General features: G+C 62.1%; 47 protein-coding genes and 4 pseudogenes (2 of these 51 cut by a window edge). 19 read left to right on the top strand and 32 right to left on the bottom strand.

Annotated features, from left to right (window positions below):
- Positions 1-445 carry the end of a sensor histidine kinase gene (locus ACX3P0_RS14555; RefSeq protein ID WP_459089510.1) on the top strand. The gene continues 704 nt to the left of window position 1, outside the view, so only the last 445 of its 1,149 coding nucleotides appear in the window; its start codon lies off the left edge, out of view; its stop codon occupies positions 443-445.
- Positions 445-1,158 (top strand): LytR/AlgR family response regulator transcription factor, encoded by a 714-nt coding sequence (locus tag ACX3P0_RS14550; RefSeq protein WP_459089508.1) that lies wholly within the window; start codon positions 445-447, stop codon positions 1,156-1,158. Before ACX3P0_RS14555 ends, ACX3P0_RS14550 begins: the two co-directional genes overlap by 1 nt.
- Before the next feature lie 24 nt (positions 1,159-1,182).
- Here ACX3P0_RS14550 and ACX3P0_RS14545 read toward each other — a convergent pair whose 3' ends face one another.
- Positions 1,183-1,620 (bottom strand): hypothetical protein, encoded by a 438-nt coding sequence (locus ACX3P0_RS14545; protein ID WP_459089506.1) that lies wholly within the window; start codon positions 1,618-1,620, stop codon positions 1,183-1,185.
- A gap of 186 nt (positions 1,621-1,806) precedes the next feature.
- Positions 1,807-1,896, bottom strand: a pseudogene (locus ACX3P0_RS14540) (IS6 family transposase); the annotation flags it as partial.
- 222 nt (positions 1,897-2,118) lie between these two features.
- On the opposite strand from ACX3P0_RS14540, the pseudogene ACX3P0_RS14535 reads away from it, so the two are divergent.
- A pseudogene (locus ACX3P0_RS14535) lies at positions 2,119-2,262 on the top strand (SMC-Scp complex subunit ScpB); the annotation flags it as partial.
- Between the two features lie 34 nt (positions 2,263-2,296).
- Here ACX3P0_RS14535 and ACX3P0_RS14530 read toward each other — a convergent pair.
- Both ACX3P0_RS14530 and ACX3P0_RS14525 read right to left on the bottom strand, forming a co-directional pair.
- Complete coding sequence (locus ACX3P0_RS14530) at positions 2,297-3,610, bottom strand: glutamine synthetase family protein (RefSeq protein ID WP_459089504.1); 1,314 nt, start codon at positions 3,608-3,610, stop codon at positions 2,297-2,299.
- The gene (locus tag ACX3P0_RS14525; protein WP_459079985.1) at positions 3,600-4,481 is read right to left on the bottom strand and encodes a MurR/RpiR family transcriptional regulator; all 882 of its coding nucleotides are present in this window, start codon (positions 4,479-4,481) and stop codon (positions 3,600-3,602) included. The genes ACX3P0_RS14530 and ACX3P0_RS14525 overlap by 11 nt, the downstream gene beginning before the upstream one ends.
- Positions 4,482-4,677: 196 nt before the next feature.
- On the opposite strand from ACX3P0_RS14525, the gene ACX3P0_RS14520 reads away from it, so the two are divergent.
- The 9 genes from ACX3P0_RS14520 to ACX3P0_RS14480 all read left to right on the top strand — a co-directional run bounded on the left by ACX3P0_RS14520 (position 4,678) and on the right by ACX3P0_RS14480 (position 12,822).
- Entirely contained in the window at positions 4,678-5,451 is a 774-nt protein-coding gene (locus tag ACX3P0_RS14520; protein WP_459089502.1) for an N-formylglutamate amidohydrolase, read from the top strand.
- Positions 5,441-6,088 carry a cysteine hydrolase family protein gene (locus ACX3P0_RS14515; protein WP_459079983.1) on the top strand — a complete coding sequence of 216 codons (648 nt, stop codon included), beginning with the start codon at positions 5,441-5,443 and terminating at the stop codon, positions 6,086-6,088. Before ACX3P0_RS14520 ends, ACX3P0_RS14515 begins: the two co-directional genes overlap by 11 nt.
- Before the next feature lie 139 nt (positions 6,089-6,227).
- Entirely contained in the window at positions 6,228-7,400 is a 1,173-nt protein-coding gene (locus ACX3P0_RS14510; protein ID WP_459079982.1) for an ABC transporter substrate-binding protein, read from the top strand.
- A gap of 50 nt (positions 7,401-7,450) precedes the next feature.
- Positions 7,451-8,185, top strand: coding sequence for an ABC transporter ATP-binding protein (locus tag ACX3P0_RS14505; RefSeq protein WP_459089500.1), 735 nt, complete (start codon positions 7,451-7,453; stop codon positions 8,183-8,185).
- A complete protein-coding gene (locus tag ACX3P0_RS14500) occupies positions 8,178-8,885 on the top strand; it encodes an ABC transporter ATP-binding protein (protein ID WP_459079980.1) in 708 nt (235 codons plus the stop codon). Before ACX3P0_RS14505 ends, ACX3P0_RS14500 begins: the two co-directional genes overlap by 8 nt.
- A gap of 4 nt (positions 8,886-8,889) precedes the next feature.
- Complete coding sequence (locus ACX3P0_RS14495; protein ID WP_459089498.1) at positions 8,890-9,780, top strand: branched-chain amino acid ABC transporter permease; 891 nt, start codon at positions 8,890-8,892, stop codon at positions 9,778-9,780.
- A gap of 7 nt (positions 9,781-9,787) precedes the next feature.
- Positions 9,788-10,816, top strand: a complete 1,029-nt coding sequence (locus ACX3P0_RS14490; protein WP_459089496.1) for a branched-chain amino acid ABC transporter permease — start codon at positions 9,788-9,790, stop codon at positions 10,814-10,816.
- Positions 10,813-11,481, top strand: coding sequence for a cysteine hydrolase family protein (locus ACX3P0_RS14485; RefSeq protein ID WP_459079977.1), 669 nt, complete (start codon positions 10,813-10,815; stop codon positions 11,479-11,481). The genes ACX3P0_RS14490 and ACX3P0_RS14485 overlap by 4 nt, the downstream gene beginning before the upstream one ends.
- An 18-nt stretch (positions 11,482-11,499) precedes the next feature.
- Positions 11,500-12,822, top strand: a complete 1,323-nt coding sequence (locus ACX3P0_RS14480; protein ID WP_459079976.1) for an aspartate aminotransferase family protein — start codon at positions 11,500-11,502, stop codon at positions 12,820-12,822.
- A 102-nt stretch (positions 12,823-12,924) separates the two neighbouring features.
- Here ACX3P0_RS14480 and ACX3P0_RS14475 read toward each other — a convergent pair.
- Positions 12,925-13,152, bottom strand: a pseudogene (locus ACX3P0_RS14475) (DDE-type integrase/transposase/recombinase); the annotation flags it as partial.
- 18 nt (positions 13,153-13,170) lie between these two features.
- On the opposite strand from ACX3P0_RS14475, the pseudogene ACX3P0_RS14470 reads away from it, so the two are divergent.
- Positions 13,171-13,293, top strand: a pseudogene (locus tag ACX3P0_RS14470) (acetyl-CoA C-acyltransferase); the annotation flags it as partial.
- A 7-nt stretch (positions 13,294-13,300) separates the two neighbouring features.
- Here ACX3P0_RS14470 and ACX3P0_RS14465 read toward each other — a convergent pair.
- On the bottom strand, positions 13,301-14,956 hold the full coding sequence (locus ACX3P0_RS14465; RefSeq protein ID WP_459089494.1) for a phosphoethanolamine transferase: 1,656 nt from the start codon (positions 14,954-14,956) through the stop codon (positions 13,301-13,303).
- A 389-nt stretch (positions 14,957-15,345) separates the two neighbouring features.
- On the opposite strand from ACX3P0_RS14465, the gene ACX3P0_RS14460 reads away from it, so the two are divergent.
- Entirely contained in the window at positions 15,346-15,873 is a 528-nt protein-coding gene (locus ACX3P0_RS14460; RefSeq protein ID WP_459079974.1) for an OmpA family protein, read from the top strand.
- Positions 15,874-16,001: 128 nt separating this feature from the next.
- Here ACX3P0_RS14460 and ACX3P0_RS14455 read toward each other — a convergent pair whose 3' ends face one another.
- The 8 genes from ACX3P0_RS14455 to ACX3P0_RS14420 form a co-directional block, all read right to left on the bottom strand.
- Entirely contained in the window at positions 16,002-18,293 is a 2,292-nt protein-coding gene (locus tag ACX3P0_RS14455) for a M23 family metallopeptidase (protein WP_459089492.1), read from the bottom strand.
- Positions 18,290-18,787, bottom strand: coding sequence for a DUF1036 domain-containing protein (locus tag ACX3P0_RS14450; protein ID WP_459089490.1), 498 nt, complete (start codon positions 18,785-18,787; stop codon positions 18,290-18,292). Before ACX3P0_RS14450 ends, ACX3P0_RS14455 begins: the two co-directional genes overlap by 4 nt.
- Positions 18,788-18,798: 11 nt before the next feature.
- On the bottom strand, positions 18,799-21,423 hold the full coding sequence (locus ACX3P0_RS14445) for a serine/threonine-protein kinase (protein ID WP_459089488.1): 2,625 nt from the start codon (positions 21,421-21,423) through the stop codon (positions 18,799-18,801).
- Entirely contained in the window at positions 21,420-22,202 is a 783-nt protein-coding gene (locus ACX3P0_RS14440; protein ID WP_459089486.1) for a PP2C family protein-serine/threonine phosphatase, read from the bottom strand. The genes ACX3P0_RS14445 and ACX3P0_RS14440 overlap by 4 nt, the downstream gene beginning before the upstream one ends.
- 140 nt (positions 22,203-22,342) lie before the next feature.
- Complete coding sequence (tssM, locus tag ACX3P0_RS14435) at positions 22,343-25,879, bottom strand: type VI secretion system membrane subunit TssM (RefSeq protein ID WP_459089484.1); 3,537 nt, start codon at positions 25,877-25,879, stop codon at positions 22,343-22,345.
- Between the two features lie 40 nt (positions 25,880-25,919).
- Complete coding sequence (gene tssL / locus ACX3P0_RS14430; protein WP_459089482.1) at positions 25,920-27,491, bottom strand: type VI secretion system protein TssL, long form; 1,572 nt, start codon at positions 27,489-27,491, stop codon at positions 25,920-25,922.
- A 190-nt stretch (positions 27,492-27,681) separates the two neighbouring features.
- On the bottom strand, positions 27,682-29,145 hold the full coding sequence (locus ACX3P0_RS14425) for a caspase family protein (protein WP_459089480.1): 1,464 nt from the start codon (positions 29,143-29,145) through the stop codon (positions 27,682-27,684).
- Positions 29,146-29,394: 249 nt separating this feature from the next.
- Positions 29,395-29,565, bottom strand: coding sequence for a hypothetical protein (locus tag ACX3P0_RS14420; RefSeq protein WP_459089478.1), 171 nt, complete (start codon positions 29,563-29,565; stop codon positions 29,395-29,397).
- Positions 29,566-29,693: 128 nt separating this feature from the next.
- Here ACX3P0_RS14420 and ACX3P0_RS14415 point away from each other — a divergent pair, with 128 nt between their 5' ends.
- Entirely contained in the window at positions 29,694-32,216 is a 2,523-nt protein-coding gene (locus tag ACX3P0_RS14415; RefSeq protein WP_459089476.1) for a beta strand repeat-containing protein, read from the top strand.
- Between the two features lie 101 nt (positions 32,217-32,317).
- Here the strand turns inward: ACX3P0_RS14415 and tagH (ACX3P0_RS14410) are convergent, their stop codons facing one another.
- On the bottom strand, positions 32,318-33,418 hold the full coding sequence (gene tagH, locus ACX3P0_RS14410) for a type VI secretion system-associated FHA domain protein TagH (RefSeq protein ID WP_459079965.1): 1,101 nt from the start codon (positions 33,416-33,418) through the stop codon (positions 32,318-32,320).
- Positions 33,419-33,625: 207 nt separating this feature from the next.
- Between tagH (ACX3P0_RS14410) and ACX3P0_RS14405 the strand changes: the two genes are divergently transcribed.
- The 3 genes from ACX3P0_RS14405 to ACX3P0_RS14395 are packed head-to-tail and all read left to right on the top strand — an operon-like array spanning position 33,626 to position 36,750.
- Entirely contained in the window at positions 33,626-35,956 is a 2,331-nt protein-coding gene (locus ACX3P0_RS14405) for a type VI secretion system Vgr family protein (RefSeq protein ID WP_459089474.1), read from the top strand.
- Positions 35,957-35,968: 12 nt separating this feature from the next.
- Entirely contained in the window at positions 35,969-36,394 is a 426-nt protein-coding gene (locus ACX3P0_RS14400; protein ID WP_459079963.1) for a DUF6484 domain-containing protein, read from the top strand.
- The gene (locus ACX3P0_RS14395; protein ID WP_459089472.1) at positions 36,394-36,750 is read left to right on the top strand and encodes a hypothetical protein; all 357 of its coding nucleotides are present in this window, start codon (positions 36,394-36,396) and stop codon (positions 36,748-36,750) included. The genes ACX3P0_RS14400 and ACX3P0_RS14395 overlap by 1 nt, the downstream gene beginning before the upstream one ends.
- 24 nt (positions 36,751-36,774) lie before the next feature.
- On the opposite strand, the gene ACX3P0_RS14390 is transcribed toward ACX3P0_RS14395, so the two are convergent.
- The 17 genes from ACX3P0_RS14390 to tssA are packed head-to-tail and all read right to left on the bottom strand — an operon-like array spanning position 36,775 to position 57,056.
- On the bottom strand, positions 36,775-37,788 hold the full coding sequence (locus tag ACX3P0_RS14390) for a hypothetical protein (RefSeq protein WP_459089470.1): 1,014 nt from the start codon (positions 37,786-37,788) through the stop codon (positions 36,775-36,777).
- Between the two features lie 6 nt (positions 37,789-37,794).
- Positions 37,795-38,748 (bottom strand): DUF4150 domain-containing protein, encoded by a 954-nt coding sequence (locus tag ACX3P0_RS14385; RefSeq protein WP_459089468.1) that lies wholly within the window; start codon positions 38,746-38,748, stop codon positions 37,795-37,797.
- Positions 38,745-39,764: a beta-ketoacyl synthase N-terminal-like domain-containing protein gene (locus tag ACX3P0_RS14380; RefSeq protein WP_459089466.1), complete on the bottom strand. Its 1,020-nt coding sequence runs from the start codon at positions 39,762-39,764 to the stop codon at positions 38,745-38,747. The genes ACX3P0_RS14385 and ACX3P0_RS14380 overlap by 4 nt, the downstream gene beginning before the upstream one ends.
- The gene (locus tag ACX3P0_RS14375; protein WP_459089464.1) at positions 39,761-40,864 is read right to left on the bottom strand and encodes a DUF2169 family type VI secretion system accessory protein; all 1,104 of its coding nucleotides are present in this window, start codon (positions 40,862-40,864) and stop codon (positions 39,761-39,763) included. Before ACX3P0_RS14375 ends, ACX3P0_RS14380 begins: the two co-directional genes overlap by 4 nt.
- The gene (gene tagF / locus ACX3P0_RS14370; protein ID WP_459089462.1) at positions 40,864-41,403 is read right to left on the bottom strand and encodes a type VI secretion system-associated protein TagF; all 540 of its coding nucleotides are present in this window, start codon (positions 41,401-41,403) and stop codon (positions 40,864-40,866) included. The genes ACX3P0_RS14375 and tagF overlap by 1 nt, the downstream gene beginning before the upstream one ends.
- Complete coding sequence (gene tssM / locus ACX3P0_RS14365; protein ID WP_459089460.1) at positions 41,385-44,921, bottom strand: type VI secretion system membrane subunit TssM; 3,537 nt, start codon at positions 44,919-44,921, stop codon at positions 41,385-41,387. Before tssM (ACX3P0_RS14365) ends, tagF begins: the two co-directional genes overlap by 19 nt.
- A gap of 1 nt (position 44,922) precedes the next feature.
- Entirely contained in the window at positions 44,923-46,245 is a 1,323-nt protein-coding gene (icmH, locus tag ACX3P0_RS14360; RefSeq protein ID WP_459089458.1) for a type IVB secretion system protein IcmH/DotU, read from the bottom strand.
- A 4-nt stretch (positions 46,246-46,249) separates the two neighbouring features.
- A complete protein-coding gene (gene tssK, locus ACX3P0_RS14355; RefSeq protein WP_459089456.1) occupies positions 46,250-47,584 on the bottom strand; it encodes a type VI secretion system baseplate subunit TssK in 1,335 nt (444 codons plus the stop codon).
- A gap of 39 nt (positions 47,585-47,623) precedes the next feature.
- Positions 47,624-48,076 (bottom strand): type VI secretion system lipoprotein TssJ, encoded by a 453-nt coding sequence (tssJ, locus tag ACX3P0_RS14350; RefSeq protein ID WP_459089454.1) that lies wholly within the window; start codon positions 48,074-48,076, stop codon positions 47,624-47,626.
- 3 nt (positions 48,077-48,079) lie between these two features.
- Entirely contained in the window at positions 48,080-49,618 is a 1,539-nt protein-coding gene (gene tagH / locus ACX3P0_RS14345) for a type VI secretion system-associated FHA domain protein TagH (protein ID WP_459089452.1), read from the bottom strand.
- Positions 49,615-50,748, bottom strand: coding sequence for a type VI secretion system baseplate subunit TssG (gene tssG, locus ACX3P0_RS14340; protein ID WP_459079951.1), 1,134 nt, complete (start codon positions 50,746-50,748; stop codon positions 49,615-49,617). The genes tagH (ACX3P0_RS14345) and tssG overlap by 4 nt, the downstream gene beginning before the upstream one ends.
- On the bottom strand, positions 50,712-52,586 hold the full coding sequence (gene tssF, locus ACX3P0_RS14335; protein WP_459089450.1) for a type VI secretion system baseplate subunit TssF: 1,875 nt from the start codon (positions 52,584-52,586) through the stop codon (positions 50,712-50,714). The genes tssG and tssF overlap by 37 nt, the downstream gene beginning before the upstream one ends.
- A gap of 3 nt (positions 52,587-52,589) precedes the next feature.
- Positions 52,590-53,309, bottom strand: a complete 720-nt coding sequence (gene tssE, locus ACX3P0_RS14330) for a type VI secretion system baseplate subunit TssE (RefSeq protein WP_459079949.1) — start codon at positions 53,307-53,309, stop codon at positions 52,590-52,592.
- Positions 53,310-53,336: 27 nt separating this feature from the next.
- Positions 53,337-53,786, bottom strand: a complete 450-nt coding sequence (locus ACX3P0_RS14325; protein WP_459079948.1) for an Hcp family type VI secretion system effector — start codon at positions 53,784-53,786, stop codon at positions 53,337-53,339.
- A gap of 28 nt (positions 53,787-53,814) precedes the next feature.
- Positions 53,815-55,326 (bottom strand): type VI secretion system contractile sheath large subunit, encoded by a 1,512-nt coding sequence (gene tssC / locus ACX3P0_RS14320; protein ID WP_459079947.1) that lies wholly within the window; start codon positions 55,324-55,326, stop codon positions 53,815-53,817.
- 3 nt (positions 55,327-55,329) lie between these two features.
- Positions 55,330-55,869, bottom strand: a complete 540-nt coding sequence (gene tssB, locus ACX3P0_RS14315) for a type VI secretion system contractile sheath small subunit (RefSeq protein WP_459079946.1) — start codon at positions 55,867-55,869, stop codon at positions 55,330-55,332.
- A 23-nt stretch (positions 55,870-55,892) separates the two neighbouring features.
- Entirely contained in the window at positions 55,893-57,056 is a 1,164-nt protein-coding gene (gene tssA, locus ACX3P0_RS14310) for a type VI secretion system protein TssA (RefSeq protein WP_459089448.1), read from the bottom strand.
- A 309-nt stretch (positions 57,057-57,365) separates the two neighbouring features.
- Between tssA and tssH the strand changes: the two genes are divergently transcribed.
- Positions 57,366-57,671, top strand: the 5' end (the start) of a protein-coding gene (tssH, locus tag ACX3P0_RS14305) for a type VI secretion system ATPase TssH (protein ID WP_459089446.1). 2,463 nt of this gene lie beyond the right edge of the window; 306 of the gene's 2,769 nt are visible here — the first part of the coding sequence; its start codon is at positions 57,366-57,368; the stop codon falls past the right edge of the window.

Genomic DNA, 57,671 nt, shown 5'->3' with positions numbered 1-57,671 from the left:
CTCTCTCGCTCATCATGACCAGCGATTGTGCTCCCTGGCCGAGGAATTGGAAGCGGTGCACAATTATTTACGCATCCAGGAACTGAGGTTCGAAAGCCGGCTGGATTATAAGTTTGATGTAGACCCGAATATCGAGGAAGCCTGGGTTCCCCACCTTGTCTTGCAGCCGCTTGTCGAAAACGCGGTCAAACATGGCCTCGCCACCGCCAACGGGCATCTTGCCATCACGGTTACAGCCGAACGACGCGGTACGCAACTTGCGGTGGAAATCCGCAACTCCGGTCAGTTGAAGTGGCACAGCCGGGACCGGCCGGCAGTCGGTCTTGCCAATACCCGACGCCGATTGGAACTGCATTATCCCGACCGCCATAGGCTGACCATCAACCGGGCAGGGGAAGAGGTGGTTGTAAGACTGACGCTATGGGGGAACGCATGTTACGCCTGATGCTGGTCGATGATGAACCGCGCGCACGCCGTGGCCTGAAGCGGATCATAAACATGAACGCGGACACCGAGATCGTCGGCGAAGCGGATTCGATCGCCGCCGCGTGCCAACTGGCCAACGCACTCAAACCGGATGCCATCTTTCTGGATGTCGAGCTTGGCGACGGGCGCGGCTTCGACCTTTTGGATCAGATAGAACCGGGGCCGGCCATCGTCTTCGTCACGGGGCACAGTGGCTACGCGCCGCAGGCATTTGATGTCGCTGCGCTCGACTACCTCCTGAAGCCGGTCGATGAAGACCGGCTATCGGTCACCCTGGAACGAATACGGCGGTTTCAAGAGCAGGCAGGCCGGGATCGTTCAGTCCATCCGGATCAACCGCAACGCGTCCACATCAGGCTGCCCGGCCGTTCGGCTATCGTGCCCGTCGACAAGATCGCGCTCCTGATGGCCGAGGGTGATTTCACCCGCATCCTGATGGCCAACGGCCACAATCATTTCGTATGCCGCTTGCTCCGAGGCTTCGAGGCCGAGCTTGCCGAGCCGCCATTCGTGCGGGTCAGCCGCTCGCTGCTTTTCAACCTCGATCATGTGGAGAACGTCGCCGCCCATGATGGCGGCCGATCGGTCGTGTCGTTCGGCAGCAAGCTGGAGCCGGTCGTGCTGGGGCGCACGCCCACCCGGCGCCTGCTGCGCTACCTTCCTGCCCATTGATCGAAACGTGCTTCAAAAGGAAGGCTATGCCGTAGGCGCGCCGCCTGCCGCCGTCCATCGCCTGGGCCTGCCCCGCTCGCTTATGAAGTAGACGATACTGTAGGTGACAATCGTCGCGTCGGCGAGAAAGGCCGGAAGGTAGCCCATTATCCACGGCTCACCGAGATTGGTGAGAAAAAGATAGACGACAAGGCTCTTTTCGACAGCGCTGAACAGCATCGTCTCGAAGCGCAGCCATGGACGAAACGCGGCGACAACCATCATGGCGCCGATGCAAAACACCATGAGACCCCAATGCCGCAGGACCGGTACGCTGGAGGGTGTGTAATCGACGAAGCCGCCGAGGAGTGACGTGATCGCACCGATGTCGAACGCAAGCGGCAGCGTCGCGCATGTGACCAGCCCGAATAGGATCAGAAACCACTTGATGGTCCGGTCGACGAAAGCGTTGATGGCATGCATGGCTTCTTCCCGACCCCGATGATAGGCACCGATGGCACAATCCCACTCTGAACTGCCGATTGGAGTACGTTACTGTAACAACGACCCTCGACGGCAATGCTGCTCTCTCTACAATTGAAGCGGGTGTTGTCACGTTATCTGAAAATGATTGCACCGATCCCGGTGGCGCCCAATTCAAGCAAGTTCTTATTCCGCCATCGCCTGCAGGCGGTGAATGTGGATGGCGAGAGCAGAGCGTTTTGAACGGGGCGGGACGAACAGATTGCGAAAAGCCGAGGTGAGTTCGCTTGGGTTCTTGTATCGGTCGCACCATCGCGATCAGGACGCGCAACAGATTGGGCCGCCTCATTCTACTGATCCCATAATGGGAGGGCCAAAGAGTCGATCCCGAAGAGAAGCTAGGGGCCGCGAAAGACGTTAATCACCAGCCGAGCGGAAAGCCCGAAAGCGCTTGACCTCAACACGCCGAATAGAGAAGAACCCCGCGAAAGGGCTGTCCTGTTGGATACCGAACTCGACGGATTGCCGCCTGAACTGCGCTGGCGCGAATGGATGACGCGCGTCGAGGCCGTCATCTTCGCCTCGCCCGAACCCGTCACGTGCGACCTGCTCAAGCGCGTCATTCATGGCTTCCACTGCAGCGCTGTCATCAAAGCTTTGGTCGATACCAATACCTTTAGTAAACGCCTTCATAGGCGGCGAGGATTTCCTCCTGCGTTTTTCCTTCAAGGAAGGCGATTTCACCCTTCTTGTGCTTGACGTAGGTTTCGGAGAACCCCTGCGGAAGCCAGCTTTTCACAACATCGTTCGCTTCGAACCGTTCCAGCGCGCTTCCAAGCGTCTGTGGTAGGCGGACATAACCGCGCGCAGATAGAGCCTCGGCATCGAGCAGCGATAGGTCGTCTTGCGTCGCGTCCGGCGGCTCCAACCCCTCCTCGATGCCCTGCACCCCGGCATGAACGAGTGCAGCCAGTTGCAGATAGGGGCTTGCGGTTGCGTCCGCCGCGCGGAATTCGAAATTGAACTGCGACGCCTTGGCAATATCGCTGAGATCGGACACCGGGCAGATGCGCACGGATGCCTCGCGGTCGCGGTAGCCAAGATTGTTGAACGCCGCACTCCAGCGGTTCGGCGTCAGCCGCAGATAAGACACCACGCTTGGCGCGGTGATCGCCACGATCGAGTCGAGATATTTCAGGATACCGGCAACGAACTGCCCGGCCGGTTTCGACAGTTCGTGCCTGCCGGCGGGTTCGTAGGTAGCTGGCGTCCCGTCGGCCGACAGAAAGCTCATATGGATATGCACGCCATTGCCGACGCCTGCCGGATCGCGAATCGGCGTGAAGGTGACCGTATGGTCGAGACGGTCGGCGACGGAAAGCACCATTTCGCGGGTGATCAGCGAATGGTCGGCGATGGTGACGCCGCGCTGCGGACCCATCGTGACCTCGTACTGGCCCGTGCCGAATTCTTTCATGAAGGTATCGGGCGCGACGCCCGCCTGGCGCATCGCTGCGATCAACGCCTCGGCAAAAATGCGCTCGGAGCGAAATCCGGCCAGCGAAAACGCGTCGCCCGGCGGGCTCGGACGGTTCTTGAACTGGAACTCATGCTCGAACGCCCCGAACAGGGTCAGCCCGGTGACCCGCTCAAGCCTCTGCAACGCAGCGCTCAGGATAGAGCGCGTGCAATATTCCCAGGGCCTGCCGTCGGTGTGCAGGATGTTGCCGATGGCGAAGTGTTCGACCGGCCCGTCATCCCCGAACTCGACGCGTACGCGTGCCGCCGGGTCGGGGATCAGCGTCAGGTCGCCAAGCGAGCCGAACGGGCTCTCGGCGATGGAGTCGAAACAAGTGATCTGAACATTGGTCGGCGTCCAGCCGATGCCGCGTGAAAGTCGCTTGTCGAACTGCGATGCGGGAAATGCCTTGCCCCGGACTTTGCCAGCCAGGTCGCTGGTGCAGGCGACCACCATTTCTTCACGCTTCATCGAGCTTCGAACTCCCTTTTTCCGGCCCGGCACCGGGCGAATTCAGCCGCACGGCGTCCCAGGCTTCAATACGTTCGCGCGTGGCGGTCCAGTCTGCTTCAGAGACCTTCACGATGAGGGCCTCCATAAGGGCGAGCACGCAGACCGCCGTATCCCAAGCCGTGCCGGAGACGATGGGCAAGGCGACGACGATGTCGCTGTCACGGGCGACCGGCGACATCCATTTGTCGGTGATCAGGATGATCGAGGATTTCCGCTTCTGGTGGATGGTTTCGGCCAGCATGGCGATGTCGGGTTGATAGCGACGGAAATCGAACAGCACGACCACGTCCTGCTTGCGCATGCGCAGCACATATTCCGGCCAGAGTTCGTGCGCGCTGGGCAGATGCTCGACCCGGCCGCGGATCTGGCGCAAATGCACCGAAAGATAGGTCGCCAGGCTGTCGCTGATGCGTCCGCCAAGGATGAAGATGTTGCGCGTCGGGTCCGCCAACAGCCTGCAGACCGCGTCGAACTGCCCTGATGGGCCGTTCTGGGCCATCTCCTGCAAAATCTGGCCGAGCCGGCCGGCATATTCGGCCAGAAACCCCTCCGGCGCCGTCTGGCCTGCGTCGCTCTTCAGATCGAGCGGGGAAAGCTGGCTTTCCTTCAACTCGCCGATCAATTGGCGCTGGAAATCATGATAGCCGCCAAAGCCGGCCTTGGCGACGAAGCGGGTGATCGATGGCGCGCTGACGCCGGTTCGGCCGGCCAGTTCCTGTATCGTATGCAAGCCGGCGAACGGATAATCCGCAAGGATCGCATTGGCGATCTTCCGCTCGCTGGCGGTGAACAGGGCCATCATCTCAATTATCGTGGCGCGGACGGTCATCGGCGATGTCAATCGAGGGTTTGCGCTTCGGATACGCTGGAGCCCGCATTACTCCCACAATGAAAATTATTGGTCAAACTGAAACATGTAATTGACTTTGGTTGAAATATTTCATCCATTCGAGGCTGTGGACAAAGCGGGCGCAAGCCGTGAAGCTGAGGCGATGTTGCAGACACTACAGCAAGACAGCCCTTTGTTGAGCGGCGCCGAAATGGCGCCGGTCGAGGCCGTCAACCTGTCGGGTGCGTCGCCCTTCGTGCTGACCTGCGAACATGCCGGACGCGCCATACCCCGATGCCTGGGCGACCTCGGCATCAATGCCGCGGAAATGGATCGCCACATCGCCTATGACATCGGCGCCGAAAATCTCGCGCGCGCCATGTCGGCGCTTCTCGATGCACCCCTGTTTTTGCAGCGTTACAGCCGGCTTGTTGTCGATTGCAATCGGCCTTTCGAAGCTGAGGATTGTTTTCCCGAGATCAGCGACGGGACGCCCATCCCGGCCAATCGCCAGCTCTCCGAGACTGCGCGCAAGCAGCGCTTTTTCGAAATCCACCAGCCCTTCCATCGCGCGGTCGGAAACTTTCTGGATAAGCGCAGGGATGCGGGAAACCCGGCGGTCGTGATTTCCGTGCACAGCTTCACGCCGCGCATGGCGGGCATCGATCGGCCATGGCTGATCGGGCTGCTGTCGAACAGGGACCGCAGCTTCGCCGAGAAATTCATGACGGCCTTCGTGGCCGCCAATCCCGACATATCTATTGCTCACAACCGGCCCTATAGCGTTGACGACCAGTCGGATTATGTGGTTCCGGTTCACGGGGAAGCGCGTGGGATTCCACACCTCCTCCTCGAAATACGCAACGATCAGATCGCCCGGCAAAAGGGGCAGGAAAACTGGGCGCGGCTTGTGTCGGATGCGCTGCTGACCGTGACGCCGAATGAGAAAGGCCGCCACAGTGGCAATTGATTTCCCGACCTCACGCGAGATTCCGCTGGACCCGAAGACGTCTGCGTTGCTGTTCATCGACGTCCAGAATTTCGCCGCCAGGCGCGACGGCGGCGAATTCAAGGATGTTTCCGAGGCGGAGATGGAAGGCAAATACGCCTACTATTTCAACCGTCTCGAGCAAACCGCCATTCCCAACATGCAGAAGCTTCAGGCAGCTTTTCGCGGTGCCGGCATCGAAGTGCTCTACACCACCATAGAGAGCCTGACCAAGGATGGCCGCGACCGCAGCCTCGACTACAAGATCACCGGCTTCAACGTGCCGAAGGGCTCGCATGACGGCAAGGTCATCGACGAGCTTGCACCGGGCGACGACGAGATCGTGCTGCCGAAAAGCTCGTCCAGCGTTTTCATATCGACCCATCTCGACTATCTCTTGAGGAATCTGGGCGTCAAGCAATTGGTGATTTCGGGCATCGTGACCGACCAGTGCGTCGAATCCGCGGTGCGCGACGCCTGCGACCTCGGCTATCTGGTGACCTTGGTTCCCGATGCCTGCGCCACCTACAGCGACGAACGCCACGACAACTCGTTGAGAACCATCAAGGGCTATTGCCGACAGGTCGATACCGCCGTCTTGATAGAGGAGATATCCTGAACGCCAAATCCGGGAGAGGATTGGCTTCAAAGGGGGAATAAAAGCGTCGCTGCCAGCTTTAAGGACGGGCACTCCGTCGAGGTTTGGAACGGCAGCATCCATTGTTCTACGATAACGAACGAGAAGGGGAGTGAGTATCATGAGAACAACGAAAGCCATCCTTGGCGCGGCGGCAGGCTTGCTGCTGCTCGCATCGGCCGCCCATGCGGCAGACGACAAGATCATCATTGGCGGCGCCATGTCGCTGACCGGCGTGCAGGCACCGCTCGACACGCCGGCACTGAAGGGCGCTGAAGTCGCGGTCAAATACCTCAACGACAATGGCGGCATCCTCGGCAAGCAGGTCGAGCTGATCAACATCGACGGCAAGTCGGACCCGGTCACGGTCGGCAACGTCGCCGTCGAACTGATCGACAAGGGCGCGCAGCTCATCATGGCGCCGTGCGACTTCGACTTTGGCGGACCTGCCAGCCGCGAAGCACAGTCGGCCGGCATCGTCGGCATCTCCACCTGCGCCTCCGATCCGCTCTACTCTTCGTGGTCGCTTGGCGACAAGCAGTTCACGCTTTCCATGTGGAACACGACGATGGGCGCGGTAGCCGCCGATTTCGCGCTCAAGGAAAAGGGCTGGAAGACGGCCTATGTCGTCACCGACCAGTTCATCGCCTACACCAAGTCGCTGTCGAAATATTTCGTCGCGCAGTTCAAGGCGGATGGCGGCGAGATCCTGCTCGAGGATACCTATACCAACGGCGACAACAACTTCTCGGCCCAGATCGCGCGCTTGCAGGCGCTCGGCAAGAAGCCGGACGTGATCTTCCTGTCGTCCTACGGCCAGGACATCGGTGCGATCATCCGCGCCTTGCGTGAAGTCGGATACGACGCGCCGGTGATGGGCGGCGACGCCTATGACGACCCGGCAATGCATGAGGCGCTTGGCGAAAAATTCGGCAACAACGTCTTCTTCGTCACGCACACCTGGATGGGCCCGGAAGCGCATCCCGACATGCCGAAATTCATCGAACTCTACACCAAGCTGCATGGCGAGGCGCCAGATACGTCCTTCGTCTCGACCGGCTGGGATACGATCATGATGATGGCGCAGGCGATCACGGCCGCCGGCAGCACCGACGGCGATGCGGTCGCCAAGGCGCTGGAAGACGGCGAGTTCAAGCTCCTGACCGGCGATCTGAACTACGGCACGGCCGAAGAAGGCCACGCGCCCGACAAGGCCGCCGTGCTGATCGAACTCAAGGGCGGCAAGCCCAGCTTCGTCGGCTGGCGTCGTCCGGAGAGCGTTCCGGCTCCCTGACCTTCAGATGCCGGGGCCTCGCGCCCCGGCATCCTTCAATGGATCGGTCCATGTCCCAAAAATCGCTTAACGCGGCCGGCGTCTCGGTCGAGTTCTCCGGACTGCGCGCGCTCGACAATGTGTCGCTGTCGCTGTACCCGGCTGAAATCGTCGGGCTCATCGGGCCCAACGGTTCCGGCAAGACGACCCTGATCAACGCCATTACCGGCCAGGTGCCGCTCGCCGGCGGGCGGGTGACGCTGGGCGACGAACAGATTTCGGGCCTGCCGCCGCGCCGCATCGCGCTCAAGGGCATCAACCGCTCGTTCCAGATCGTGCGCCTGTTCAACAACATGACGATCGTCGAGAACGTGGAATGCGCCGCACTGGCGCACGGCATCGGCCTGCGCGAGGCGCGCCGCAGGGCCGAAACGCTGCTGGCGGAATTCTCGCTGGAAGACAAGGCCGACGATCTCGCGGCAAGCCTCAGCTATGGCGACAAGCGCCGCGTCGAAATCGCCAGGGCGCTCGCCGCCGATCCGGCCTTCCTGCTGCTCGATGAACCGGCGGCCGGCATGAACGAGGCGGAGTCCGAGACGCTGCTGCATATCCTTTCGGAACTGCCCCGCGCCCGTGGCCTCGGGCTGCTCATCATCGATCACGACATGAGCCTGATGATGCGGCTGTGCAACCGGCTTCATGTGTTGGCTTCCGGTCGCACCATCGCCGAAGGCAAGGCCGACGAGGTGCGCAAGAACCCGGCGGTGATCGAAGCCTATCTCGGCTCGGAGGCCGCCCATGCTTGAGGTCAACGATCTCGAAGTCCGCTATGGCGCGATACGCGCCGTGCGCGGCGTGTCGTTCAAGGCAGCCGAGGGTGAGCTTGTTGCAATCCTCGGCGCCAATGGTGCCGGCAAATCATCGACATTGATGTGCGTTGCCGGTGCGCTGAAGGTTTTTGGAGGCTCCATCCGGCTGGAAGGCCAGGATATGACGTCCGCCAATCCCGAAAAGATGGTGCGCGCCGGCGTTGCCACGGTGCCCGAGACGCGCGACGTGTTTCCCGATCTCACGGTCGAGGAAAACCTGACGCTCGGCAGCTATGTCCGCCGCAAGGACACGGCCGGCGTCGCCGAAGACCGGACACGCATGCTGGACCTTTTTCCAAGGCTGGCCGAGCGGGCTTCGCAGCCGGCGGGAACGCTTTCCGGCGGCGAGCAGCAGATGCTGGTCATCGCCCGCGCGATGATGTCCCGGCCGAAGGTGCTGTTGCTCGACGAGCCTTCGCTGGGCCTCGCGCCGGTGGTTGTCGAGCAGATTTTCGAAATGATACGGACGCTCAAGCAATCGGGCCTGACCATCGTTCTGGTCGAGCAGAATGCGTCCAAGGCGCTGTCGGTCGCCGACCGGGCCTATGTGATGCGTCTCGGCAAGATCGCCGCAAGCGGTAGCGCGAAAGAGATCGCTGCGACCACCGATCTCGGCGCACTGTATCTAGGGGAATGAGAGCGTGACCTTCACCGTCCAGTTCCTCATCGACGTGCTCAGCCTCGGAGGCGCCTATGCGCTGATGGCGCTAGGGTTGGTCATCGTCTACGGCATCCTCAAGCTGGTGAACTTCGCCTATGGCGAACTCATCATGGTCACCGGCTATGCCATGTTCCTGATGGGTGGCTCCGGCCTGCCTTGGCTGGTGATGGCCGCTGTTGCCGTGTTGATGGCGGTGCTGGCCGGCATCGCTACCGACTATGTCGCGTTCCGCCCGGTGCGCGCCAAGTCGGTCACCGCCGTGCTGATCACGTCCTTCGCCTTCTCCACGCTGCTTCAGAATGCAGCGCTGCTGTTCATCTCGCCGCGCCCGCGCGCGGTGCCGCTTCCGGACATATTCTCGCAGACGGTGACCATCTTCGGCGCCATCACGCCGATCCGAAACCTGATCACCATCGTTACGGCGTTTGTCATGCTGGGCCTGTTCGCCCTGCTGATGCGGAAAACCGTGCTCGGCATCGCCATGCGCGCCGCCGCCACCAACTTCACCATGGCCCGCATGCTCGGCGTGCCGGCCAACCTGATCATCTCATCCGCCTTCGCGATCAGCGGCTTTCTGGCCGGCGTCGTCGGCCTGCTGTGGATCGGGCGCATAGGCACTGTCGTTCCCGGCATCGGGCTGGAGCCGCTGCTGGTCGCCTTCATCGCCACCGTGATTGGCGGCATGCGCTCGATGACGGGCGCGGTGATCGGCGGCTTCCTGCTTGCCCTGATTGACACGACGCTGAACTACACCCTGTCGCAGGAACTGCTGAAATTCCGCGACGCTTTCACCTTCAGCCTCGTCATTTTGATCCTGTTGTGGCGGCCGGACGGCCTCATAAAAGGTCCGGCAACGGGCCAGAGAACGTGAGGGCCCGATGAAAAAGCATCTTCTCACCGCAGTCATCCTGGCGGGAATGATCGTCCTGCTGGCGCTGCTGGCGCAATTCCTGGGCATCCGGCTCTACGACCGCATCGCCACCAATCTGTGCATCTCGCTGGTACTGGTGATCGGGCTGCAGGTGTTCATGGGCAATTCCGGCATCCTGTCCTTCGCGCATATCGGCTTCATGGGCGTCGGCGCCTATACGTCGGCCGTGCTGACCATCCCGGCGCAGATGAAGGGCATGGCGCTGCCCGATATCTACCCCGTCCTGCAGGGCGTCGAACTTTCTCCCTATGTAGCGATCGCGGCCGGCGGACTGATGGCGGCGCTTGTTGCCGCCGTGCTGTCCTATCCGCTGATGCGCCTTTCCGATGCGGCGGCGGTCATCACCTCGTTTGCGCTGCTGGTCGTGCTCTACACGGTCATGACGCATTGGAGTCAGGTGACCAACGGGCCGCGCACGCTGTTCGGCCTGCCGCGCGCCACCGACCTGCCGCTGTCGGCGGGGGTCGCCATCCTCGCGGTCATCGGCGCGCTGGCGTTCAAGGAATCGCGCACCGGGCGGTTGTTGCGGGCAAGCCGTGACGACGAGACGGCGGCCGCTGCTCTCGGTGCGCATATTCCCCGGCTGCGCTGGCGCGCCTTCATTCTGGCCGCCCTGTTTGCCGGCATCGGCGGCGCGCTGTGGGGGCACTTCATCACCTCCTTCTCGCCAAAATCCTTCTACCTGAAGGAGACTTTCCTGATCCTCAGCATGCTGGTGATCGGCGGCGCCAACACGGTGACGGGGGCTGTCGTCGGCACCTTCATCGTCACCATCGCCTATGAAAGCCTGCGTGGGTTCGAGATTGTGCTCAACGACGCCAAGTTCATGCCCGGCCCGGTCATCGGCCTCACCGAGATCGTATTGGCGCTCGCCATGATCGCAGTGCTTTCGCTCCGCCCAGGCGGCCTGTTCCCAACGCGCGAAATCGGCGCCTTGCTGACGCGCAAGAAGACCAAGACGGAGAATCCATCATGAACTGGAAGACTGCCAACAGGTCCTTCTACTACGCCAATGCCGAAGAGCCCGACGATCTGGACCTCGATCCGAGCGCTACGGCCCTGCTGGTGATCGACATCCAGAACACCTATCTCGAGCCCAAGGACACGCCCGAGGAAACCGCGCGCTGGCAGCCCTTCTACGACCGCATGCGCCAGACGGTCATTCCCAATACCGCCAAGCTGATCGCCGACTGCCGCAAGCGTGGCGTCGAGGTGATCTATGCGCGCATCGGCTGTCACAAGGATGACGGCCGCGACCGTTCGCTCAGCCAGAAGAAGCCGGGCTTCAACTATCTGCTGCTGCCGAAAGATCGAGCCGATGGCCAGATCGTCCCGGAACTTGCGCCGCTGGGCGATGAGATCAACATCATCAAGACCACCGACAGCGCGCTGACCGGCACCAATCTGCGGCTGATCCTGCGAAATATGGGCATAAAAGACGTCATCTGCGCCGGCATCTTCACCGACCAGTGTGTTTCCTCGACCATTCGCAGCCTTGCCGACGAAAGCTTTGGCGTGGTCCTGGTGGAGGATTGCGCGGCGGCAGCGACGATGGAACTGCACCAGCATGAAATCGAGGTCATCAACATGATCTACTGCCACGTCGTGCAACTGGATGAAGTCGACGGCTTGTTCGCCTGAAGCTTACGGAGGTCGAAAATGAGCGTTGCGGGTCTTTACGAGCGCGACGCCGCTTCGATCTCCAAAATGTCTTTCCTGCGCTTCTTTCCCCAGGCCGTAGTTGGCGGCGAGGGTGCCTATCTGTTCACCGACGACGGCCGCAAACTGCTTGATTTTTCAGCATCCTGGGGAGCGGCCAGCCTCGGCCACTCCCATCCGGCAGTCCGGGAGGCCGTCGGCAAGGCGCTAGAAAGCCAGGCCGGCGCCAGCCATCTGTCGAGCGCCAATCTTCCCGCCGTCGAGCTTGCCGAAAAATTGCTGTCGCTTGTACCTGGGCGTGCGGCCGGGCGTGTCTGGTTCGGGCATTCCGGGTCAGATGCCAACGAGACGGTGGCGCGTGCCGTGGTCGCTGCGACCGGCAGATCGCGCATCATCTCTTTCGACGGCGCCTACCACGGGGGAACCGCCGGTTCCATGGCAATTTCCGGCCATCCGGCACAACAGGGAGATGTCAGGTCTAAGGGGCTGACATTGATCCCTTTCCCTAACGCCTATCGCGACGGTGGCGGGGACGAAGCCGAAGAAAGAGCGATCGCGCACCTCGAAAATCTGTTCGCCGGTCCGGTCCCGCCTCGCGAAGTCGCTGCCCTGTTCATCGAACCGATTCAATCGGATGGCGGAATGGTGGTGCCTCCTGCGAACTATTTCCGAAAGGTTGAAGCCTTGTGCCGGAAGCACGGCATCCTGCTGGTGGCGGATGAAGTGAAAGTCGGATTGGGGCGCACCGGCCGTCTGCACAGCTACCAGCATTTCGGCATCGAGCCCGACATTGTCGTGTTCGGCAAAGGGCTGGGCGGCGGATTGCCTGTATCAGCGGCGGTCGGCCCGGCGGCGATCATGAACCATGCCGCCGCGTTCTCCTTCCAGACGGTGCATGGAAACCCGGTTTGTTGCGCGGCCGCCCTTGCCGTCCTGGATACGATTGAGCGCGAAAGCCTCGCCGCCAACGCGGCCGCCGTCGGCTCTCACATGATGCAAGGCCTTGAGCGGCTCAAGCAGAAACACAGCCTGATCGGCGATGTGCGCGGGCGCGGGCTCGCCATCGGCGTCGAACTGGTCACCGATCGCATGAGCATGGCGCCGGCAAAGCGCGAGACAGCATTAGCAGCCTACCGCATGTTCGAACTTGGCCTTGTCGTCTACTACGTCGGCGTGAGTTCCAACGTGCTTGAGTTCACACCGGCCCTGACGCTGACGAAAAAAGAGGCATCGGCCGGGCTCGATCTGCTCGACCAATCGCTTTCCGACGTCGAGGCAGGCCGTGTCGACCCGGCACTATTGGAAGCATATCAAGGTTGGTGACGTGCGCCGACAGGCGGCAACGCTATGTCTGGGCTTCAGCTTGGCAGAGGTTGTGTTGCAAACTTTTTGATAACGGCAGAAAGGCCGATCACTTGACGGGTTTCAGGCGGCGATCGCCTCGAACTGTTCTTTCAGCGATGGGGCGGGATTGTAGGCTAATCGGCCTTGCCGCTTTCGCATCATCTGAACCATCTCGATGCCAGCCAGAGTAGCGGTTGCTGCCACGAACGCCTTGAAACCCAGCATCGGATGGACCCGCCGCTTGATGCGCCGATGATCCTGCTCGATCCGGTTATTGAGGTACTGGCTCCGGCGGATGCAAATCAGCTTCAGCGATTGCCGCGACCGAGCGGCGCACGGCTGGATGGTCACGCTATGATCGAAGGCAAGCGTTGCGGCGTCAAATATGCCGTCGTCACCATGTGCATTGGCGACGGTATGGGCGCGGCAGGACTGTTCGAGATCGTCTGAAATGGCCTTAATTCGCAGCGACGCTTGGCGCGGTGACGCGGCAGCCGGCGAAAAGGTCCAGAGCCGGATTGTAAACCTTCGTCTCAACGTCCATCAACCCCAGAACGCTGGGGAAGAAATTGTCGTGAGACGTCGTGTCAGCTGATTTCTTGGCAAGGCAGGCCATATCGAAGCCGGCCGATTTAGCCAGGCTGTCGCTCATCCAGGTAAGAAACGGAACGTGCGTCTGTTGCGTCGGCGCTGCGAAATAGGGCAGCCCGTGCAGATAGATGCCGTTTTCGCCGAGCGACTCGCCGTGGTCAGATAGGTAGATCATCGACGCATCGATATTGCTGCGCGCCTTTAGCTTGTCGATCACGCTCGACACAATGTGATCCGTGTAGAGAATGGTGTTGTCGTAAGCGTTGGTGATTTCTTCGGGCGTACAATCGCCGAAATCGTTGGCGCGGCAATCAGGCACGAATTTTCGATATTCATCCGGGTAGCGGGCAAAGTAGGCCGGTCCGTGGCTGCCTAGCTGATGCAGGAACAAAACGCTGTCGCCCTTGACCTGGTCGAGCCATCCATCGACCTTGTCGATCAATATCTCGTCCAGACACTCGCCGCCCTTGCAAAAACGAGGATCTGCAGACGTCGGCAGGAACTCGTAGGGGATGCGGTCCGCAATATGGTAATCGCCGGTGTCGTTGTCGAGCCAGGAGACATTGACCTTGGCGTTCTTCAAGACATCGACCAGGTTCTGTGTGGCAAGTCCCTTGCGGTGGGTGTAGTCCGCTCGGCCATAGAGCGAAAACATGCAAGGCAACGAGACCCCCGTTGATGTCCCGCAACTCGACATGTTCGAGAAATAGACAATGTTCTGCTGCGCAAGGCTCGGGTTCGTTACCCGCCCGTAACCGTTGAGCGAGAAATCCTGCGCACGTGCAGTCTCGCCGAGCACAACGATGGCGACTCGCGGCCGTCCATCAGCACTGACGTGCGTACGGTGTGCATCGGTACCGATAGGCTGGGCGACTATGCTGCGATCCTTGAACTGCGATTTCGCCAATTGCACGGCGCCCTGGATTGGCATCAGCGGATTGAACTGGCTGATAAGATCGCGATTGGCGCGCTCGACGCTGAAAATCGTCCGGTAGGAAGTCATGCAGGCAACCGCTGCCACGGCGACGCAACCAAGGATCGCAAGAGAATTGTAATAGAGCTTTTGACGAATGGGCCGGTGAACAACCCGCACCCAGGCAACAAACGCAGACGGCAAAATCGCAAATAACAGCATGTGCAGGAAGAAGCGCGGCGTCATCAGGTGCCCAGCTTCTGCACCCGTTGATACCACCGCGTTGCGGATCATTTCCTTGTCGATGACCACCCCAAATTCATCGATGAACCAGGATGCGCCGGCAGCAGCGAAAAGCAGAAAAATCAGCGCCGGCTTGATGATATATTTCGCCGAAAATGCAGCTACTACTGCAAAGCCGAGCACAAAAAGCGAAAGTGCAAACGCAGCGAACGCGATCGGCTCACCGGTAAAATAGCCCCAAGCCTTCGACCAGAACGTGTTATTGGCAGTGGCGGCAAGAAAGATTGTCGTCAACAGGCAAAGCGTGAGGCTGCCAATCTGTGGCCGATTTCTGCTGAACCGGCTGGGAGTCGATGCTGGGGACATGCTGCTTTCACACGGTCGCGATGGCCTGCCGGGCGATCTGGAACCGTCGTATGTCAATTTCATGACGCGACAATCCCATTCGTCGCCAATTTAGGCGCGACCAACTGGCGAGCGGGGAGGAAGAGGCAGAGGACAATCGCGAGAGCGTCGAATAGTCGATCCAGCTCAAGGCAAACCGGCTATCGGACAGTGATATCGTATCTGGTAAAACCGGTGGCCGACTATCTGGCCCGAGCATTCCAAGATCGATGAAGCCCGCCCTCCGGGACGCTGGGGCAGCTACCGCGTTTGCCACGTGTTGCAGGTGCGGCATTTCGTTGACAGAAAGCGACCTGCGGACTACCATGCGCGGCTACTTTCAAGCGGGCATCTAGCTGGGAGGCACAGTGATGCGGTTGGGCGCTTCGATTGTTGTCTTGGCTGCGACGCTGGTCTCTGCAAATGCATTTGCTGATCCTGTCCAGTCTTCGGAAGATATCGTGAAATTTTTTGCCAACTCGGCAACACTTGGCGCGTCGCGAGGAATATGCGTCGGCACGGAAGATGAGTGCCGCAGCAAGGCCGATGTTGCGCCGGCAAAGACCGGTCTCGACATGCTGGTAAATTTCTCGCTCAACTCGGCTGTCCTTGAACCAGATGCCAGGACGAAACTTACCGAATTTGCCAAGGCGCTGAAAGACAACCGGCTAAATTCGCTGAACTTCGCGGTGGAAGGCTACACCGATGCGTCGGGACCGGAAAATTACAACCAGCTTCTTTCGCAACGTCGGGCGCGGTCCGTCACCGCGTTTCTTTTGGCACGAGGCGTTGAGTCCTCGCGTTTGAGCGCCATAGGCATGGGCAAGAACAACCCACGCAGCGCCGATCCGTACGATCCCATAAACCGCCGAGTCGAAATGCGCATAAAAGCGCAATAGACGGCGCCGTCGATATCAGGGCGGGGACTGCTCCGTACCTCTGGCCATCGAAAACGGCCCGGAACCGAAACATCGCTTTCGAAAAACTCGGTTGGTCGACTCAGTGTCAAAATTGGCGACCGACGCGCTCACAGCGCATTTTCGGCGGAAGTTATGATTCCGGCCATGGTTTGCTTGTATTTTTCAAACTCCGGTGATGTCTGCCGGATCTGCATGGTGGCGACGGCGATCTGCCCGGCGGAACTCGGAGCCCTGCGCCCGTGCATTTTACGCTCGGCCCAGTCGACGACATAGGCTGCGTCCTTGCCGGTCAGGAACGGGTTGGCCTGGATTACCTCGACGCCCAGAATGCTTGACAGCGATGAAACGCCTGGAGCCGCCAAGACCTGGTGGGCGCCCTCCATGCCCAGAAAATGGCACAGATAGAGCCGGCCTGCCGTGATCTGGTGACCCCGCGCCCGCAAATATGCTTCACCTTCCCGGGCAAGATTGCGCACCATTTCGCGCGAAATCGTGGGGTCGAAACGCAAGGCAAGGAGATCGGCGGCTGATAGCGAACGAGCCAGATCCGGCCGATAGGTTTTCATCATCCGGATCCAGGTCTTGGAGATGAATTGTCCAAGGCCGGTAGCCGAGGAATTGGGGTTCTTGGCCCGCGCGCTGCCGCCGCTTTCGACATGGACGATCTGGTCGGTCAACGTTTCGACGGCGGAATCGTCGGACGCGACAGTGGTGACCGTGCCCAGCGGATCGACGGCATCGCTACCCTGATAGAGTTCGAAATGAAGGTGCGGGCCGGTCGACATGCCGGTGGTTCCTACATAGCCGATGACGTCGCCGGCTTTCACCTCGGCTCCGTTCGCGAGTGCAAAGCGCTGCAAATGTGCGTAGCGGGTCTCGCGACCGTTCTCGTGCGCTATTCGCACGAGGTTGCCGTAACCGCCGCCGTCGCCCTCGAAAACAATCGTGCCGTTGAATGCCGCGGAAACCGGTGTGCCAACGGGTGCGGCCCAGTCGACTCCCTTGTGCAGACGCACCGTTCCCAGGATCGGATGCTTGCGTGGGCCAAAAGTGGAGGTCATGACGCCATTGACCGGGGTAACCATGCCGTTGGCCGATGTCAGCGAATGGACCTCATCGTCACCGGTTACGCAGGAAAATTGGCCATCGCTTTGCTGGAAGACAAAACATTCAAGGCTCTTTTCCGCACCATGGACCCCGACGTAAAGCACACGCCCGGCAGTGCCGTCCTTGTCGCGCGCGGTGTCGGAATAGATCAGCACGAGGCGCTGGTCATAGCTGGCGAAAGCGTTGAGATCCTGGCCGCGCGACAGATACATGATGGCCTCGCCTATGACGCTGGTCGGGACATTGTTGCGGGCCGCCGTGGAATAGATCGCGTCGAGCAGGCGATATTGCCGCTTCAGCCCACCGGTGTCCTGCGTGTCCGAATAGTTGAACAAATCGTCGCGGACCCATGGATCGACCCCGGACACGAAGACGCCGGCGGCGTTGCGGGCGAGGGTGCCTACATAGACATCCCTGGTGTAGACCGACACCTGCACCAGCGTCTGTGCCGTGGTTTCGCGCCGTGGCCGGTAGCCGCGCATCGCGACCACATAGCCGGTCTCGAGGCCCGCCCGGTTGAATATCCTCTTGAGCGCCTCGCCGGCGGCCTTGGCATCTTGCGCCGAGAAATGCGCGTCCGTGACGACACTGTCGAGGCTTCGATCGTTGAGAATTTTGACGAAGTAGTCCTCGGTCGTCTCGAACCGGTCCGTTTCCGGCGTCACAATGGCTATGCTGGTATTGTTTTCGATCTCCGTTTTCTTGAAGACCGGGGGTGCAGCCGTACCGGCGCCGATGGCATCGCTCCAGCCGGCATCCGGGTCATCGAAAATTGCGGGCGATGCAGGGACGGCTGCCGGAAGCGGGAGATTCGTCGACGCGGGTGTGGCGGTCATCCGTTGCGCCTGGAAGAAGGCGAAATCCTCCTGGGTCGACGGAATCGTAGTCATGAACCGTTCGCCGGAACTCAGCATGGTATCGACCAGAACCTCGATCTTGGGCGAGATGCCCGGCTGCGTCAGTTCGGCGGGCCGGTCGACGGAGCGACCCTTTGTCGTGGTAGCGCTGCCCTTCGACAGGGTGATCCACATTGGATCGCCTGCCAGGTCGACGATGGAGGGTACATAGACGGGTGCGTCGGCCGGCAGGTCATCGACCGCTTCACTGACCTGAAGATCCTGGTCGAGGTCGCCGAACGACCAGTAGTCCGCCGTGAGGTAAAAGCCGCCGGCGAGGCAACACAGGGCGACAACGCCGATCACAGCCAGGGCCCTGAACCGCAGGATACGCCGTCGCTGCGCGGCACGCGCTTGCTTCCTTGCCTTGAAACTGGTGTCGATGGCGTGCGTCATGGCCCGAGCCCGCTCAAGAAGAACGTCCACCGGGCCTGAGAAAGCGTATCCACTTCATAGAACGCCGCCGCGATATGGCCATGCTGCCAGCAATCTTCGATGCCGCGGATGGTGAAGCGCCGCCGCTCGATGCACATGTCCGTGGAGCCGTGCAGGATTGCGTGTCCAAACGCATCGGTCGCGTAGATATAGATATAGCGGTTGGTCAATTCCTCGCGGATCACATCCACGCACTGGTTGACGCCGATCGTCCACCAGCCGTCGGTCTGGAAGGCTCCGTCGATCTGCTGGCCGACCGAAAGGTTGACCACGTCGAGCGTCTGGTTGCAGACGGCGAATTCGGCGCGCGCCGCTCCGGGCGATAGCGCCACAGTCAGCAGCGCTATGCCGCCGAGGAAGGCCAGACGAGCGCTGGCCGGAAGTCGCCGCGAAAACCCCCCAACTGTAGCGCCAAGAATTTCATTCTTTCGAAAGCGCGGGCGCCAAACCTTCATCGTCGTCCATACTATCCGCCAAGCTGAAAATATTTGGCCGTTGCCGAGAATGCCCGCCGCTTCTTTTGGATTTCCGCCAATATGCCGGGCAGCACGACGGATGCCGACGCTGGATTTGCAAGGACTGCCGCATCGATGTCGCTTGCACCCGTGATGGCGATAATGATCTGCGGCACGGCCTTGTGGCGTGCTCTATCGGCAGCGCCAAGACCGATCGGTACGCTGAACGTCGCCTTTCCGGATTGCACGACAACCTTGTCGTCAAGGTTGAAAACCATTCCCTTGTGATCGACCAGCAGCAGGCTGGAACGCAGGCCTCCCAGCGTTTGCAGCGTCCCGCTGATCGGCGAACCGTCGGGAACCGACGTTCGATCCAGCGTCAGGTCGGGCTTTTCGGGGGCTGCCGCGCCAAGGGCATTGAGAAAATGGGTGACTTCGCATTGTGCCGGCTCGATGAGCCTCACGCTGACGTCCGGTTCGATGCCGAACTTATGCTGGAATGCCCCCATCATCTGTACGAAGGGTTCAGCCGCCGTGCCGAACCCTTCGATTTCCATGGCCTTGTCGGTGGCCAATGTTGCCGTGGCATAGAAACAGTCGCCCCCAGAATATTCCCGCAGCCACGAAACACGGGTGGCCACCTGGTCGACGGCTTCCGCCGGCACCTGCGGTTTCGGCAGGTTCATCGCGACGGTAGTTTCGCCTTGCGTGTCGGCGGATGGCTGGATCGGGATCGGATCGGCCCCGGTCACAGCCGCTGGCGGTCTGTCGAGAGGCGCGGTCGAGGTTTGCTGCGATCCAGCCGGCACGGCAATCGCGGCGGGTCGCTCTTCCGGTAGCTTCTCGGCGGCGGGCGGATTGTTCAAGCCCGCGACGGCTTTCCCGGAAACCGGCTTGTTGACCGGGGCGGTATGGCTGTTTGCGACCGTGGCTTTATTGGCCGCAGGCAAGTCAGCCACTCCGTCCGTGGCCCCGACCCCGGCGCTCTGTGGGGGCGGCTCATCAGGCTCTGCCTTGGCAAGGGCCGGCATGGTGGGGGCTGGCTTGGCAAGTGTTTCTGCAGGCTCGGGACTGTCGGAAGCTTCAGTGGTGACGGGTGTTGGCTTTGACCCGTCGGAACGACCCACCGGCTTGGCTGGTCCGCTATTTTGATCGGCAATCGCGGCGGGTTGCTCTTCAGGCAGCTTCTTGGCGGCGGGCGGATTGTTCAAGTCCGCGATGGTTTTCCCGGGAACCAGATTGTCGAGCGGGGCTGCGTCGCTGTTTGCGCCCCCCGCTTTATTGGTCGCAGGCAAGTCAGCCGCTCCGTTCGTGGCCTCGGCACTCTGTGCTTGTGGTCGATCGATCTCCACTTCTGCAACGGTTGGCATGGCGGGCGGCGGCGTCGAAAAGGCTTCCGAAAGTTCTGGCGTGTCGGCGCCTGCAGGTGGGGGCGAGGAGCCAAGCAGTCCGCCGAAATAGGCGCCGCCGGCCACCGTGGCGACCAGCGCCGCCGAGACCGCTGCAATCAAACCAATTCGGCGCGACTTGTTTGGCTCAATGGGTTTGAATCCGGTCGTCGATTTTGCCGACCTTGCCGACCGGGGCGGCAGGCGCGGCGGTGGGGCATGCGGGACAAACCGGCCATCTTGCGAGAGTGGAACCGAGGCAGCCGAGACGCCTTTACTGTCGGTGTCCGTCCATGGATGGGGCTCGTCCAGTTGTGCCGCTTTGGGCAAAGCGCCCGGGCGCTGCCGCAACAGCGATCGGGGTGCCGTCACCTCTTCGGCATCGGCAGGCGTTTCGTCGCGGGTCGTCCGCGCGATCTCGGCGCCGGTCGGCCGCTGCTGCGGGTCCGGTTGCAGCATCGCATCCAGCAAGGGGAGGAATTCGTCGTCGATCCCGGAAAGATCAGGCACGCTGCGGCGCTTCTCCACGATCTCGAACTGCGAGCCGTTCATGTCCAGCGGCTTGCCGCGCAGGACCGCGGCCAATACCAGGCCGAGACTGTAAATATCGGATTTCTCGCTGACCGCGCCGCCGTAGAGCCCAAGCTGCTCGGGCGAGACATAATTATACTTGCCGGCGAAGCGCCCTCCGATCAGCGTTTCACCGCCGATATTGTTCGAGCGGGCGATACCGAAATCGATGATCTTGGCGCGCTCGACGCTCCCGCCCGGCAAGATGATGTTGTCCGGCGACAGGTCGCGATGCACGGCGCCGGCTTTATGGACGAAGCTCAGGCCGGAGGCGACGCGATGGCACAGCCGCCGCACCTCGTCGGGCGCCATGGGGCCGCGCCGTATCATGTCGAACAGCGACTCGCCGTCGACAAATTCCATGGCGAGATAGGGACGCCCGATGCCCGGATCGATGGTGAAGACGTGATAGCGCACGACGGCGTCGTGCGACAGGTGGTTGAGGATCGACGCTTCCTTGCGAAACAGCGAGAGGATCGTCTGATCGCGGGCGAATTCGGGCAGCACGATCTTGATGGCGACATGGTCGCCGGTCTGGATGTTGTGGCCGCGATAGACCTCGCCCATGCCGCCGCAGGCGATGCGCTCATCCAGTTCGTAGATGCCGCTGAGTTGCGTGCCGACGTCCGTCTTGGCCATTGGCGGCAGGATGCGGGTCTTGTCGTCGTCGGCGCTCATCGCCGCCAGTTCCTGTCGGCAGGCGAGACTGTCGAAGGCGACGTGCCGTTGCGCGTGTCCTTGATCTTCACCGCCACGATGGTGACGTTATCGGTTCCGCCGCGCGCGAGGACGGTTGCCAGCAGGTTCTCGCAGGCCGCCTGTGGACTTGCCGACAGCACCGCTGCCTCAATCTCGTCGTCGGTGACATGGACCGTCAGTCCGTCGGAACTCAAGATGAAGATATCTCCGGGCAGGGTCTGTCCCTGCTGGAAATCGATCACGATTTCATCGCTGACGCCGATCGCGCGCGTGATGACATTTCGGCGAGGCCATGTCCGCGCTTCAGCGGGCGAGATCATGCCTCGGTCAAGCAACTCCTGGACTTCGGTGTGGTCACGGGAAATCTGCGAGATCGAGCCGTTGCGAACGAGATAGACGCGACTGTCGCCCGACCAAAGGCAGACGAAATTGCCGTCGATGACAAGCAGCGCCGCCACGGTCGATCCGATGGTGGCACCGCGTTCTTCGGAGATACGGCGGATTTCCTCATGGGCGTGGCTCAACCGATCCTCGAAGCGGGCGCGCAGGTCCGGCGCGGAACTGGGGATGCCGATGGTTGCGAGGTGGCCGACGATGCTGGCCGAAGCGACCTCGCCGGCGTCATGGCCGCCCATTCCGTCGGCGACAAGCCAAAGACCGCTTTGCGGCTCGATAAGATAATTGTCTTCATTGAGCGTGCGTACGCAGCCCTTGTGGCTTACGCCGTAGCTTTCGAAGGGGATGGCGACATTGTTCATTTGCCTCCACGCGCTTCTCGGGCGCTCCTTCGTGGCGTCACCAGGCGTCATTCTGCCACAGGCTTGCTGTTTGGAATACTGAAATTAAACAATCGCCTTCAGCTACAACTCGCCTTCCCGTTTGTGTCCTGGCGCTTGTCTCAAAATGTCGTCGGGCAACTGAACCCGGAAAAGGCCGGAAGAGAAAATGGACTGCCGGGAGGGTTGATCCGCAGGGTGTAGGCCACATCGCGTCCGCCGATCACGAACCTTGCCTCCAGACTGTCCCCGGCGCGGGTTACGGAGCCGGCGTCGAGCAGGCGCTTCAACGCCCAGGGACCCTCGAATTTGAGGTTGGACTCCCGACCGGGCAATTCAGGCGTCAGGCTGAGGCCTGCCTCCTCCGATGAAGGACTGCCGGGCCAGCCTATCGTGGTCGGCATGCTGCCAGTCTGAAAACTCTGCACTGCCTGACCGTTCACCTCGAGCAAGGCGGAATCCGCGTCGCCGTTCAGCGAAAAAGGCGTGAAGGTGATGTCCAGTTTAGGCCCCGAGCTTCCTACCGGAAAAAAGGCGTCGCGAATTTCCGAGGCCAGTTGAAAATCCCTCAAGGTCGATTTCGACAGTTGGCGGCCGACTTGCGTGTCCTGCTTCCATTCCCAGGTCTGGCCGCTCATGTCGACGAGAGGCGAAAGGTTTTGTGCAAAGAACCTGTCGAGCACGCCGCTTGGCGCAAACAGCGCCGCAAAATCCGTCATCGGCACGTCGCCTTCGCCACTTGCGGCGAAGGGGTAGCGATTGGAGATCGCTTTCTCGCAGGGTTGGGTGACCGTCTCGGCAAGTTGCTGGTTCAATTGGGCGATGGATGTTTCGGCCGCTTCGCCTTCGAAGTCGTCTGCCGCCAGCCGCACCATGGTGGCAAGCGCCTTGGGCAGGCGCGAGGCGTTGGCTCGCAGCGTCGATATCTGCAATTGCAGATTGGCGTTGACGTGTTGCGCCTGGGTGGGAACCGAAGCCGCCAGCAGCAGGCTTTGATAGACGTCCCGAAAATTCTGGATGAGCGAATCGACGGGGCGCTGGCCGACGGGGCCGGCGACGAGCATCTGGTAGGGGCGGAAGGGCGCCTCGATCGCGGCTCCCGGATTCTGGTCCGACGAATTGGCAAACGCTGCGCCGGCGCGGCTTTGCGACTTGCTGGCGAACAGGTCTATGCCGATGCGGGCCAACCCCTTCCTCAACTCCTCGTCGCTTTGGGCACTGGTTCCTGCCATGCCGTTCTCCGCCGGGTCTTGTGCCCGGGTCAAAGCGGTTTGCGAGGCGATAGCCTCGAACAGTAGCCTGATCGGCGAGTTGGGCGACGCGGCCGCCGAAAGCGCCAGGTACTGGGGCTTGTCGGCGGACATCGGCTTGAACTTGAGCCTGTCCAGCATGGCGGTCCACGCGCCGGCGAACGCTTTGCCGTAACGGTCCAGAAGCTCCGGGCCAAGGCGCATCAGCTCTTGTTCGACGCCGCTCTGCTCGGTGCCCGCGCCAACCACCCACTGGTCGTCGACAACTTTTTGCGCAACAGTCGCCAATGTCGGCAGATAGAGGTCGCGAAAGCCGTCATAGGTGTAGATGCCGGGCACAGCCAGCTTGGACAGGTCGCTTCCATCGGTGGTTTCGAACACCAGCGGAGCCTCGGGGCCGCCGGCGGAAGCTACGGAGAAATCGGCGGATGCGCCCGCGCTCATCCCGGAGTAAAGCAGCGCATAGCCGCGGTCGGCCACACTCATGCGCCCCAGCGAACGTTGCGCCGATTCGACCAGCGGCTTGTCGATCCCGAACAATGGGTCTTGCTCGTCGTCGAGCGCCAGCATGGCGCGCAGATGGGCTTCGAGATCGGCACGGCCGGCACGATTGTTGACGCCGGGGTAGCGGTTTTGCTCCCAGTCGCGTTTCATCCAGGAAACGATCAGTTCGTCGTCGATCCTGGGCGCCGCACCGCCAAGCATGAGATAGATCTTGAGCGGTTCATACAGTGCGGCCGGGTCTGCGATATTCGCCTGGATCGTCTGTTCGAGTTGCAGCAGCAGGCGCGAGCGAAACAGGCGTTCGAGCGCCTGCCCATAGGCCGTCTGCGCTGCCGAGACGAGGCGCTCGCGCTGGGCAAGCCCGAAGGTTTCCCGGACGGGTGCCGGCAGATCGCGGGTCGCGTAGCCTGCCGGCAGGTTGCGCAGCGTATCCAGCGCGCCGATGACGTTTTCAAGATCGGTGTCGGCGACGGTGGTCGTGTTGGGCAGAGGCTCTGACGAACCGCGATACTGTTCGAGGGTTTGCGCCGTCGATGCAATCAGCGAACGATTGGCCAGGAAACTCATGCCGAACGTACCAAGCGCCGCCACTGCCGCAAGCCCGATGGCGCCGAAGCCGGCGACGCGCAGGGCAGCGTCCCGCCGGTTGGCGGACTTGTCCTGCGAAACCCATCCGGATTCCGCAAACACCACCTTGGCCAACAGGTCGTGCAGGAAGAAGCTTCTGCCCGTGCCGGAAAGATGCGCGCCAGCATCGTTGCCGAAGCTGCGGCCCAGCGCGCCAAGCAATTGATCTATCGGCGTGCCTTCCTGCGTGCCCGAAGAGAAATAAAACCCGCGCAAAGTCGTCTTTGTCGACGAGAGCGTCGGATCGAAGACACTGTCCAGGAAGCCTGCAATCCTCTGCCTCAGCGCAGCGAACTGCGCGGCAAAGCCGAAAACCGCAATGCGCGCCGTGGCATCGGTTTCCGCTTGAAGGCGGTCGGTCGTTTCCTTCGACAGGCATTCTACCAGCGCATCGAATTCCGCCGGGGCGCTGCCGACCGTGTTTTTGCCGCGCTCGCTTGTCTGGAACGTCGCTCCCCAGACATTTCTGCGGTGTTGCTCGTCGAAACTACCGAAATATTCCATGAAGCCGGAAACCAGATCGGCCTTGGTGAAAAGCATATAGACAGGAAATTCTATCTTCAGGTTCTCATGGATTTCGCGGAGGCGGTTGCGGATTTCGGCCGCGTGGGCATCGAGCGTGGTGCTTTCAGACGCCATCAGGTCGGCTAGGCTCACCGCCAGGATGACGCCGTTTATCGGCTGCCTTGGCCGGTATTTCTTGAGGATGGACAAAAAGGCCAGCCAGCTTTTCCGGTCGGCCAAGGCGTCCGAATCCTGCGTGGTGTAGCGTCCTGCGGTGTCGATCAGGACCGCCTCCTCGGTGAACCACCAGTCGCAGTTGCGGGTGCCGCCGGTCCCCGCCACGGGCTGCGCTTCGCTCGATCCGGCAAGCGGGAATTTCAGGCCCGAATTGACAAGCGCCGTCGTTTTTCCCGCGCCCGGAGGCCCGATGATCACGTACCAGGGGATGTCGTAGAGGAAATTGCGTTTGCCGCTCGTCCGTTTCAGGGTGGCTATGGCCTCGCTCATGCGCGTTTCAAGCACTTGCGTATCGCCGGGATCGGGCTGCATCACCGCCATCTCCAGCGTCTGCGATGCCTTGCGCCCTTGCCGGAAACGAAAGGCGTAGTAACCGGCTATGGCCGCGATGACGGGAACGATGATCGCCAGGCGTATCCATGCCGGCGCCAATGGGCGGCTGTCGGCAAATCCCACCAGCGGACCGGCGATCCACACAGCGACGGAAAGGCCGGCGAGGGCGACGATCGAGAAGATGCGCGCCAGCCAGACTTTCATGGCTGCTTCCACCCTGGCGGAAGCGTTCTGGCCAAATCCATCACGGCGTCCCCTCGCGCTGGATCATGACGTCGACGCGGCGATTCTTCGCGCGGCCATCGGCCGTTGCATTGTCGGCGACGGGCTCATCCTCGCCCTTGCCTTCGATCGTTATCCGCGATCGATCCGCGATTTTGGGCGAGATCGCTTTTTCCACCGCCTTTGCCCGAGCGACGGAAAGATCGTAGTTCGACTTGAAGGCGCTGGTCCGGCGCGGCTTGATATCGTCCGTATGGCCGACGATCCTGATCGGGCCGCGTTCGGGGTCGAGGGCCGCCGCGATCAGCGCGCCAAGCGCTTCGAATTCCGGCTTGACCTCGGCCTTTCCGGAACCGAACAGAAGATTGTTGCTGATTTCGATGGCGATGAAATCCCCTTTACCGGTTACCGTCAGGCCACCGCCTTCGATATCCTTGGCCAGCCTTTCGCGAATGCGCTCGATTTGCGCTGTCGGGGCTATGGGCGCGACGGCTGCCTGCACCGGAACTTCTTCGACCGCCGGAACCGTGACGGCGCGCTCGATGGTAATCGGCGACGACGGGTTGAGGGCGAGCAGTTCGCCGGCCAGCGCGTCGCCCTGATCGGTGACAAGGGCGCGAAGCACGAAGAAGACGGCGACCACGAGCGCGAAGGCTGCCGCGGCGACGGACCAGAGCGGCAGCGGCCGGCGAGACTTCGCCATTGCCGCGGCCGTGCCTTGCCACCGTGGCGAAATCTCGCCGGCCTCGTCCGTCTTGAAGTAGCGCAGGGTCTCGTAGACATCCTGACGGACCCGGTCGAGGCCGCCATCCTGCCGCGCCGCATCTCGATACTGACCTTTGAAGCCGAGACAAAGGCAGGCGTGCATCAGCCCGAGCAGATCTTGATGGGCTTCAGGATCGCCCAGAGCCTTGTTGAGCGCCAGGAAAAAGCCCGCGCCGGCGGACCCGGCCTGGAAAAACCTGGCCATCATTCCTTGCGCGCCCCATTCGGCGAGAGCCATGCCTGGCAGATTGCCGATGATGTCGTCGGTCGTTTCACACAGCACGAATTTGGCGATACGGCCGTCCTCGGCGGCCACACCGGCCTCGGCGACCCGGGTTTCGAAATCCTGGACCCCGCGCGCAAGCAGGTCTGCCAAGGATGCTTGCTGCATCTCGACGGGCATCAGGCGAAGATCGCCAAGGAACATCAAAATCGGGGTCGCCGCCCGGATCAGCGGATTGGCGGCGGCGTAGTCTATCCGCGCGCGGGCATCGAACAATTTTTCCTGCGAAATCGTTCGTGCCGTCCGGCCCTGCGAACTGCCCTTGTCTGCAAGAGCGGCTTCAGGGAAGGCTGGATCGGCCGCCGCCGAAAATACGGTCCCCTGAAAGATGACGGTGCCGGATGCTCCCGATGCGGAACCTGCGGCGCCGGGATCGAAAACCGTCGCATCCGGGTTTTCCGCGGGCGTGACGCGCGCACTATCGGCAAAGGGGCGCGCTCCAGCGGGATCGCCCCTTTGCCGCCGGTCAGGGCGGACCCGTATGATGGTCTTGCCGTCCGATCCCGGCGGCGGCGGGTCGTTCTTGGACCTATCGTCTCCGCTCATGGGCAAGCCGCCGCAAGCGCACGGCCGCTATGATCCGCGTGCCAGGTGCTGGCTTCGAATCCGAGCGCGATGCCGGCGTCCGATTGGTATGCTCTTTCCAATCCCAGCCCTCACTTCGCTGGACGGTACTGACCGGATAGCCATCCAGAAACATGCTTGCCTTAAATCTGTGCGTCGCGCGTCGGTCCGTTCAGAAGACGCCACCTATGCCTATGCCGCCGCTGATGTCGGGCGGCGGCGGCGCTGGCGCGCGCCCGGCGGACGATTGCCGCTTGCCGTTCTTGCGCCCGCCTGCTCGCGCCGATCCACCGTCTCCGTTGTCGGACGCGACCCGTGCCGGCTTTTGCTTCTTCACCATGACTGGCTGTTTGCAAATACGGCCCGAGCGCAAGAAGAGCTCGCCGAGCAATCCCACGCTGGGTTCGGTCGTCGATGCGGCCTGCCTGGTATTCTTGTAGTAGTCGGTAAGCGCACGGGTGGAGCCGTTGCCCCAATCGCCGTCGACCGACATGCGATAGCAACCGAGTCGGCGAAGTTCGGTCTGGACGCTGCGCGCAAGATCCGTCTCCTTGTCGGCCTCCGCTTCCCCTTGCGTCGTTCCCACGATCAGCGTTTCGATGCCCGAAACCACGCTTTTGCGAGCGGCTTCGACGCTTTCGCTCGGGTTCAGATTGGCGACTTGCGTACCCGCAGGCTGGGGCGCGGTCCCTTGCGGGCCAGGAATTTCGATCGAACGCAAGGTCTGCCCGACGATCAGCACGGCGGTTTGCAGATCGTTCGAGGCAAGTTCCACCTGCAGCTTTTTCTTGGCGGCCGGGTCCGAAAGAATACGCGACAGGCTGGCGCTGAGTTCGGCCGGGTCCAGCACCTGCTGTTCGGTGAAATAGAACTGCTCCCGCAGGTTCGACTGGTCCCAGGGAACCTGGTGGCCGACCGTCAAGGCCTCGGTTTCGTTACGCACGCGGATCATCATATCCGATATGCTGAGGCCTGGTATTTCCACGTTCTTCAAAAGAGCCGTCGTAAACGGGCTGTTTTCGCCGCTGCCGTCGACGGTGACGTTGCCTGGCTGCGTGGCGAATGCGACGAAGGTATTTTCTCCGACTTCCACCTGAGCCAGACCATTGCCGGCGCCCGCGCCTAGCGGGTTGTTGCGGCAGGCGTCGAGGAATATGAAGGTCTGGCGGTCGCGGCGCGCGAAACGGGAAATCACGTCATTGAGCTTGATCGCGCCGGCGGTAAGTTTCTCCAGATTTTCCGGATCGGGCGTGTCGACCGGCAACAGGTAGTTTTCGCCCTGCACCTGTACGCCGTGACCGGCGTAGAAAATCAGCACCGCGCTGGCTCCGACGACTTTTCCATCCGCCTCCTGGAACAGCTTGGCAAACCCCTCGGATGTAAGATCGACACCGGTCAGCACGTCGAAATTCAACCGCTTCAGGCTGTCCGACAGACGGGTGGCGTCGTTGCCTGCGTTTGGCAGATGCTCAAGCCGGGCACTTCGATAGTTGGAATTGCCGATCACGATCGCCACGCGGTTGTGTGGTTGTGCCGACGTGTCCGTTTCGATCGCGGCGTGGGCTGCAAGAGACGTGAACAGGAACAGCAGCAAAGCCGCGGGCAAGCGGAAAATGGATCCGAGTTGATGGGTCATGTCAGCACGCTTGTTCCGTCCTGCGCCAATCATGCGGCCCTCGAACATGCATGACCGGCGCGACCAGTCCCGGTGTCGGACCATGCTGCCTAAGGTCCATAATTTATACCAAGAGAATCGTGCCAAGGATAGGGTCGGGGCGCTGGGCTGCGGCTGCCCCGCTGGCCAAGGGAATTGCCCATGCCCTTTCGTTTCGCGCTGCCACGCAGAAATCATGCGAAAGTGGTTTTTCTGCCACATGCTCGAGCGCTAAAGAAAGCGGTTCGCGAGTACCGGGTGGATGATTTTTTCCTGTTTATTTTCAATCTTTTGGCCGCCGGTTCCAGGAAAGGTGCCGGCGGGGGTGCGTCCTTTGGCACGATTTTGCGGGGGCGGATCAGCGTCTTCGGCGGGGGGTGCCAAGCTATAGGCTGCGGACATGGCAAATGTTATGCTCGGCTAATGTGGATGTGCCCCAACGATGCCGGATTTGCCCGGCCAGTTTCGTGGGGCCATCGTGTGGACTTTTGCCTGAAGGAATTTGCCAGTAGCGATTTGGAAGGGGAACAATGGTCGGCAGGATCCGGGTGCTGCATATGGGCAGCGCATCTGCATTGGCAATCGGAGCCGTCATCGTCCTTGCGCCGATGGAAGCACGCGCCTGTACGGCGACGACCACGGAGAACGCCGGCGTCAACATAGTCTGCCGGGACGGCGATCAAACGGTGCAGCCCTTCGCCACCAGTTTCGGCAATGGTGACGGTACCCAATTTTACGACGGCAACGGCAATGACATACTCACGATAACGGGCGGCTCCATCCTGGCTACCGGGCAGGACACGCCCGTTGTAAACGAAACCTACAATCTGGACCCGAGCACTGGCGTCATCGAGATGGGCGCCGGCAACAATATCGTCGATATTTCGGGGGGAACGATCGGCAGCGCCGCAACGCCCATCGGCATCGTGCTTGGCGTGGGCGCCAATACGTTCGACATGCGCGGCGGTGCGCTTTCCGGGTCCGTATTCGGTTTCCCCGGCGGCAATAGCTATGCGGTAAGCGGCGGCACGATCGGTGGCTCGATTTTCGCTGGCGGCAGCAACGATACGGTGACCGTTTCGGGCAATGCAAACATTCAGGGCGATGCGGCCATCGGGCCGGATTCGGTTGGCCTCGAAGACGGGGACGACACGTTCACCATGACGGGTGGCACGCTTGGCGGCGCGGTCAGCGGCGGCAATGGCAACGACATCTTGACCGTCAGCGGCGGCAGGGTCGGCACCTTCCTTGCCGGCAATGACGGCGACGACCAGATCAACGTTTCGGGCGGGGCCGTTGGCGATGATGTTGTCGGCGGTGCCGGCAACGATGCGGTCGCCGTTTCGGGCGGCGAGATCGCCGGCGGGGTCGAGGCCGAAAGGGTTACCCTGACGGGCGGCACGATCGGCGGCGACATTTCGGGAATTGGGCCTGACACGCTGATCATCAACGATACGCTCTCGCCCGATCCACTCAGCCTGCGTGACGGCGTCGTGTTCAGCGGCACCGACGCCAATGGCGCCTTGACCGATACGGACCTGGCGGCGGGCGGCACCAGGAGCCAGAACTTCAATGGGTTCAACACTTTTTCGGTCGGTAATTCCACGCTTGGCTTCAATAGTGGCACGCAAGACATAAATCAGCTCTTCCTGACGGACAATTCGACGCTTTTCGTCAACGGCAATGTCAATATGCCGGGCACCGTCACGGTCACGAATTCGCTGATCGACATGCGTGACGGCGCGGCAGACGATGTTCTCACGCTTGGCGGTATTGTCCTCGACGGCGGCCGGATCGGCGTCGATATCGATCAGGATACGGTCACGTCGGATCAACTGGTTGCCAATGCGTTTTCCGCCACGGGCGTCAACACCGTCATCGTCAACCTGCTCGGAACGCCGCAGTTTGCCGGCCCGACCGACATACCGATCATCGTGGCCACCAACGGCCCGGTTGCCGGAACCTTCGTCGTGCAGGGCATTCCCGGCACGCCCGGATCGCTGTTCACCTACGAGGTCGTCGCGGGGCCGGACGGCGGTTTGTTCATCCGCGCCACACCGGCCAATTTCGGCATTGCCGCGGCCCCCGACAGCGCCATCAATGGCGCGACGGTGGAGAATGCGATCGAGGCGATCTACGGCATCAACCGGTACGCCATCGATGCGGATTTGCTGCTTTCTCCCGGCGCGGGGATGGTCCAGTTGTCGCCATCGTTTGGGGTGTTCGCCTCGGGCCAGTTCGCCCATACCGAACACAATGGCTACCATATCACCGACAACGTCATAAGCGGGCAGGGGCCGAGTTTCGACGCCAACGATTTTTCGGCGGCGATCAGTCTTGATTTCAACGCAGCCAAACATTTCCAGATGGACACGAAGTATGGGCTGAACATCGGCGTGTTTGCCGGTTACGCGTCGTCCGACGTCGATCTGGGCGGTTTCGGCGGCTTCGACATGATCGGCACTGGCGAGAACAAGAGCGGCATGTTCGGCGCCTACGCGCTGTTCCGCCAAGGCTATAATTACGGTCTCGTCTCCGCGTCGGGTTTCCTCGGCGGCACCGACGTTACCAATGGCGTGCTCAATACGACCGGCAGCTACGACACTCAAGGGTATGCCGTCACCGGGTCGGTCGGCCATATCTTTACCTTGAGCGACCGCGCTCGTTTCGACCTTCGCGGCGGCCTGCTCGGCGTTTCCTTCAGCGGCGATCCCTATACCGACAGCGGCGGCAATCAGTTCGGCAAGAGCCGCGTCTCGTTTGGCGCGGTCAAGTTCGAGCCGGGCGTCTATGCCGACTACCAGCTCGAGAACGGCATGGTCTTGAGCCCCTATGCGCGCGGCGAACTGCAGCAACGCTTCGGCTACAGGAACACGGCCGAAATCGGCGGCCGGCGGATAAACTTCGACGACGCAGATTTTTCAGTGGCGCTTTCGGGCGGCTTCAACCTGAAAATGTCGTCTTCGGCAACGGTGAACGGTGAAATCCGCGGCAAGGCATCTTCCGATAGTTCGACCCTTGGCGCCAAGCTCGGCATAAAGATCGCATTCTAGAGAATCGGACCGAAAATGGTTGCCGGTTTTCGGAAAATCCGATGCTCAAACAAAAGGATAGAGCGTCCAAGACGGATGTCCGGAGGATTTTCATCCAAGGCTTATTTCGGCTTGGCGGCTTTGGCGTAGGCCTCGCCGAAATAGGCAAGGAATACGTCGAGCATGCCGTTTTCGTGCGGGTCTTCCTTGGCCTTCCATGTTGCAACGAACGCATCCCAGGCCCGCCCCTTTTTCGAAGTGAAGGAGGAGGGGGGCAGTTTTCTTTCGATCATGTCCGGGGACAGGTCGTCGATGAGACGCGACAGTGCCGCCTGCATCGCAGCATAAGTGGCCAGTTCATGGGTTTTCAGGTCGCGGAAGGCATCCTCGACGCTGTGCGGCGCGTCGAGGTAACCGGCGCGGCGGCGCGTGAACAGGACCTCCAGGATTTCTTCCGAGCCGGGCAGGAATTTAAGCGGGTTATTGTCGGCGCTGCCGACCATGGTGCGGTCGCTGCTCCTGGCAAGCGTCTTGGCGGCAGCGCGCGCCTTCAGCAGCATCGCCAGTTCGTCGACGACGATGCGCAGCACCGAACCGATTTCGCGGGCGACATCGCCGGCATCGCGAGACAGGAATATCTCGGGCGCGACACCGGCTCCGGCTGCCACGGCGCGCAGAATTTCGTCCCCCTGCGCAAGCCTTTGTCCGGCCGACCCATGTCCAAGCGGTGGCTGCTGCCTGCCTGAGGTGCCAACCGCCAGGGAAAACGATCCGCCGCTCGACGGTGAGGGGGGGAGGGCGGCGCTGTCCCGGTTCGGCCCGAACGGCTGGTCGCCGGGGAGTTTCGATGCACCCCCCGTATCGTCGCCAGTGCCCGCCTGCCGCGCGCCTGCATGGCCGTGTAGTGCTGCGTCCTCTATCGAAACCGCGACGATGTAGCGGCCGATGCGCAGCCGGTCGCCGTGCGCGAGCCGGTGGGGATTGGACATGCGTTGGCTGGCCCCGTTGACGAAGGTTCCGTTGCGCGACACGTCGAGTAGCCAGAACGCCCCGCTTCGACACCGGACTTCGCAGTGCCGGCCGGAGATGAATTTGTCTTTATCGGGCAAATTCCAGTCACGGTTCTCGCGACCGATATCGAAGTTGTCCTCCTGCGAGCTGAATTCGATCGGACTGCCGTCAGCCAGGCCGTCTGCATTGATTATTTTCAGACTGATGCGCATCCGAATGACCCGCGGATTTCTGCTTTTCGGCCGCCTTGCTCTCGTCGAGCCTGAAATCATTCTAGCAGGTTGCATACGCAGCGGGACAGCCGCTTTGACGACAACGTCTTCGCCGGGTTTACCACCCTAAGATGTGCTTTGGTTCGCGGCCAGACCTATGCTAGGATCAGCGGAAGTTGGCCGCGACCCCGGAGAGGGACGACCCCGATGCCGAACGATCGTGCCGCTGTTGTTCAAACTCCGGTTGGCTCCGATCTGTTGACGTTCACCCATCTCGTCGGACGCGATGAGATCAGCCGCTGTTTTGCCTACACGGTCGGCTTCGTCAGCGAAAATTCGAATGTCGACCCGTTGAAGATGCTGGGCGGCCCGGTTTCCATCGAGGGTGAATCAGGCGATCCCAAGCGCTGGTTCAGCGGACTCGTGTCCGAGTTCCGCCTGACCAGGATTGAGGACAGGCTTGCCCACTACGAAGCTGTTTTGAGGCCATGGTTCTGGTTTCTGGGCAACACCACCGATTGCCGCATATTCCAGAACATGAGCGTCATTGAAATCATCGAGAAGATTTTCTCCGAAGCGCCCGCGGCCAAGTTCGAGAAACGGCTGCAGGGTTCCTATCCGCCGCGCGACTATTGCGTGCAGTATGACGAGACCGATCTCGATTTCGTACAACGCCTGCTGGAACACGAAGGCATCCTGTATTTCTTCGAGCATGGCGACGGCGAGCATACCTTGATCCTTGCCGATGCGATGAGCAGGCTGAAGCCGGCGCCGGGGTACGAAACCGTGCCATTCCATCTCGACGGTCAGGACACTCGGCGCGACGTCGAGCATATCACCGATTGGATACCGGGCAGTTCGGTGAGACCGGGCGCTTATGCCCATACCGACTACGATTTCAAGAAGCCCAGTGCCGACCTGATGGCAAAGTCATCGCAGGCGTTCAGCCACAAGGAGGCGGCGGGGGAATACTACCGCCAGCCCGGCGCCCATCTCGATACCGGACGGGGCGACGCCATCGCGGCCATCAGGCGCGAGGAATTGCAGGCCCCGCACCAGCGGGTTTCGGCGGTAGGTACAGTGCGCGGCCTGTTTTCGGGCTGCACTTTCACGCTCGAGGATTTTCCGCGCGACGACCAGAACCAGGAGTATCTCGTCGTCAGCGCCGAGTACCGCCTGTTCGATCCGGGCTATCGCAGCGGCGTCGATACGGAAGGCGACACCTTCCGTATCGTGCTGGGAGTGGCGCCGACCAAGGTGCCTTACCGGCCGCCCCGCATCACGACCCGCCCGATCATGCGCGGGCCGCAGACGGCGACGGTCGTCGGTCCTTCCGGCGAGGAGATATTCACGGACGAATATGCCCGTGTGAAAGTACAGTTCCACTGGGACCGGGAGGGCAAGAAGGATCAGAACAGCTCTTGCTTCGTTCGCGTCTCGCAGACATGGGCGGGCAGCGGCTGGGGGTTCATCCAGATACCGCGCATCGGCCAGGAAGTGATCGTCGACTTCATCGAGGGCGATCCGGACCTGCCGATGATTACCGGCCGCGTCTACAATGCGGCCCAGATGCCGCCCTATGGCCTGCCGGCCAACGCTACCCAGTCGGGATGGAAGTCGAATTCCTCAAAGGGTGGCGGCGGCTACAACGAACTGATGTTCGAGGACAAGGCCGGTTCGGAACTGGTCAACTTCCAAGCACAGAAGGACCACAAGCTGCTGATCAAGAACGACCGCAGAAAATTGGTCCAGCACGACCAGTCCGACCGCATCGACAACAACGCCAAGCACTCCGTCGGGGTCAATCTCGACGAGGACGTCGGCAACAACAAGACGACGAAGGTCGGCGTCGACCGCACCGTCAACATCGGCTCCAACGATACCGAGACGGTGGGCATCAACCGCTCGCTGACCGTTGGTTCCAACGAGACGATCGGCATCGGCGCGAATTCCAGCGAGACGATCGGTGCCAACCATACGCAGACGGTCGCGATCGTCCAGACGATAACCGTGGGCGCCGCCCGCGTCGACACGGTCGGCGCCTCGGAGACGCGAAGCGTCGGCGGGCCGCAAACGAACACGATCGGCGCCAGCCGGTCGGTCATCGTCGGCAGCGGCCAGGATCACACGATCGGCGCGGACGACGCGTGGACGGTAGGCTCCAGCCAGAGTATCCAGATCGGAGCCGATCAAGGGCTCAAGATCGGCGGCGCGCAGAATTCGGAAATCGCCAAGACATGGATCGTCAAGGTCGGCGAGGACAACTCGATCCAGATCGGCGGCGCACACGAGCTTAAGATCGGCAAGAAGAGCCTCACCGAAGTCGGCGAGGATGCCGCGATCGCTGTCGGCAAGACCTTGACGCTGGAGGCGAAGGATCAAATCCAGCTGAAATGCGGCGACGCGATCATCACCATGAAAAAGAATGGCGAGATCGTCATCAAGGGCAAGGACGTATCGATCAACGCATCGGGCAAGATCAACGCGAAGGCATCGGGCGACATGTCGCTCAAGGGCAGCAAGATCACCCAGAACTGAGGGCAGACAGCGATGGTGGATATCCGTGAGCGTATCGAGGGCGTGGTGATCGGCATCTTTCTGGGCTTCGACGGCGCCGCTCCGCTGGTGGTCTTTCCAGGCAATCCGCGCGAGGAAGCGATTGCCGCCCGAAGCCTCACCGAACTGACATCGGCCATGGCGGGCGCGGAAGTGGCGCTGCTGTTCCAGGACGGCGATCCGACCCGCCCGCTGATCGTCGGCCGCATCGTCGATCCAGCGCGCAAGAACCCGACGCCGCAGGTGGTGCGCGACGGCGAGAACGTGCGGATCGTCGGCAGCGAGCGCGTCGAACTTCGCTGCGGCAAGGCGCGGATCGTCATGGAAAAAGACGGCCGCATCATGATTCGCGGCACCTATGTGACAAGCCACGCCAGCGCCACGAACCGCGTGCGCGGCGGCTCGGTAAACCTCAACTGATGCCGGCTCCGATCCTGCCCGAGATCGTGCGCCAGCACGCCGAGATGGCGGCACATCTGTGGAATATCTACGACCATCACCTGCTCAACCCCGACGAGAACCCGGACATGGACGAAGAGCGGCTCGCCAGACTGGTCGAGCGACTGGAAGCGCATCTCGATGGATTGCGGGTTGCAGGCGCCGACGGCCTGAAGATTGCAAGACGGCTCTACGAGGAGTTTCCCGAAGCCGGTGAGTTGTTCGTGGTGCGCATGATGACGGCGACAAAGCCGGTGAGAATTGGCGAACTGGATCTCGATCAGGTTCGCCGTTTCATACAGGTGACGCTCCGGAAGGCGGTCCGTGAAAATCAGTAGCGGAGGTCATTGAGACCTGCCCTGTCAAGGCAAGGTGGTGACGTTCGGCGGGACGGCGATTTCTTCCCAGATTTGCGAGACCAGGCGCCACACGCTTGCCTCGCGGATGACGTAAAGGATGCCGCTGGAACTCGACAGCTCGAGCATCCGGCCCCTCATCGCCGGTAGGGGCGGCACAAACGGAACGGTTCCGTTCGGGCTCAGGATGAAGAGCGAGGTTTCATCGGCCAGCAGCGCGTCCCCTTGGTGAACGCCTAGCGCGGAAAGCCCGGCATCGTTGACCGCAACCTCTGTCATGTCTGTGAAGTCCGTTGTCGAGTACACCACGCCGGGGCGGAACCGCAGGTAGACTACCTTGCCGTCGGCGGTAACGATTTGGTCGATCGTGCTGTTGGTGGGCAGTTCTACATCCTGCCAGTTGTCGTCTTGCAGCAGCCACAGCGTGCCATAGTCGCGCCGTGCCTGGGCCCGTATCATGGCGGCAATATCCGCTGCGCCGCCCAGGCTGCCAAAATCGGTTGGGATCGATAAGCCCGTTACCACCTCGCCGCCAAAGACATAGTGGGACCGCGCCAATTGCACCGCAGCCCAGCCGAATCGGATCGTATCCTGAGAAACGGGCGGGACCGGGAACGTCGAGGCGACTGGCGCCCAGTTTTCGCCATCGCCGGACCGATAGGCCTGGCCACCATAGCCGGTGGCGATCAGTTCCTTGCCGAGGAGCAGTAAATTGTCCATGCGGCCAAGATTGCGCGACCCCGGCTGGTTGAAGCCGGCTCCTGGTATCTGCACGCTCGTACCGCTTCTGAGAAAATAAACCAGCCCTTCTCCTGTCAGTGCCAGGAAATCCGCGCCGCGCGAATTCGTGGGAGCCGCGCACAGCGCCACGAACTCCTCGTCGAAGGTTTGTTGCAGCCATTCCGGTTCGGCTTCAGATAGGTAGGTTACGACGGTGGATCGTCCTTCCACTCTTTCGGGTTGCCTGAGCAGAAAGCATAGCTTTCCGCCCGCCGCAGTCGTTCCCATCAATAGGTCCATGGCCGATCATCCTTGATTTCGCAGTCTGTTCTGCGTCGCGGTTTCGGTTATCGGTTTCTTTTTGGACCGGCCGAGCTTGCCCTTGATAGGATCCGTCTGCTCGGTCACCATCTTGACCGCCAGATCGAAGCAGTCCTGTGAAACAGGGTCCGGCACCAGCTTGAAAAGCGCCATGAGGCACCCGAAGCGGATCTTCTCGATGGTTTCACAGTCGGTGGGAGCGCCGGGCGTCCGACCTGGATGCGCCGTCGCGCCGAACTGCTCCAACGCGTTGTCGAGGTTGCCATGGACAGATTTGGGATTGTCCGCAAGACTACCCCGGTGGTTGCTCCGCGATAGACAGATATTGATCCCGTCGCCGTAGCTGGGTGCATCGGGGACCCTGTCGCCCCCGCCGATGCGGAAGACACGGTCCGGAACGATATGATGCTTCTCCGGCTTTTCGAGGCCTGAAGCACGGCATTTCTCGACGATGTCGTCGTATTTCCCGACGACGCATTTCGTATCGGCCTCGCCACCGGTGCCGGCTCCGCCAACCTGCGGCTGCGGTGTCGGCGCGTTCGGTGGGTCGGTCGAGGCGTGGTTGTTGGTGGTTATGTCGGAGAAGCGGCAGACCGGTTCCTTGTCGGCCTTCACGTTGGAGGACCAGGCGCGGCAATATTTCTTGCCCGTATTCTTCGAGTTGATAACGCCCTTCTTCGCCGCGCAGCCGGCCTCGGTGCCGGTTGTCTTGGTGTAGTACGACTTGTTCTTCTGGTTGATGGTCTGGCCGCCGATCTTGACCGTGCCGGTGCCCTTGTCGGTATCGGTATCGAAGCCGAAGGTCGGATAGGGGACCGGCACGCCCGGCGGCGTCGCGGGGTTCTCCGGCGGCGTGAAACAGACGTCGGGGAACGCCGCGATCACCCTGTCGGACTGGGCCTTGCAGGAAACCTCGAGCCCGTTGGCGTAAACCGTCATCGCCCGCCCCCGAAGATCGCCGTGCCGCAGGCACCGGCATCGCTGGAGGCTTCGATGAGAACACTGCTTCCGCCGGCGTAGCCCTTGTGCGCGGCCATATAGGCCATGCCGAGCATCAGCGGCACGACCGCCGCGCCGACATTGCCGACGGATTCGGTCGGCGACCAGATGTCCATGAATTCGCGTACGCTACGCGTCACGCGGCCCACCGCCAGAGTACTTTGCTTGAACCAATAGTGTTCTCCGACGAGGTCGGCGATGCGGTATCCGACCTGGTGCATCTGCGCGCCCGCTTCCTTGAGCGCTGCCCGATAGGCAGAGATCATGCCTTCGCCCCGGAGCGGCAAATCCTGCGGATTATAGATAAAGGCGGATTCCCGCGCGAGCCCTATGCCGTATAGGCCGAAGCTGCCGCGGCCCGGCTTTGCGCACAGTACCGCCGCCGCCGCTTCTCCGGCGATGAAGCCGTTGGGGTTGTCTGTCGTGAGCAGCCGCCGCTCGTTGAGGTAATGCGTCACCGCATGCGGCGTCAGGTAGCTGTCGACCCCGACAAGCATGACGTATTCGGCTTCGCCCGCAGCCAGCAATCGCCTTGCATGATCCAGCGCCACGATGCCCGACGGGCGCCCGTGGGCGATGACGCGCGAGCGGGAATGCGCTTCGACTTCCATGATCTCGGCGATGCGGCGCAGCAACAGCGCGTAATCGCGCACGGGCCTGCCCGGACGCCCTTCCTCCGGCACGCACAGCATCAACGCCGTGCGACCGCGTGCCTGCGGCACCGCATCGAATGCTTCGCCAATCGCCCCGGCGGCGAGATGGGCCATGCGCTTTTCGCCTATCCATGCACGCGGCAGCGGCACGGGCGCGCCGATCAGCCAGTCGCCTCCAGCGGTAGTGAAGCGCGTTTCCCTGAAACCGTCGATACCCGCGCGCATCGCCGCGCATGAGGAGGGTGCGTCAAGCCCGACCGCCGTCACCATGCCGACCGCGACGATGTCGAGCGAAGCGCTCATGCGTCCTCGCTCTCTTCTTCGGGGGCTTCTCCGTTTGCACGGATATAGCGGCGGCCGGTTTCGCGGGCCCTGAGCATGGATTGCGTCGGCGGGCCGATCCAGCACTCGCTGAAATCGAGAATGGTTCGGCGAATACGCTGCTGGATGCGCCACACGAGGCTGAAGCGCCGGTTTTCGGGGTCGAACAGCACCGTGTCGGGCGGCACCTCTTTTTCAAGCACTTTTTCCCGACCGTTGAAAAGCGTCAAAGGCAATGACGTCCTCGGCAGCCGAAAGCTTTCGCGCCCCTGCGGCGTCAGGTTGGCGAGTTGCACCTCTTCGCCACCCTTGGGCGGATCGATCTGTTGATCGGGCGGCGCCATCTGGAAATAACGCTCGTCGAAATCGGCTGGCAGGAAGGGGGCGACATTGTCGACCCAATTCTGGTCGTAGGTACCGCCATATCCGATGCGGCCGGGCCAACCGCGCCCGACCGGACCGAAGCTCATCGGCTTGTAGTCGCCAAAAGGCGAACGGATTTCCTCGCCTGCGGCCTGGGTGTTGGGCAAGCGAAGTCCGGGGACGAGGCGCTGGTTTCTGGTGCGCGCCCAACCCGTGCCGACAGGATTGAGCGGATAGCTGCCCGGGAGCTTGTCTGCCGGGTCGAGGCGGTCGGTGCCACCCCAGGCGGTATCGTAGGAAAACGGCTGGCGCAGGAAAGGCTGCGGTGAGGTGGCCATGAACAGCGGGCCGCGGGCGCGCCATTCACGATGGCCGACGACCTCGAATACCTTCGACCAGCCGCCGAGCTTGATGCCGACCGGTACGCGTTCGGTCGGGCGACCATCCGGCGCATAGGCGCAGCCATTGGCGATCACATCGCAACGCGGCTTGCGGAAAGCGAAATCTGTTTCCCACAAGGTTGCCGAATAGCCGGGTTCGCCGGTGTGCGTATCGGCCATCACAAGTGGCATTTGCTCGGCGGATTTGCGTACCGGCCCGCCAGGATCGTCCGGAAAGTCAAAAGTTCCCTTGACCACCACGACGATATATTCATGGGCATCCTTGTCCATGCCCATGGTGAATTCATGCACGAAGCCGGTCTGGTTCCATATCTGCATCAGCCCGGCTCCAGCCGCGCGGCCAAGAGATGCTCGAGCGCCTGCTGCGGCGCATCGGGATCGGCAAGGACAAGATCGGCACGATCGACCCAAAAGGCCATGCCCCGAACGGATTCGCCGTCGCTGCCGACCTGCGGAAATGGCGACAGGGCCAATTCGGCCGCAAGATCGTCGGCCGTGACGGTGCCATCCTGCGTCGTCGCCGCCAATGTCTGGATAAGGGCGAACCAGTGCGCTGCTGCGGCGGCAAGCCCGATGCGTGCGGAATCGATCGGCACCGCTACGGTTAGTGGAAAACGCCTTCCCACCCGGTCCGCGCTTGGCAAGACGATGCCGGCCATCGGTCCGAACGAAGCTGGACCGAGCAGGAAATTCAGGCCCCCGTCCGTCCACCGGTCATCCAGAAGCAATGGCGCGAGATGGCGCGCGACCCAGCGGTCCCATCCCCGTACGAACTCGACGGAAAGGTTGCGGTGAACGAAATCACCTGTCGCCGGAATCTTGCCGAAGAATCCGGGGCTCAGATTTGCGGCGGGCACGTGAACCTCTTGAACATCTCCAGATTGTAGGGGTTTTCGACACTGGACGCGCGAAGCTCGAAATCGGCGTAGAAATTCCTGGCGCCGATGCGCAAATTATAGACGTCGGCGAGCGAGGTGTTGGTGAAGCGGCCGTTGCGCAACATCCTCAGCCACGCCCAACTGCCGGTTTCGTTCATCAGGAATTCGGGCGAGCCGTCGATCGGCTGGAACGCCAGCGTAATGACGCCGGTGCCGTCCTTGCCGGGCCAGGTCATGGGCTGAGGCCGCGTCGCATTGTTGTAGTAGGTGAGCGCCTGTCCATCGAGATTGAGCGTGACGCGCGTCACGTTCGGCGAAAGATCCTTCGGTTCGAGCGTGAAGCTCATTACCGGACCCTGGCCGCCCGGAAAGAGATCGTCGCGGATGTGCCGGGCCTGTTCGAAGGCAGCCAAGGCCGAGGAATCCAGTCCAAAGTCCGCACGCCATTTCCATGGCTGGCTGGTCGTGTCGACATAGGCGATCAACTGGTCGTTGATGAAGCCGTCGATCAGGCCTCCCGGCCCGAACAGCCTTTGGAAGTCGCGCACATTGACGTCCACCGCGCTGGAGGGGTCAAAGGGATAGCGGTTCGTCAACGCCGCCTGGCAGAACGGCAGAATATCGGCGCGCCATATCGCGTTGAGTTCGGATGTGACCGCCTTTTCCGTAAGGCCGCTGGTATCGCCGGCAATGCCGCCAAGCCAGTCATCGATCGGATCGGGTAGTATCTTGGCCTGGCGTGCGACGGCGCCGGTCAGTTCGGCAAGGCCGCCCTGCTTTTTGATCGCATCCTGCGGGTCTGGACTGGCAGTGACGGTCTGTAGCATGTTGGATAGCGCGGTCAGCGACACCACCGCCGCATCGAGCGCCGGCGGTTGGCCGTCCATCTCGGCGATTGCGCCTTTGAGCGGCTTGAAATGTTCCGCCACCAGGGACCCGGTCATGTCCACCTCGTCGGCGGACCCGGCGCGTGGCAGCAGTTTCACGCCGGTCTTGGCGAGCTTGCCGATTTTGCCGAGCTTGCTCAGGAGCTTCGATGCGCCCGCTGCTTGCGCCTTGTCGTCGGTGGGCGCGTCGTCCGATCGCGTCAGTTCCGTTTCTTGGACCACGGCAGTGACAAGCCGCTTCACGGCGGAATCGGCACTGGACAGGTCTTTGAGATTTTCGCTGGCGACATTGAGGTCGGTAAGCGGCGCCAGCCGGATGTCGCGCAACAGACTGTCCCATTGGGCGGTGAAATCGTCATAGTAGAGCTTGAGCACGTCCTGCGAGAGCGCCTGCACCGAGGTATCCGAATTTTCCGAACAGCCGCCGGCGAACACCGCGCGGTCGAGTGCTGCCTGGGCCGCGACGTCCTCCAGCCTGTCCAGGATGACGTCGTGAAAGCCGGCATAGGTGAACGCGCCGGCTATACCGACGCGCAAGGTCTTGTCCGAGCGCCGCGCCAGCACCTTGGCGCCGTTGGGGCCGGCGAAGTTGGCCGGTATCCATTCCTTGAGCGCAACGACGGCAGGGTCCGCCAGCAATTGCTTGTAGGCGCGTGCCGGCAGCGAGATCGTGCAGACGGTTTTCAACGCCTCGGCAACCAGCGCCGGATCGGGGTTGGAATAGCTGTCGTCAACGGCCATTCGACGGATGGCCGCCAATTGGTGCTCTTCCGCATCGGGTGTCGGAAACGGCGGGGCGGCAGCGAATTCCGGCAGGCGATTTTGCCACCAATCCTGGGCGAAGTCGGTGTCCATCTGCGACAGGCCGGTCATCATGCGATAGGTCTTGAGCGCGCCAAGCATGAAATCAGGGTCGCGGATTTGCCGCCACATCGTGGCTTCAAGCAGGGCGACCATGCGGGGCTCGAGGACATTGCGCAAAGCGTGTTCGTAGGTATCAGTCTGCGCGCGCCGCAATTCGGCCGAGGCTGATGGACCGACCAGGTCGTGGATGCCGCCGGGCGGCTGGGTTCGGGCGCCCTTCACTTCGTCCATTGCGGCCAGTGCTGAATCGAGGTCCGGCAGGTCGACAGGCGTGGCCTTCGCGGCGATCGCATTCAGTGGGGTCTGCAGCGCCTCGAACTGGGTGGCCTGCGCCGTAATGGCATTGCGGTTGTCGACGTAGGAGAAGGTGAACAACAGGGCCGCGAGCAGGAGGACGGCGGCGGACGCTGCCGCCGCGCCGCGCCATATCCAGGCGCGCCGGCGCTGGGCAAGCGGGTCGAGCGTGCCGAGACCCGCCTCCTTGAAGATAACTTCGGTAAGCAGGTTCTTCAAAAAGAAGCTGCGTTTCTCGACGCGCCCGCCTGGCATGGCGCGCCGGGCCGGCAGGCCGAACGAGGACGACAACGCGGCCGTCAGCCGGTCGATCGGGGCCCCTTCCTGCGTCGCCGAGGTAAGGTACACGCCGCGCAGCCAGGCACTTTCCTCATAGCGGCTTTCGCCGAACATCGCCTCGACAAGAATCTGGATCGGCTCAGAGAGACTGTCGAGCTGGGCGGGAAACCGGAAGATCTCCGCCCGCTCGGCCAGTTTTTCCTCGTTCTCCAGGCGCGGCACCAGCCGTCGTTCCAACTCCGCCGCAAGGGTCGAAATCTCACTTGCAACCGTGGAAGCGTCGACGCGCGCATCGAGCGGGAAGGTCGTTCCCCATACCTGTTCGCGCGCTGCCGTCGAAAGTCCGCCGAAGAAGGCCTCGAAGCCTTTTATCAGGTCGGCCTTGGTCAGCATCAGATAGACCGGGAGGCGGATTTCAAGCTGTTCGTTGAGTTCGGCCAGCCGCCGGCGGATTTTACGACCATGCGCGCGGATCGCCTCGTCGCCCTCGCAAAGCGTGTCGATGGACAGGGCGACGATGACGCCGTTCAAGGCGCGCCTGCCGCGATGCTTCTTCAGCAAACCCAGGAAACCCAGCCATTCGGCGGCATCGACATCGGGCTGGCTTTCCTGCTGCACGTAGCGTCCGGCCGTGTCGATCATCACCGCGTTTTCGGAAAAGAACCAGTCGCAGTTGCGCGTGCCGCCAACACCTTGCAAATCGTCGGTCAGATCGACGGGAAAATTGAGGCCGGATTGGCGCAGCGCCGTTGTCTTGCCGGTAGCCGGAGGGCCGACGATGACATACCAGGGCATCTCGCGCAGGAATTTTTTCCCGCCGAGCTTACGGCGCTTCAATTCCGCCATCACCTCCTGGAATTTTGCCCCGACCGCGGCGACGCTCTGCTCGCCGGGGGTCAGCTCCTTTTCGACGGGTGAAGCGGATATTTCGGCGACGAACATGCGGTTGGCGCGAATGGCCCGCCGCTGTGCGACGATCAGCCAGATCAGCCAACCGATAACCAGCAGGGCGATGAGGACAATGCGCACCGTATCGGACGCAAACGGTTCGCTGCGTCCGACCCGCACAATCGGGCCGAATATCCAGATAACCAGCGAAAGCAGCGCCAGGCCGATCAGCGTCCACAGCCAGCGCGACGTTAGTACGGCCCACAGGAAGCGCAGGACGAACATCTCAGAGCCTCTTCTCGACAAGAACCTCGGCGCGGCGGTTCAACGCCCGGCCTTCGCGGGTGCTGTCGTCCGCCACGGGATCGGTGGCGGCGCGGCCCTCCGAGCGGACCCGATCCTTCGGGATGCCGTTTTGGATCAAGAGGTTGGCAATCGTCGCCGCACGGGCCTCCGACAGACGCTGGTTGGTCGAGAGAGGATTGCTCGTTTGCAGCGGAACGCTGTCGGTGTGGCCAACGACCGTGATGTTTCCGATCAAGTCCTGATTATCGAGAATGACTTTGGCGATCGCTCCGATCAGGGGCTCGAAACCGTCCGTAAGGTCCGCGCGCGACGATTGGAACAGTTCCGGGTTGGTGCCCTGGACAACGAGCTTGACGAGCGAAATGCTCTCCGTCCCGTTCAGCGCTGCCCGCAACGCGTCGGGCGCGGCCGCTTGAAAGGCAGGCAGGAGCGCAATATCCACCGTTTCAAGGGGCGGGGCGTCTACTTTGGGAGAAGCGCGCAGGATTTCCGCGCGCTGTGGCGGCGGCAGCGCCTTTACAAGCGTGGTCAGGCCCGCGGCATGGCTGCTCAGGCTGATGGAAAACGCGACATAGGTGGCGGCGGAAAGCGCTACGGCCATCACGGCCATCACCCAGATAGGCACGATGAAGCGCGGCGGTTCGTCGGATGCGACGACGCCTTTCCAGTTGGGTGAAAGCGGTGCCCCTTCGGCGTCGGCATCACGCAGGAATCGCGCGGTGGCGACGCGAACCGCATTGAGCGAGCGGTCGCCCGCACGGCCTGGAACCCGGTATTTGCCACGAAAACCGAGCGCCATGCAATAATATTGCAACTCCAACAGTTCGCGGTCGCGGTTGGGATGGCGCTCCAGTTCCTCGAGCCGCGCGAAGAATTGCGTGCCGGCATCGACGTCGCCGCGCAGCATCACCACCAGGGGTTGGCGAGGCCATACGCTGGCGCCGCCCCATGGCGTGTTCAAGGCGAGGTCATCGAGCAGGGCGGCAACGATCCATGCGGCCTGGTCCGCCCGTTCAAGCGACGAACCGCTTGTCATGGCTGCATCGCGGGCGCGGACGAGTTCGTCCAGCAGGCGCGTGCGCAGCGCCTCCGGATTTTCCGGGGGCAGGGCGCTTTCCAGTTCCGGCGCGAATTCCAGCAGGGGCGAAAAGGCGTTGACGAGGGTATTCGGGTGCGAGCGCGCTCGTTTGAAGGCAGCCCCCGGCGCCAGCGGCGCCTGCTGGCGCGCCATCGGCGGGCCGACCAGACGGATGCGGGTACGTTCACGATCCTCAGACAGGCCGAAGGGATCGTCGCGGCTCATGGCGTCACCTATTCACCGAGTAGCAGTCGACCTGCGGTTCGCTGGGCAGGACGCCGGAAACGCCAATGACGAATCCGGGAGCGTCGAGCAGCGAGGCCCAGTGCTCGCTTTTCTGATCCAGTTCGAGGCACAACCGGTCGCCGTCGTAGGGAATTTCACGCGGCTGCGAATGCAAGGGCTTCAATGGAATTCCCGGCAGGCGCGATTTCCACAGGCCCTCGAATTCGCTGGCCGCGCCGACTGTCGCCTGGTTGACGAAAATCTTGCGAAGCGCGTCCTCGGACAGTTCCGAACCAACCCGGATGACGATGCGGCTGGCCACCAGCAGCTTCGGGTTGTCGACGCGTACCTTCCACACATTGGTGGAATGGCGCATGACCGGCAAAGCCCGCGACTTGGGCTCGACATAGCGCAAGCTGAGGATGAGCGAACGCAAGGCGTCGGCGAGCGCGAAATAGGCAGGGCCGGGCGCCATGTGGTCGTAGGCCGGCAACTCACCCAGGCGTCGCGCGCTCGACCCATACGTCGCCATCGATCCCGCCAGACCGGCCAGTTCGAGATATACCTCGGCCGGATGGAAAACATCCTGGGCGAGGATGTGAGCGAGCCGGGGCCGCGCGGTATTGGCAAGGTTGAGCATCAGCAGGTCTTCGACGCTGCGTCCCGGGCCGCCAAGCACCATCTTGCCATGGGCCTCGGCAATCTGGTCCAGGCCGGTGATGACCTCCTGCAGAAGCTGGGCGTACCAATGCGCGGCGCCGGTGACGAGCGTCGGCGGCAAGAACGCGTCGTTGAGAGCGACCCCGCCGTCGGCACGCACCCCCTTGATCTCGGCTATCGGCAGCGCGGTGTAACCGCCGACCGATTTGCCGGGCGCGAGAAGTATTGGCTGCGGCCGGGCGATTTCGATTTCCTCGGGGTCTGCCCCTCCCTGGACGGCATCCCTGACGGAAACGATCCGTCCGCGATAGCGAGCCCCGCTCGACGCGGCATGCGCCGGATCGAAACCGACGCCGCCGGGCGGCTCCAGCGGCAGCCCAATCAGTACCGCACCGCCGCCCATATCGGCGGTGACCGCCAGCGGCGGTGGCGCGTCCATCGTGTCCGGAATGGCGAAAGGCGTGCCGTCGGGAAAGATGCCGTGTGCCGAAAGCACGGAGATTTGCCCGGCCTCCAGTTGCGCCGGGTCGAGCGTCAGCGTCCGGAAGCCGAACGTGTGAAGTTGCCCGGCCTGCAATGCGCCGCGCACCGTCGCTTCGAAGAAGCGGTCCTGCTGCTGGAAGTGCTGTGTCCGCAGGAAAAGCCCTTCGGACCACAGTACTCTGTTGGCGTCGCTCATTCCGCCGTTCTCTGCATTGCCTGCCCCTTGTGCCACGCGCTAGGCGGATATGCCGCCGCTGCCGAGCCTTACACTGACTGTCAATTGCGATCCCGGCGACACCGATTTCGTGGTTCGCCAGTTCCGGCCGCCGGGCTCGCGAATGAGCGCGACGAAGCCGAGCGCGGTCGCTTCCGGCTCGACCGTGATGGTTTTGGAGGCTGTCTTGCCCGGCCCGACCGCGATCTGGTCTGACCCGATGAGATCGCCGCCAAGCGCCGTGCCGGCGTCGCCCTGCAGGGCGAAATAATCGGCCGAGTTGAACTTGCCGGTGCTGCGCAGCCGCATGACCAGCACCGTCACCGGCCGGTCACCGCCTCCCGGTCCGGGGTTCATGCCGGCCTGGCCGGCCAGATTGATGGTGACGGTGGAGGGTTTGGGTGGTCCGCTCTGGCAACCCGCAACCAACCCGGTGGCCCCGAGAGCGATGATGAATTCACGGCGATCAATCATAAGTCACTCCTCCTCATAGGCATCGCGAAAATCGGCACCGATTTCGCCAAGAAACCGCGATTCAGCGCTTGTGGCGATTTCGCGGTGGCGTTTTTGATAGAGTTCCCAAAGCTTGGCCCCACGCCCGCCGGCAAGCAGGGTTTCGATGGCCGAACCCGATTTCAACTCCGCCTCGATCGCGGAGGGGTCGAAGCGGTCGATCATGCGGCGCAGCGCGCCCTGCACGCCGCGCCAGGCCCGCACGTGGTGCTGGGCGAGGTCGCGGATGGCGTCCATGATAGCCGCCTCGCCATCCAGGAAGCCGGGACTGCGGCCTGCGGCGATCGTCGCCAGCGCATCGTCCACCGTCGGCAGGAATTTGAGAGGATTGACTTGCGAAGCGCCGACCACGGTCTGCGCGACGCGGGCATTGCCCTTTTCTTCGGAGCGCTTGCGCAGAAGTTGCATCAAGCCTTCCAGCATCATGCGATATTCGCGGCCGAACCGTTCCATCTCGGCAAGGGGGTCGCCGTCGGGCAGGTCGATGTCTTCAAGACCGACGCCGCGCAGGAATGCGGAGCGCAACGCTGCGTCCGAACTGCCCTGCGGCGACGCATGGTCACCAGACGTATGGCCACCATTGCCCGCCGATGGCTGCGGCGCTTGCTGAACGGCAACTGGAACCGGCGGGTTCTGCGGCAAGCCCGGGCGCAAATCCCATGGTGCCGGCGGGGGGCCGGTTTCGGCGACGCGTGCGTGTGGAGCGGCTATTTCCACACCCGCCCTGGCCGCGCTTTTCTGGCCGGGACCGAGGTTGAAACCGTCGTCGAACGCTATCGGCGGCAATTGGGCGGCCTCTTTGGCGCCGGCGGGCGGGGGTGGCGGTGCGCCGGCATCGACGTGAAACGGATCGTCAAATCCGGACGCGCCCACCCGTCCGGGTTTCTCGTTGGAGGATGGGTCGGATACCGGATCGAGGCTGAAGGGATCGTCGAAGGCGGCTGAACCGCGTTCGTTCGAACCGGCGCGTTCAAACGCCTGAAACGCACCGGGCTTCGGATGGTCGAAAGGGTCCGGCAAGTCGGCCGGGCGTGGAAGGCGTGGTTCTTCTTCGGCTTTGGATGAAAAGAAATCGTCATGACCTATACTGGCGGAATTGGGCGTCGGCACGGGCGGCTGGGCCGACGGTGCGCGAGGTGCCGGCAAAGGGGAGGCCGATTGCCACAGCGCCGATTGCGCGGCCGCGGGTGCCTGTAGCTCGACCCCTACGACATAGTCGCCCAATCTCAGCCGCATGCCGTTTCTCAGGCGGATGGAATTTCCGGCTCCGAGCGGACTGCCGGAATCGTCGATGAAAAGGCCGCTGCTCGACATGTCGGTGACGGTGTAGCCGTCCTGTTCCGATGTGATTTTGCAATGAGCGCGCGAGACATACATGTCCGGGTCATCGATTTGCCAGTCCGCTTCCGGGCTGCGACCGATCACCAATTCGCCCTTGTCCAGCCCAGTCTGGCGAACAGCCTGGCTGCGCGGTCCCTGTTCCAGCGTGAGAAGCAAGCTCATGCTCCGACTCCCGCCACGCCTGGGCGCCATCCGACGATGGTCCTCAGCCGCATGTCCGTAGCATCGCCCCTTTCAAGGGGACGCGCAAGCCACGCCGTTCGCCCAAGCTGCACCGTTCCAACACGCGCCTGAGGCACCGCATCGCGCTTGAGGACGATGCGCAGATCGACGTCCAGAACCTCGCCGATGAGGTCGCGCACGGCGCGTTTAAGAACGTCGAGGCGTTTTTCGCCGGGCAGGAACGATTTGTACGTTTCATAGCCGAGCGGCCCGATTTCAAGCTCGATCCTGCTCTGCCTGCCAAAACTTCGCGGGCCGATCGTGGCGGCGCTGCCAAGCCCCGCATGGGCTTTGCCGAGCCGGGTTTGCAACGGGGCGGGTATCGTCAGCCAAGCCGCGACGAACTCTTTGAGCAGCACCGGTACGTTGAACGCTTCGGCCACGAACAAGGTCAGTTTTTCCGGCCCCTCGACCTGCGAGGCGAGCGATGCCGCCTGGCGGAGCTTTACGGCGTCGAGTTCCGGATTTTCCTGATTATGCGTGGCGGGCAGCCCGATCCCGGCGAGCGCCTCGAGCATGGAGCGGACGCGACCGCCAACGGATCGCTCGGCCTGCACGCCGGGATGCGCGTCCGCCCAGGCCCGGTAGAACAGGGCGATCATTCGGTGCTGCAGGATGTTGACGAAGTCGACGAATGTGGTGTCGCTGGTCTGTTGTGCGTTGACGCCGCCGAACCAGCGTTGCGACAGGCGGTCGAGCACCCATCGCGTCAGGTGCAGCGGCATCGGCCCTTCCGGGCCAAGCAGGCCGAGATTAGCCACGGTGACGCGCGCCGGCAACGTCTCGGTTGCCTCGCGGAGTTCGACGAGGTCCTGCGTGGCGAAGCCAAGCCGCACGTGCTGGCCAAGGCGCGCCGGCTCACGGTCCGGTCGCCCGGCGTGGCCGAACAGATGACCTTCCCGCTCTAGCTGGCGCAACAGTTCGAAGAAATCGAACGCCTCGGACAGGTCCGTCTGCCTGTCCGGCATGGGGCTGGCTGTTCCGGCGGCGTCCGGCGCGGCTTCGGCCACGGCCGCCGAGGTGTCAGGCGCATCTAGATCAGGTAGCGATTGCCGGGCGTCATCGGCCATGGCACATCCTCCAGTCTCTGCAGCAGCCGCGTGCGGGTCCGCACAAAACCGTTTATTCCCGCATGGCGGGCGAAAAGCCGTGCCAGCAACGCCGACAGCAGCAGGACACTCTGCCCGGAAAGCACCGACTGATCGACATGCAGCGTAATTTCCGTGCCTCTGCCGAAACACATCGGCCCCGCTATCGCCAGCCGCTCGATAACCGGCCTCGAATCGACGCGCACGATGGAGCGCACGTGGCGGGCAAGTGCTGGATCGCCCCGATCCGCGTAAAGGTCGAGCAGCGCATGCAGCGGATCGACGCCTTTGCCTTCCTTGGCCAAGCTGAGGAAATTGAGTGCGAGTTGGGCCACGAGCCGCCAGGCGAGTTCGTCCGCCCGCGATTGGCTTTCCGCACCGGTCGGAAGTGCTGCGGGAATGGCCGGTTGTGGCGGCCGCAGCGCGCCAAGAAGCCTGACGGATTCAACGGGATCGCCGCTTTCCAGGGTGAGGGTGGGGTTGTCGTCAAGGATCGGCAGATCGCGATTGGTGCACAGCGCCATGATGTCGAGACGCTTGAGCGGGCGGGCGCCCGTGTTGCCCACCGGCTGCGAGATGGCGAGGAAAACGTCGTCGCCGGTATAGGAGGTGCGCGTCATGCCCTGCCGCCGCTCGTCCTCGGTGGCTCGGCGGGGGCGGCGCTCCGACGAATAGACCCAGCCGCTGCCGCGGTTCTGGCCGAGGCTGAAAAGCGCCGGTATCTCGGATTCCGGCCCTTCGGTATCGGCGTCCTCGACGCGTAGCACGCGATAGATTTCGAAGTCTCTTGGCCGCGTTCTGTCGGCATAGAGCACCTGCCGCGTCTTGCGACGATCGATCTCGATGACGTTACACTCGCGCTCGAACAGATTGATGATCGGCGTGGCGAAAAGCTCGAAATCCGTCGGCGTCACATCGGCAAGTTCCGGCACCGGGCGGCGAAACAGGAAAACGACCTCCAGACCGGCATCGCAACTGCGAACGATGGGTTGCAAACCCCGCACGCGAGCATAGTGGAAGCGTTCGGGCATCATGAAATATTCACGCAACAGCCGATAGCCTTCGAAGGTCGGGCGGGTGCGCGGCATCAACGCTTCGGCGTCGGCGATGCCTGCCATTTCCGGTGCCGGAAGGGGCGCTAGTCTGGCGTCTTTGCCGAAAGCCCGCGCGCCGATGGCCGAGCATGCGCTGAAGATTGCGTCGAACAGGAGCGTCGCTTTGGTCAGTCCGGCGAAATAGAGATCGAGTTGGTCAAGGGACAGTTCGTTGAGCTTGCCCTTGCCGCTTCGGCCAATGGTGAGGCGTAGCGCCGCTTCGCCACCGATGCCGCCAATCGCGTTTATCCCGGCCGCGGCCAGCGCGCTGCGATCCTGGAAATAGCTCACCGAAGCGATTTCGATCGGCCATAGCGTCACATCCTGCGCCGTGGTGAAGGTGCAGCGTGTTGAAAGGCCGGGTAGCAGGCTGGAGACGAGGCGGGTGCCACGCGCGACGACATGGCCGGCATTCATCGTCTGCACCTGCTTGCCGGGCTTCAGTACGGCCATGGCAGTGGCCGGCGTCGGCGCGACGAGATCGGGATAGAGGACGTCAAGCACGGCGCGCGAAAATCGGGAGCCCTCGGCGTCCACCTTCATGCGGGTGCGAGCCGCCAGGAAGGCGACACCGTCGAGAAGCCTCTCGACATAGGGGTCGGGACAAGGCGCCGTGTCGAGCGACAAATTACGCGCCACCGCAGGGTGCATGTCGGCAAACTCCGAGGCGAGCGCCCTTATGTGGGTCAGTTCTTCTTCATAATACTCCAGGAAGGCCCGATCCAAATCTCAAGCCTCCGCGAAGTCGGTCCGTGCCAGGCCGTTGTCCAGGTTGATGGTCGTGCGCAGGCGCATCCTTTCAGGTGTTGGCGTCATGATCAGCACGGCATCTATCTCTATTTTCAGGCCCATGCTTTTGTCGCCGAGCGTCACATTGACCTTCGTCGCCCCCTCTTTCAGACGTGGCTCGAAGGTGGTGAGTACCGCGCGGATTTCCCGGGCCAACGCCTCGCGGTCGAAATCGCGTGACGAGCGGCCGGAGAACGACGGTACGCCGTAATTGACCACGCTACGGCGAACCTCGGGAAAATCCTCCAGCGCCGGCAGCCTGTCGCCGAACTGCTCGAATTCCAGATCGGACAACAGAGGCGTCGCCTCGAAACGTTCGGTATTGAACAACGCCTCGATGTCGCGCCGGACCGCCTCGCGAAGAACGTTGGGCGACACCACCACGCCGCGCGCCTCAAGTTCGCTCCTGTGGCGGTTCTGGAAAACCAGCCGATGCAAGCGCCTTTGTTGATCGGGCGTCAACGCGGCATCGGTATCGATCGCCCTGGCATTGCCGGCGAGCAGAGTGTCCAGCCGTTCCGTGCCAAGTTCGCTCTCCAGAACATGGCGCAGCCCGCTGATCTCCGTGGTCAAGCCCGGCAGATCGTTCACGAGACGGTCCCAAAGAGACGGCTGAACCGCCTCGCGTTTGGCCCTTGGACTGTTGCTGGACTTGGTCATTTCGATGCCAAGACGTCGCCGCCAGCGTCAGACGCCGACATTCACGTCCATCTCCGCCTCGTCATTGTCGTCGTAAACGAACTTGATTTTCTTGTAGGCGAAGCCGATCCTTTCCTCGATCAGGTCTGGATCTTCGGCGCTCGGCTTCATCTCATAGTTGACGACCGAGGCATCGGTGAGTGTGATGACCAGATAGTCGCTGCTCTTTTCCTCAATGGTCCGGCGGGCGGTAAACTTCACCTCGTCCAGCTTCTTGTTCTGGAACAGCGCCTGTTTCAGATAGGGCGAGGACTTGTCGTAGTGCTTGACGAAGGTGATGAGCCCCAGGGCCACGCGGCCTCTGCGCGAAAGTGAGTTGGGATCATGGGGCGCGATCATCGTGAACTCGACCCCGTGGATTTCGATTTCATCTTCGTGCTTGTCGCGGGCACTCGGGCCCTTGATGTCCGGAACTTTCAGAAAGCCATCAATTTTCATTTTCTCTCTCCATCAGGCTCACATGTATTCAGGCTGATTTGACGGACGGTAGTTCCGACACCAGCCGAAGCGAGGCGTTGATGCCCTCCAACTGGTAGTGCGGTCGCAGGTAGAAGCGGGCATTGTAGTATCCCGGTCGGCCTTCGACGCTGTCGACCTGTACCTCCGCCGCCGCGAGCGGCCGCTTGGCGCGCGCCTTGTCGTCGGCGAAGGCAGGATTGGCCAGCACGTATCGGTTGATCCATTCGGTCAGCCAGATCTGCATGTCGGCGCGTTCCTTGAACGAACCCACCTTGTCGCGCGCGATCGCCTTGAGATAGTGCGCGAACCGTGAAACGGGGAAAAGATAGGGCAGGTTGGCCGAAAGCCGCTCATTGGACTGTGCGTCCGGATCGACCAGCCGCCCCGCCCGCGTCTCGTCGTCTTGCAGCGAGTGCGCGCCGATGAATGCGGCGAGGTCGGTATTCTTCCTGTGCAGAATGGGCATCAGGCCGAGCTTGGCGAGTTCCGCCTCGCGTCGATCGTCGATCGCCACTTCCGTCGGGCATTTCATGGCCACGGCCCCGTCGTCGGTGGGGAAGCTGTGCACCGGCAGGTTGAGCACGGTGCCGCCGTTTTCGACGCCGCGAATCTGCGTGCCCCAGCCATAGAGCTTGTGGCTGCGGTTGATGTTGACGCCCATCGGGAAGGCGGCATTCATCCATACATACTTGTTGTGGTCGCCCTGTACTTCTTCCTCGAAGGCAAAACCCTTGACCGGCACGGTGTCGGCGCCATAGGGCAGCCTGGCCAGCACGCGCGGCATGGTCAATCCGACATAGCGCGCGTCCTCGCTCTCGCGCAGCGATTGCCACGAGGCATACGCCGGGTTGGAGACAATTTGCTGCAAATCCTGCGGGTTAGGCAGTTCCTGCCAACTGTCCATGCGGAACAGCCGGGGCGAGGCGGCCGCAATGAACGGCGTATGTGCGGAAGCGCAAACGCCCGACAGATTGCGCAGCAGGCCTACGTCGCGTGGGTGGTTGGAAAATTCATAGGCGCCGATCAGGCAGCCGAAAGGCTCTCCGCCGAACATCGAATATTCGTCTGTGTAGACCTTCTTGAAGATCGGGCTCTGGTCCCACATCTGGCCTTCGTAGTCCTCCAGCGTATCGGCCAACTGCTCCTTGGAAATGTTCAGCACCCGGATCTTCAGCTTCTGATCCGTCTCGGTATTGTTGACGAGATACCACAGGCCTCGCCATGTGCCTTCCATCTCACGCACCTCCGGCGCGTGCAGTATTTCATTGATCTGCGTCGTCAGCATCTTGTCGATGCCGGCAATCAGCGACTTGATGGACTTGATGGCGTTGGACGAGATGGTCGTCGTCTCCGAGCGAGACTGCGCCGCCAGCGCCAGGTTGCGCACTAGCTGCTGCAATTTCTCGCTGTCGTCCTTCTTGACCTTGAAATCTTTCTCCAGCAGCTCGCCGAATTCTCCCAGGTCGACGGCTTCTGCCTCGGCGGTGGCGCTGACGGCGGTCTTTTGCTGTTCGGCCATGGGTTATTCCTCGCTTTTGTCGCCGTCGGTCAGGGCCTGGTTGGCGATCTGCCCGAGCAGCGGTTCGTTGTTCAGCAACTGGGCAATGCGCTTTTCGGCATCAACCCGGCCATCCATGAAACCAAGCAGTTCCTCCAGCTGGCGGCGCATCTTGAGAATCTCGGATAGCTGCGGCACCTGTTCGGCGATCTTGTCAGGGGCGAAATCGCCCATCTTCGTAAACGTCAGGTCGAGAGCCAATTCCTCATCGCGTTCATGACCTTCGGCCTGCGGCAGCGTATTTTTCACGCGCGCTTTGACGCGTGGCCCGAGCGCCTCCATGAATTTGGGGAACCGGTTGGCGTCGGTCTCGACATAGGACCGGTCGAGCACCGATTTCTGCGCTTCCCTGGTCTGGGAAGCACCGGAAAGATCGGCCATCACGCCCATGACGAAAGGCAATTCGATGGTCGTCGGGCTGCCATAGGTCTCTACATCGTAGGCGATCTGCACGCGCGGCGCGCGATTGCGTTCGATGACCTTTGCTTTGCTTTCTGCTGGCATGGTTTTTTACCTTTCATCCATTCTTACTGGGCCGTCTTCTTGGCCTCGGGGACGCCGGCCAGAAGCCGGAATTCCTTGAGCCCAGACGGCGCCAGATCTTCCATCAGTTCGACGAAATCCATGTGAACCATGCGCCGTACGCGGCGGGCCAGATGCGGGATCGGACTCGACGGTTCCGTGCGGTCGTAGAAGGCGACAACGAGATCGAGGCACCTGACCACGTCGTCGCGCGAGGAAATCCGATCGGGAAGGGCCATGCTCGATCCTCCTTGGCCGACCGGCTTCGCTGCCCCGTTGTCGTGGCCGTTGGCTCTCGGCGCTTGGCTCTCGACGGTCTTTTCTTCTGCAGGTATTTGCTCGCCATTGGCGGAAGTACGCCCGGCTGATCCTCGTTCGAGGGTGGAAAGAACGCGTTCCAGAAAGCGCTTGAGGTCGGGAACGGTGGCGCTTCCACCTTCGAGCCGCGCACCAAGCGCCATCTCGACCGAATCGAGCGCCGCCACTGCGGCGCGCGCGTCTGCCATGAGCGCGGTCATGCCGTCGCCGGCCTGGTCGATCTGCGCCGCGCTGCCGCTGCGGACGCGGGCGAGAAGCTGTTCATGGGCGCTTGCGAGAGCGGCCTTCTCGGACGCGTTCAGCCCCGACGCGGCCTCCTGCAGCATGACGCGCTCATCGAGCGCGCCTTGTTCCAGGTCGCGCCCGCTGATTGGCCCGACGCCGCGAGGGGCAAACAACGTCATCCTGCGCAGGTCGGCGAGGATGCCGTCCTGGCCGTTCTGCAGATCGAGCAAGGCATTGATCCGGCGCAGTGCCGATTCGCGTGGCGGTGCATCAGCTCGCAAGGCCGGGTGCATGGTTTCCCAATAAGCGCCGAAGGTGCGCGCGATCAGGTTCAGGCCCTGGGCGAGCCCGGCCAGGCCATCCTCGTTGGCCAGTGCGCGTGTGACGAGCACCAGAAGGCGCAGATCGCGGCCTTGCGTGCGCAGTTCGTCGGCTTTCGCCAACACGCCGGCCCAGTCGCCGGGGGTGCTTACCTGTGATGTGGGTTTGTTGCGCTCGTCGTGAACGACCTTGACTTGAGGCTCCGCCAGCCGCTCCAACTCGTGGAACCGCGTATCGTTGCGTAAATCTTCCCCTGATGGGTTCTGCCCGTTCAGAGGTTCCAGCCAGAGAGCGAGATCAATCAAACAGACCCCCCGCAGCCAACGTCTAGGCTGCAATGGCGTTCATTTACCAGTCTGCATACATCTGTCAAAAGCCGGGCTAGAGCCCGAAAAGTGGTCTAGAATACTCGTTTTTGTGTTCCTGTCCATATTGCCGCGAGAGCTTATGTCTATCGGCTGGCAGGAAACCTGAAACAGCCCAGCGATGCGCTGCGGTGGCACTCGGGGAAGCGCTTCAGCATTCGCCGGATCGCCGAAAATGGGAGCCTCTTTGTAAGTCGCGGTTTGTGTGTCAATTTATGCCCACGGGGTACTCTCACAGGAGCAAGTCCGATGGAGCCAGCCAGTGCGCAAAGGCGTAAGCCGTCGCAGAGCTTCAAGCGCAAGGAACTTGTCGACAAGCTGAACCCGACATGCAAGCGCGCTTTCGCCGCTGCCGCTGCTGCTGCCAAGCTTCGCGGCAATCCCTACGTGGAACTCGTGCATTTCATCGAGCAACTCGTGCTTTCCGACAGGTCCGATGTTCAGATGATCCTCGCGGATGCGGGCGTCGATGCCAGCCGGGTGGCCAGCGACATGACGCGGGCGGTCGACAAGCTGCCCTATGGCGCGACCTCGATCGAAGAATTCTCCGACCAT

The sequence above is a fragment of the Mesorhizobium sp. A556 genome, from assembly GCF_054489545.1.
Note: the sequence above shows the minus strand (reverse complement) of the source record. Positions and strands in the feature narration are given on the sequence as shown.

Excerpts from the sequence above, each read along its gene's own strand:
- ACX3P0_RS14550 (WP_459089508.1), top strand. The coding sequence starts at position 445 with ATGCTGGTCGATGATGAACCGCGCGCACGCCGTGGCCTGAAGCGGATC.
- ACX3P0_RS14545 (WP_459089506.1), bottom strand. The coding sequence starts at position 1,620 with ATGCATGCCATCAACGCTTTCGTCGACCGGACCATCAAGTGGTTTCTG.
- ACX3P0_RS14530 (WP_459089504.1), bottom strand. The coding sequence starts at position 3,610 with ATGAAGCGTGAAGAAATGGTGGTCGCCTGCACCAGCGACCTGGCTGGC.
- ACX3P0_RS14525 (WP_459079985.1), bottom strand. The coding sequence starts at position 4,481 with ATGACCGTCCGCGCCACGATAATTGAGATGATGGCCCTGTTCACCGCC.
- ACX3P0_RS14510 (WP_459079982.1), top strand. The coding sequence starts at position 6,228 with ATGAGAACAACGAAAGCCATCCTTGGCGCGGCGGCAGGCTTGCTGCTG.
- ACX3P0_RS14505 (WP_459089500.1), top strand. The coding sequence starts at position 7,451 with ATGTCCCAAAAATCGCTTAACGCGGCCGGCGTCTCGGTCGAGTTCTCC.
- ACX3P0_RS14500 (WP_459079980.1), top strand. The coding sequence starts at position 8,178 with ATGCTTGAGGTCAACGATCTCGAAGTCCGCTATGGCGCGATACGCGCC.
- ACX3P0_RS14490 (WP_459089496.1), top strand. The coding sequence starts at position 9,788 with ATGAAAAAGCATCTTCTCACCGCAGTCATCCTGGCGGGAATGATCGTC.
- ACX3P0_RS14485 (WP_459079977.1), top strand. The coding sequence starts at position 10,813 with ATGAACTGGAAGACTGCCAACAGGTCCTTCTACTACGCCAATGCCGAA.
- ACX3P0_RS14480 (WP_459079976.1), top strand. The coding sequence starts at position 11,500 with ATGAGCGTTGCGGGTCTTTACGAGCGCGACGCCGCTTCGATCTCCAAA.
- ACX3P0_RS14465 (WP_459089494.1), bottom strand. The coding sequence starts at position 14,956 with ATGTCCCCAGCATCGACTCCCAGCCGGTTCAGCAGAAATCGGCCACAG.
- ACX3P0_RS14460 (WP_459079974.1), top strand. The coding sequence starts at position 15,346 with ATGCGGTTGGGCGCTTCGATTGTTGTCTTGGCTGCGACGCTGGTCTCT.
- ACX3P0_RS14455 (WP_459089492.1), bottom strand. The coding sequence starts at position 18,293 with ATGACGCACGCCATCGACACCAGTTTCAAGGCAAGGAAGCAAGCGCGT.
- ACX3P0_RS14450 (WP_459089490.1), bottom strand. The coding sequence starts at position 18,787 with ATGAAGGTTTGGCGCCCGCGCTTTCGAAAGAATGAAATTCTTGGCGCT.
- ACX3P0_RS14445 (WP_459089488.1), bottom strand. The coding sequence starts at position 21,423 with ATGAGCGCCGACGACGACAAGACCCGCATCCTGCCGCCAATGGCCAAG.
- ACX3P0_RS14440 (WP_459089486.1), bottom strand. The coding sequence starts at position 22,202 with ATGAACAATGTCGCCATCCCCTTCGAAAGCTACGGCGTAAGCCACAAG.
- tssM (WP_459089484.1), bottom strand. The coding sequence starts at position 25,879 with ATGAAAGTCTGGCTGGCGCGCATCTTCTCGATCGTCGCCCTCGCCGGC.
- tssL (WP_459089482.1), bottom strand. The coding sequence starts at position 27,491 with ATGAGCGGAGACGATAGGTCCAAGAACGACCCGCCGCCGCCGGGATCG.
- ACX3P0_RS14425 (WP_459089480.1), bottom strand. The coding sequence starts at position 29,145 with ATGACCCATCAACTCGGATCCATTTTCCGCTTGCCCGCGGCTTTGCTG.
- ACX3P0_RS14420 (WP_459089478.1), bottom strand. The coding sequence starts at position 29,565 with ATGTCCGCAGCCTATAGCTTGGCACCCCCCGCCGAAGACGCTGATCCG.
- ACX3P0_RS14415 (WP_459089476.1), top strand. The coding sequence starts at position 29,694 with ATGGTCGGCAGGATCCGGGTGCTGCATATGGGCAGCGCATCTGCATTG.
- tagH (WP_459079965.1), bottom strand. The coding sequence starts at position 33,418 with ATGCGCATCAGTCTGAAAATAATCAATGCAGACGGCCTGGCTGACGGC.
- ACX3P0_RS14405 (WP_459089474.1), top strand. The coding sequence starts at position 33,626 with ATGCCGAACGATCGTGCCGCTGTTGTTCAAACTCCGGTTGGCTCCGAT.
- ACX3P0_RS14400 (WP_459079963.1), top strand. The coding sequence starts at position 35,969 with ATGGTGGATATCCGTGAGCGTATCGAGGGCGTGGTGATCGGCATCTTT.
- ACX3P0_RS14395 (WP_459089472.1), top strand. The coding sequence starts at position 36,394 with ATGCCGGCTCCGATCCTGCCCGAGATCGTGCGCCAGCACGCCGAGATG.
- ACX3P0_RS14390 (WP_459089470.1), bottom strand. The coding sequence starts at position 37,788 with ATGGACCTATTGATGGGAACGACTGCGGCGGGCGGAAAGCTATGCTTT.
- ACX3P0_RS14385 (WP_459089468.1), bottom strand. The coding sequence starts at position 38,748 with ATGACGGTTTACGCCAACGGGCTCGAGGTTTCCTGCAAGGCCCAGTCC.
- ACX3P0_RS14380 (WP_459089466.1), bottom strand. The coding sequence starts at position 39,764 with ATGAGCGCTTCGCTCGACATCGTCGCGGTCGGCATGGTGACGGCGGTC.
- ACX3P0_RS14375 (WP_459089464.1), bottom strand. The coding sequence starts at position 40,864 with ATGCAGATATGGAACCAGACCGGCTTCGTGCATGAATTCACCATGGGC.
- tssM (WP_459089460.1), bottom strand. The coding sequence starts at position 44,921 with ATGTTCGTCCTGCGCTTCCTGTGGGCCGTACTAACGTCGCGCTGGCTG.
- icmH (WP_459089458.1), bottom strand. The coding sequence starts at position 46,245 with ATGAGCCGCGACGATCCCTTCGGCCTGTCTGAGGATCGTGAACGTACC.
- tssK (WP_459089456.1), bottom strand. The coding sequence starts at position 47,584 with ATGAGCGACGCCAACAGAGTACTGTGGTCCGAAGGGCTTTTCCTGCGG.
- tssJ (WP_459089454.1), bottom strand. The coding sequence starts at position 48,076 with ATGATTGATCGCCGTGAATTCATCATCGCTCTCGGGGCCACCGGGTTG.
- tagH (WP_459089452.1), bottom strand. The coding sequence starts at position 49,618 with ATGAGCTTGCTTCTCACGCTGGAACAGGGACCGCGCAGCCAGGCTGTT.
- tssG (WP_459079951.1), bottom strand. The coding sequence starts at position 50,748 with ATGGCCGATGACGCCCGGCAATCGCTACCTGATCTAGATGCGCCTGAC.
- tssE (WP_459079949.1), bottom strand. The coding sequence starts at position 53,309 with ATGACCAAGTCCAGCAACAGTCCAAGGGCCAAACGCGAGGCGGTTCAG.
- ACX3P0_RS14325 (WP_459079948.1), bottom strand. The coding sequence starts at position 53,786 with ATGAAAATTGATGGCTTTCTGAAAGTTCCGGACATCAAGGGCCCGAGT.
- tssC (WP_459079947.1), bottom strand. The coding sequence starts at position 55,326 with ATGGCCGAACAGCAAAAGACCGCCGTCAGCGCCACCGCCGAGGCAGAA.
- tssB (WP_459079946.1), bottom strand. The coding sequence starts at position 55,869 with ATGCCAGCAGAAAGCAAAGCAAAGGTCATCGAACGCAATCGCGCGCCG.